The following is a 53770-nucleotide window of genomic DNA, read 5'->3' as shown; positions in this document are numbered from 1 at the left end:
TGCCAAAGCGACAAAGGCGGGGCGTCACCCAGCCTTGCGAAGAGCACGGGGTTCATTCAGGGTTTCGGTACCGATCCTGAACTGACTGAGGAGCTGCCGCAGCGTAGTGCTCTCGTTCGCAAGAGATGCGGACGCCGCACTTGTCTCTTCGACCATCGCCGCGTTCTGCTGCGTTGTATGGTCCAGGCTGTTAACGGCGGTATTGATTTCGGCCAATCCCAGCGACTGTTCGCGAGCGGACATGGCAATCGCATCGACGTGTTGGTTCATCGAGACAATCAGGCCGCCGATCTTCTTCAACGCTTCGCCAGTCTTTGAGACGAGCTCGACACCGCGCGCCACATCGCCAGTTGACGTCTGAATAAGGGCTTTGATTTCCTTGGCGGCCTGGGCGGAGCGTTGTGCCAGCTCTCGGACTTCCTGTGCCACAACGGCAAATCCCTTGCCTGCCTCCCCCGCGCGCGCAGCCTCTACGCCGGCGTTGAGAGCGAGCAAATTGGTTTGGAAGGCAATCTCGTCGATCACCCCGATAATGCTGGAGATCTGGTCGGATGACTGCTCGATCCGGCTCATGGCCTGAACGGCTTGGTTGACGATTTCGCCGGATGTCGCGGCACCGGCATTGGCGTCAACGGCGACGCTCCGCGCCTCCTCGGCGCGCTTGGAGGCGGAGGCGACATTCGCCGTAATTTCGTCGAGGGCCGCCGCTGTCTGCTCAAGGGCGGCGGCCTGCTGCTCGGTGCGTCTTGCAAGATCGTTTGCGCTGTGGGCGATCTCACTCGAGCCGCTGTCGATACCGACGGCAACCCCTGATACTTTGGCGAAAGTCTGGCACAGTTGAGTGGCTGCGCCGTTGAAATCCCGGCGCAGCCCCTCGAAATCACGATCGAACGTTTCGCTGATCTGAACCGTGAGATCGCCTTGCGCCAATTGGCCCAGCCCCGTCGCCAATCCCTTGGTCGCCTGCATCATGGCCGCGGCCCGAGCCCGATCCGCATGCTCACGGCCCAGCCGCTCGGCTTCCGATGCTGCCCGAGTTGCTTCCCTTTCCTCGTCAGCCGCGATTTTTGCCAGGGCGGTCTGCCGAAAGACCTCTACGGCACCGGCCATGGCGCCGATCTCGTCGGCGCGCCCCGAATGGGGAATATCCGAATCCGTATCCCCGGCAGCCAGTACCGTCATGGAATTCGTGATTTTTCTGATCGGGCGTGCAATCTCAACCACGACATAAGAAATGGTGCCTGCAACGATCGCGAGAACCAGTGTCGCCAAGATCGAAGTAGTCCAGAAAATTACCGAATACGTCGACTGGCTGCTTTCATAGGATAGCTCGGAGCCCTTGACGTTGATGTCCAGGAGCTCGGTGGCTGCCTTCTCCGCCTTTTCGACAATTGGTTCCATGTCTTTGTAGAAGATAGCCTTGGCGTCGTCGTTTTCATTCTTGCGCGACTTTTCGAGCATTGGCTGCGCAGCTTTGTCGTAGTTGGCAGCAAGCTTCTCGATCTCGCTGAGCAGTTCCGCCTCCCGAGGGGAGGAAATGAGCGGACGATAGGCTTCGATGGCATTTTTCTGCCGAGACTGTTGGGCGGTGATCTGCTTTTCCGCCGCAGCGATTGCTTCGTCGCTGATCGACATGATGTGGTTGGCATATGCAAATTTCGTGCGCGCGAGTTCGAAGAGCATATTGCGGGTTACGGAAACACTCGGCAGCCAGTTCCTGGCAATCGCCGCAGTATTTTCGTTGACCTGCTGCACGCTTTGAATGGAGAAAACCGCAAACAGCAAGAAAATAGCTGCAAACAAAACGTTGATAAGGATCAGCGACGTCCTAACTTGCGGTCTGCACACGCAATCTCCTTTGAATTGACTGGGCTACGTCGCCAGACTTACCTTTCGATAAGAACGTCCTAATGTTAACAACCGCAATTTAAAGAAGAGTGAATTGCCGACGCAGTCGATCCGGCCCGGTAGAGACGGCACGACCACATGAAAGCATCGGCCGGATCACCTCCATACACACCGGGATCGGCAAGCAAGAGGATCACTTCCTCCATTTCCGGAAAGAAACTTGGCCAACCATGCGTCGGGACAAGCGGAAACGGCGCCTGGCCGTTTCGGACCTATGGATGAAATGAATGGAGAAGCATCGATCGCAGCCAGGATGCTACACGAGCGCGCTTGAACCGCGGTCGTGTTAGATCAATGTCTTGGCGCCACCGCATCTAGTGGGTGGTCGATCCCTCGTCGCCATCCATGACCTCGGCCTCGGGCCGGTCGCCACCCTCGCTGTATTCGGTGTGCCAGATGCCCTTTTCGTCCTGCCAGCTGATCTCTTCCGCATCCCCGCCGACCTGCTGCTCGGCCGCGACGATGCGGGCCGCCTGCAAGGCGTCGGAATGGCTGGGAAAAGTCTCAGAATAGACGTCGCCCTGGCGATAGGCCCAGCCGCCGTCATGCGGCACGACTTTATAGGTAACCTTGGTCATACTCCCTCCTGTCTTTTACGGCTGCCTCGATCCGTTCGGATCCTTATCCTGTCGCGGCACCGGGGTGAGAAATTGAGAAGGGTGCCACGAGGTTCCAGGTCACATCGCAAATCATGCCACAAATTATGGCATCAAAGGCCGCCGACCGCAAATCCTCGAGGCGAAAACGGAACCTTGCTTGATGCCGCAGGTTGCCGCCTTAGATAAGCGCCGAGGGTAAGGTCAGGAGTGGAACGTGGGTCTGTTGTCCCTGCCGAAGCAGGAAAGATTTTTCATCGTCGCGCTTGCTGCAGGCTTCGTCGCCTATTCCCTCGAACATTCTGTACTCGAGGCCGGCAGAACGGCTTCGCTGATCGCCGCCGTCGTCCTGATCGGCATCATCATCCTCGCCTCGACCCGTGTCGCCCATCATGCGGAAGTGCTCGCCCACAAGGTTGGCGACCCCTACGGCACGATGATCCTGACGCTGTCGGCGGTGGCGGTCGAGGTACTGATCCTCGCCATCATGATGGGTAATACCAGTTCGCCCACCCTGGTACGCGACACGATCTACGCGGCCGTCATGCTGGACATCAACGGCATCCTGGGCCTCGCCGCCCTGCTCGGCGGCCTGCGCCATGGCGAGCAGCCCTATAACGACGATTCCAGCCGCACCTACAGCGTGATGATCCTGACGGCCATGGGCATTTCCATGATCGTCCCGGAATTCATCCCCGGCGACCGCTGGCACTATTATTCCGCCTTCACGATCTGCGCGATGATCGCGCTTTATGCGGTCTTCCTAAAGATGCAGGTCGGTCCGCACAGCTACTTCTTCAGCTACACCTACCCGCGCGCCACGGGGGCCGCCGGCGGCCAGACGCCGAAAGAGGAAGCCGGGCACGAATCCGCTGTAATCTCGATCTGCATCATCCTTGTCGGCGTCCTGATCATCGGTTTCCTCGCCGAATTCATGTCCACCTTCATGAATGCCGGGCTGGAGGGCAGCGGCGCACCGCTGACATTGATGGCTGTCGTGGTTGCGGCGATTTCCGCAGCGCCCGAAATCCTGACCGCACTGCGCGCGGCACTGCGCAACCGCATGCAGTCCGTCGTCAACATCGCCATGGGCGCTTCGCTCTCCACCGTCATCCTCACCGTGCCTGTGATGGAAAGTATCGCGCTCTACAGCGGCCAGCCCTTCGTCATGGCGATGACGCCGGTGCAGACGGTCATGGTCGCGATCACCCTTGTCGTCGCCGCGATCAACCTCAACGACGGCCAGACCAACGCCATTGAAGGCATGACCCATTTCGTTCTTTTCGCCACCTTCGTGATGCTGACGGCGCTGGGTCTCTAGACAAAAGGGATTCCACATCAAAGGCTTGCGCGCGACAGCGGAATCGGATCGGGAAGAGGTTGAATCAATGCCTGAAATATGGTCGTGTCCGCCGCGGCGAAGGCCGGTTTCTTAACCGGCCGTCCAGCAATGGGCGCGATCACCGTGTTGCGCATGAAGGAGATTTCAAATGTCTACACCTCCCTACAGAGCCGACCACGTCGGTTCGCTGCTGCGTCCCGCTTCCGTCAAGGAAGCCCGCAAGAAGTTCTACGAAGACAAGAGCATTTCCGCAGACGAACTGAAGGCCGTCGAAGACGAAGGCATCAAGGATCTCATCAAGCTGCAGGAAAGCGTCGGCCTGAAGGTCGTGACCGACGGCGAAGCCCGTCGCCACTTCTGGCACTACGATTTCATGGGCCTGCTCGACGGCCTGGAATTCGTTACCCGCGAAGCCCACAAGGGCGTCACCTTCCACGGCGTCAAGCTGCCGCCGACCTTCCCGACCATCAACGGCGAGCTCGACTTCCCGGACGATCACCCGCACCTGGAACACTTCAAGTTCCTCGCCGCCAACACCAAGGTGACGCCGAAGATCTCCATCCCCGGCCCGAGCGTCGCCCACTACCGCACCGCCCGCGCCGACGTGACCTATCCGGAATACCAGGACCCCGAAGCGCTCTTCGCTGCTCTCGCCCGCACCTATGCCAAGGCCGTGCAGAAGTTCTACGAAGCCGGCTGCCGCTACCTGCAGATGGACGACATCTATTTCGCCTATCTCGGCGATGAGAAGCAGCGCGCCATGAAGCGCGAGGAAGGTTACGATCCGGACTGGCTGATCCAGAAGTATGCCGAGACCATGCATGAAGCGATCAAGGATCGTCCGAAGGACATGCTGATCGGCATGCATATGTGCCGTGGCAACTTCCGCTCCACCTGGGCTGCCGAGGGCGGCTACGATGCGGCGGCCGATGCGATCTTCAACAAGACCGGCGTCGACATGTTCTTCATGGAATACGACACCGAGCGGTCCGGCGGCCTGCAGCCGCTGAGCCTGCTCCAGAAGGGTTCGAAACAGCGCGTCTATCCGGGCTTCATCACCACCAAGACCGGTGAGCTCGAAACCCTCGACAGCCTCCGTCGCCACTTCGACGAAGCCTCCAAGTTCGTCGATATCGACCAGCTCGGCATCGCGCCGCAATGCGGTTTCGCCTCGACCGAAGAAGGCAACTCGATCACCGAGGACGACCAGAAGCGCAAGCTCGAACTCGTCGTTCAGACCGCCGAAGCCATCTGGGGCACGGCCTAATCTGATATTCGAGGGCCGCGGGTCGAATAACCCGCGGCCGCTACTTGAGAAATCATTGTTCTAGCTTAGGTTCCTATTCGGATTTAACCCGAGGGAGACTGCAACAATGGGTATTTTCGACAAGATTAAGAATGCGATTTGGGGCGCGGATGAAGCAGCGCCGGCAGCCGAACCTCTGAAACCGGCCGCTCCGGTTTCGGCGTCGGCCGCCCCGGCGTCCAATCCGACGCCCATCCCTTCGGCAACCCCGTCGGCCCCTTCCTCGTCGGGTCCCGTCGACATCACCCCCATACTCGACGCCGCCGTCAAGAAGAGCGGCCAGAAGCTCGATTGGCGCAAGTCGATCGTCGACCTGATGAAGGCGCTCGATCTCGATTCCAGCCTGACCGCCCGCAAGGAACTGGCCGCCGAACTGCACTATACCGGCGATACCAACGACTCCGCGACAATGAACGTCTGGCTCCACAAGGCCCTGATGAAGAAGCTCGCCGAAAACGGCGGCAAGGTTCCGGCCGACCTCGCCGACTGATCCGCAACCTCGTCCGAACGCACGAAGCCCGCTTTCACCGGCGGGCTTTTGTTCGCGGTCCGTCGATAAAATAATCTTGAACGAACCGTGTTCGGCGCTTGCCGATGAACGCCCTAGATGAAGGCCATTGCCAGATACTCCTTCGCCGCGTGCGGGAGTTTCGTTGCAGGTCTTGGCGGTAGTTCCGCCCTACTAAAGGGAGTCCATGATGAAACGCATCAGTCTTCTCGCGACCGGTTCGGCCCTTTCGCTTGCCCTGTTGGCCGGGCCTGTTACAGCGCAAAACGCCGGCCAACCCGCGGAAACCAAAGCGCCGAACGCCCGCGACCAGAAACCCGCCTTCGCCAACCAGACCCGCGCTCCGCAGCCGGCCCGCATACCGAAGATCGCGCAGGAGGTGGTCGCCGACGGCCTGCCGCATCTCTGGGCCATGGAGTTCCTGCCCGACGGCCGGATGCTGGTGACGGCCAAGCAGGGCGCCATGCATATCATCTCGGAAGAAGGCGAGGCCGGGCCGAAAATCGAGGGCGTTCCGAAAGTGCTTTCCGGCGGCCAGGGCGGGTTGCTCGACGTGGCGCTCGCCCCGGACTTTGCGACCTCCGGCACGATCTTCTTTTCGTTCTCCGAGCAGCGGGATGACGGCAACGGCACCTCGGTCGCTTCGGCCAGGCTCGTCCCGGACGACCGGGGCGGCGGCAGGCTGGAAGATCTCAAAGTCATCTTCCGCCAGATGCCGAGCTATGACGGCAACAAACACTTCGGCTCGCGCCTCGTCTTCGGTCCGAACCGGGAACTCTATGTCACCGTCGGCGAGCGGTCCGACCCGGAGCCCCGCGTCCAGGCCCAGGATCTCTCAAGCGGCCTCGGCAAGGTCTTTCGCATCGACGTGAACGGCAAGGCCCTGCCCGACAATCCGTTCGTCAATCGGCAGGGCGCCCGGCCGGAAATCTGGTCGCTCGGCCACCGCAACCTGCAGTCCGCCACCCTCGACGGACAGGGCCGTCTCTGGACCGTCGAGCACGGACCGCGCGGCGGCGACGAGTTGAACCGCCCGGAAGCCGGCAGGAATTACGGCTGGCCCGAGGTCACCTACGGCATCGAATACAGCGGCCGTCCGGTCGGCAAGGGCATCACCGCCATGAAGGAGACGGAACAGCCGGTCTATTTCTGGGACCCGGTCATCGCCCCGTCCGGCATGGCCTATTATGACGGCGACGCCATCCCCGAATGGAAGAATTCCTTCCTGATCGGCGGCCTCGTCGCCCAGAGCATCGTGGTCGTCCACATGGACGGCGACAAGGTCGCCTATGAGGAACGCGTACCGCTCGGCGCCCGCATCCGCGACGTCAAGGTCGGCCCCGACGGCGCCGTCTATGCCGTCACCGAACAGCGCGGCGGCGGGGAATCGACGATCGTGAAGCTGACCAGGAGCTGACGGGTTATTTCGGGCAAGCGGCGTTCCCGAACGCCGCTTTGCCTAGAATTTGAATGCGAGGCGATGTCCGACGAGTGCCCGGTCGATGGTCACCAACTGCAGCCCCTCGACCTGGCATTGTGCCAAAAGCAGCCGATCGAAGGGATCGCGCGTATCGGGCTCCGGTTCGGCCGCAGTGATGACATGCGGAATGTCGATGGGAAGTATTTTGAGATCCGAAGCCCGCAAAGTTACTGGCATCTGCTCCAGAGGCATGCCCGGATCGAGCTTGCCCAATCTCGACTTGATGGCGATTTCCCAGAGGCTCGCCACACTGACGAAACCAGATATGCTCCCGCCGGAAAAGAATTTGTGAAATACCGGAAACTGGCTGTCGAACTCCCGCCGCAGGAATGCAAGCACGATATGAGTATCGAGCAGAAGTTTCATCATTTAGGCAGAGGCGTGATTAGAAAATCTTCCGGCAAAGGATCGTCGAAATCGTCAGCGATGTAAGGCACCGGATTGGTAATGCCCCTCGACCGCAGATAGGCCTGACCTGCTTCCCAATCGATACCGCCCTTCTTCTTTTCCGGTTTCGTTGCCGCGATATGAGGCACGATATCGAATACCGGCTTGCCATCCCGCGTCACGGTCACGGTCTCGCCCTGCTCCACATCCTGGGCAAGTTCGTCGAGACGGTCCTGAGCTTCGCGGAGGGATACGGTTTTCATAACCGAAATGTACGTCCGGTTGCGGCCATCGTCAACGCGAGTGCCCGAAACAGGAAAGCCCGGCGTGGCCGCCGGGCTTTCCTGTCGAATTCGTGGTTGGCTTACTTGCAGTTTGCGCAGAAGCGCTGGATCCGCTTGCAGGCTTCTTCGAGCTGTTCTTCCGAAGCGGCATAGGAAATGCGGAAGTTCGGGCCGAGACCGAAGGCCGAACCGTGAACGACGGCAACGCCTTCGGTTTCCAGAAGCTCGGTGACGAAATCCTCGTCGGTTTCCATGACCTTGCCCGACGGCGCGGTCTTGCCGATCAGGCCGGCGCAGGACGGGTAGACGTAGAAGGCGCCTTCCGGAGACGGGCAGACGATGCCCTTCGCCTGGTTCAGCATCGAGACCACCAGGTCGCGGCGGCCTTCGAAGATCTTCTTGTTCTGCGGAATGAAGTCCTGCGGTCCGTTGAGCGCCTCGACCGAAGCCCATTGGGCGATCGTGCAGGCGCCGGAAGTCTGCTGGCCCTGAATCATGTCCATCGCCTTGATCAGTTCGAGCGGGCCGGCCGCATAACCGATACGCCAGCCGGTCATCGCATAGGCCTTGGAAACGCCGTTCATCGTCAGCGTGCGGTTGTAGAGCTTCGGCTCCACTTCCGCCGGCGAGACGAACTTGAAGTCGCCATAGGTCAGGTGCTCGTACATGTCGTCGGTCAGCACCCAGACATGCTCATGCTTGACGAGCACGTCGGTCAGCGCCTTCAACTCGTCATGGGTATAGGCGGCACCCGACGGGTTGGACGGCGAGTTGAACAGGAACCACTTGGTTTTCGGCGTGATCGCCTTTTCGAGATCGGCGGCGGTCACCTTGAAGTTGTTTTCCTGGCTCGCCTTGATGATCACCGAGGTGCCGCCGCAGATGGCGACCATCTCCGGATAGGAAACCCAGTAGGGCGCGGTGATGATCACCTCATCGCCTGGATTCAAGGTCGCCATGAAGGCGTTGAAAAGAATCTGCTTTCCACCGGTGCCGACGATCGTCTGGGCAGGCGTGTAGTCGAGATTGTTCTCGCGCTTGAACTTCTTGGCGATTGCCTCGCGAAGCTGCGGAATGCCGGATACCGGCGGATATTTGGTCTCGCCGCGATTGATCGCGTCGATGGCGGCTTTCTTGATGTTTTCCGGCGTATCGAAGTCCGGCTCGCCTGCGCCGAGCCCGATCACGTCGCGGCCCTTTGCTTTCAGGTCGCGGGCTTTCTGGGAAACGGCGATGGTGGCAGAGGGCTTTACGCGGGAAAGTGCGTCGGCAAGAAAGGCCATAATCTTCGTCCTGAAGAGCTGTTGAACAAGGCGGCATCGCGCGCCGAAAACCGCCCGTAAGCTCTATGTCTAAACTATGACGCCGTTTCAAGCACAAAGCTTGAATGCGAGCCATGAAAGAAGCTGATTAAAACCTTCGAAACCTTGTTTACAACCGCGTAACCCTTGACTGCTACAACCAGGAGGGATGGATAACGGAAATCGATGGGCACAGGCATGACGCCGAGAAGCATCTTCGCCAATCTGGTTCGCAGCGACAATGGGTCGTTCTCCACCGTCTACGGCCCTTTCCTGCTGCAATCCGCGCTGCAGCCGATCTTTCGCTCAGGCCCCGAAACCGGCCTCGAAATCGAAGCTTTCGAGGGCCTGCTGCGCGCCTCCCGCGACAACGAACCGGTGTCGCCGGCCGAGTTCTTTCCGCTTGTTTCACCGGTCGACATGGCCGATGTCGACAGCATCCTGCGCACCATTCACATCTTGAACACCGGCCGGTTGAACCGGTCCCGCGCCGGGATCTTCGTCAAGTTCCATCCCGGCCTCTTCCGCACGCCCCAGGAAATGCGCCAGGAAGTCGATCGCATCAAGGTCGCCAGTCACGAGGCCGGCCTGGCGCCTGATCGGATTGTCTGCGAAATCTCCGAGAGATCCGGCGCGTCCGACGACATTGTTGTCGCTTTCGCCGAGCACATGCAGGCGGTCGGCTTCCGCGTCGCAATCGACGACTATGGCGCCCGCGATTCCGATCTCGACCGTTTGAAGCGCATCAAGCCCGACTACGTGAAATTCGAAGCCGCCTGGGTGCGCGACTTCCTCGACAATTCCGCCGGCTATGCGCTGCTGCGCGTCATCGTCCGGCAGATGCTCGATGATGGCATCGAACCGATCTTCGAAGGACTCGAAGAGCTTTGGCAGGTGGATCTCTGCGAAGAACTCGGCGTGCCGCTGATGCAGGGTTATGCGTTGGCGCGGCCCGAGCTCGCCCCGACGACATTCAACGAGAGCTTCCCGGAAAGCCTGGCCGACTTCGCGCCGCTCCAGACGAGCGAGGGTGAGACCACCCCAGGCGTCAACCGGACCGCCGCTACCCTGCCTCCTCCGACCTCGGTCAGACCGGTATTCGCAAGGCCCGCCCGCACCTTTGGCCGCCGGCAATCCAGCGGCGAATAGTACCGGCAGACTGCAGATTTCACGCTGCGGCTGCATACCGCCATCATCCGCGATATAGGCCCGAAACGGGCCAGATCCTTGTTCAGAGACATGAGCGGCAAAAATTTTTCTTTTCGCGCCATTTGCCCCAAAACGGCACAGAAGAAGGTTACGAAAGCATTGCCAGCGATGGAATCGCCTTGCCGCACTATCAGCAGAGGCTCAAAACCCGCATTTTCCGGGGGTTCCCGCGATTTGCAATTTGCCATTGTGGCGACAATTCAAAAAACTTTTTCTTGCCAATTTTCGATAAACACAGCACTCTGTGCAAGTTCGGGCAATTTACGAGCATGGGAAGACCTATAATGACGCGCTCCGAAGGCGCTAAGACTTCGGGCGGTAGGCCGGGGGCGGAGATTTCAAAGCAATTCCTGCCGGTCATCGCGGTAAAGACAGGGACCCTTTCTTAAAGCTGCCTGCCGCCGCCCTTCGGGGCTACACTGTGATGCTGTCCGCCGCTGAACACGGACAGAGAGAAAAGGACCTGCTGCATGGCCGAGACTGGCACTGTAAAATTCTTCAATACCGACAAAGGCTTCGGCTTTATCAAGCCTGACAATGGTGGCGCCGATATCTTTGTTCATATCTCTGCCGTACAGGCTTCCGGCCTGTCCGGATTGTCTGAAAACCAGAAAGTAAGCTTCGACACGGAACCGGATCGTCGCGGCAAGGGCCCCAAGGCCGTCAATCTGCAGATCGCGGGCTAAGCCTCCAGAGGCTTGGCATTTCGAGTTGAAGCCCGGCAGAGATGCCGGGTTTTTTTTGATAATGTTATGCCGCGGTTTTGACCTCAGAGACCGCGCAGGAACGGGTTGCTGCGCCGTTCGTCGCCGATCCGGCTTCCCGGCCCGTGGCCGCAGATGAACCCGACCTCGTCCCCGAGCGGCAGGACCTTGTCGCGGATCGAAGCGAGCAGCGTGTCGTGATCTCCGCCGGGCAGGTCCGTGCGCCCGATCGAGCCGTTGAACAGCACGTCGCCGAGATGCGCAAAACCCTGGGCCCGGTTGTAATAGATCACGTGTCCGGGCGCATGTCCGGGGCAGTGGAAGATCTCGAAGACATGCTCGCCGAACGAAACCTTGTCTCCTTCGTTGAGCCAGCGGTCGGGCAAAACGTTGCGCACCTCCATCTTGACCCCGAATTTTTCGGCCTGGGTCTCCAGTCGCTGCAGCAGCGGCAGGTCCGCCTCATGGGGGCCGATCACCGGGATGCCGAGCGCCTCGCGCAATTCATCGGCGCCGCCGGCGTGGTCGATATGCCCGTGGGTCAGCCATATCTCCTTCAGCGTGAGGCCGTTTTCCTCGACCACTTTAAGAATGGTCGGCACGTCGCCGCCCGGATCGACGATGACGCCCTGCTTCGTCTCCTCGTCGAAGAGGATCGTGCAGTTCTGCTGGAATGGCGTAACCGGAATGATACCGGCCTGTAACTTGCCCATGATGCCTCGGCCTGAACGATGATGCTTGCCGGGATATACCGATAAACGGAGGGCATTTCAGCCGAAAAGATCAGTTCGAGGCAAGGGTCGTGTAATGCGGGTTGGCGGAAACCGGCGGTGCGAGCGATACGGTGGCGATCAGGAAAGCCGCAATCGCGATCTTCAGCACGAAAACGGTCACCAGAACGCTTCTGAGCGGGTTTGCCGCGTCAGATGTTTCCATCCTGATCGGCGGCAGTGAGGTGAAGGTTTGGGCGGTCGCGGTCAGGTTCGTCATGGGTTTCTCCGGTGCTTATGGCGGGGTCAATGGGTTGGCGGCACAAAGGTTCCGTACCCCATTCTAGCTGTGGCACCCCCGCCACATCTTGCAGAATCCGCCCGCATTCGGCGGAACCACCGGGACATGCGGGTGTTACCCCGCCAGTCAACATGAGGAGAAGATCCATGACGACTTGGTTGAAATGCCCGGAATTGAAGTGGCTGGGCCTCGGCGCCGTCCTTTCGGCGCTCGCCCTGCCCGCCCAGGCGCAGATGACGACCACCACCGCTTCGGACATCATCGTCCGCTCCGGTCCCGGCCAGAACTATCCCGAGATCGGGATGGCCACCCGCGGCAGCCCGGCCATGATGGACGGTTGCCTCCAGGGCAGCAAATGGTGCCGCATCGACGTCAACGGCATGCGCGGCTGGGTCTATGCGGAATACCTGACCATCCGCCACAACGGCTCGGCGGTTGCGGTGGAAGAATACCGCACCCAGTATGAAGTGCCGTCCGTCACCTATGAGACGACTGCGAGCGTCACACCGCCGGCCGCTGTTCCAGGCCCGGGCGATATCCTGCTCGGCCCGGTCGGCGCGGTTGAGGCCGTCGAACCGCCGGAAACCGTCATCAGCTACATAGAAGAGCACCCGGTCCAGCCGGTCTACGTCCGCAACGACGTGGCGATCGGCGCGACGCTGCCGCCCGGGGTCGTGATCCAGCAAGTGCCGGATTACGAGTACGATTACGTCGTCGTCAACGACCGCCCGGTTCTTGTCGATCCCGGCACCCGCCGTATCGTCCACATCTACGATTGAGCTTCGCGGAAGAGGGCGCTGTCCGGCAGCGCCCTTCTCTGTGGCTCTCGCCCCCCGCCCTCCCCAACAAATGCTGTTGATTGTTCAGCCTGATCGCGCTTTATGACGTGCGTCGGGTTACAGTGCGAAATCGGCAATAAGAGCTTCGGCTCCAGGATCTTCGGACCATGGGGCAAGCAGCCGCAAAGGGAAAGGAAACGCGAGTGTCGCGCGCATCGACGGGAAAAGCCGTCAAGAAGGTCATGCCGACTATGCCGGCAGTCGACGAAGCCCAGATCGACTTCGAGACCATCGAACTGCTTTTCTTCGCCTACCGTGATTTCGTGTCCGACCCGGATGCGATCCTCGCCAAGATCGGCATGGGCCGCGCCCACCACCGCGTCGTCTATTTCGTCAGCCGCCAGCCGGGCATGATGGTCACCGACCTTCTCGATACGCTGCAGATCACCAAGCAGAGCCTGGCGCGCGTCCTCAAGCAATTGATCGAATCGGGTTATATTCGCCAGATGGCCGGCGCCAAGGATCGCCGCCAGCGCAGGCTCTATCCGACCCTTGCAGGTCGTGAGCTGGCTCTCGCCCTTTCCGAGCCGCAATCACGCCGTATCGCTCGCGCCATGGAGGAATTGACCCCCGACACGCGGGCCTCGGTCAAGGAATTCCTGCGCCGCATGCGCGGTCGCGATGAAAGCCTCGAGCCTATCGACAGCGACTTGGACTAAGTGGGACCTTTGAGATGACGACACCGCCCCCTTCCGATGATGCGCCTCATCTTCTCGTCGTCGATGACGACACGCGTATCCGCGATCTTCTGAACCGCTACCTGGTAGAACAGGGGTTTCGCATCACCGTCGCGGGCGACGCCGCCGAAGCCCGCCGCAAGCTCGAAGGCCTGCATTTCGACCTCATCATTCTCGACGTGATGATGCCAGGCGAATCCGGCATTTCGCTCACCCAGTCGCTCTATCAGAAGAAGACGGTTCCGGTGATCCTGCTGACCGCCCGCGCCGAATCGGAATCGCGAATTGCCGGTCTCGAAGCCGGCGCCGACGACTATCTGTCGAAACCTTTCGATCCGCGCGAACTGGTGCTGCGCATCAACAATATCCTGCGCCGCAGCACCTCGGCCGATACGCCCAAGATCGAGCAGATCATGTTCGGCCCCTTCACCTTCTCGATCCCGCGCAAGGAGCTGCGCAAGGCCGCCGAAACCATAAGGCTGACCGATCGCGAACAGGAGATCATGCTGCTTTTCGCGTTGCGCGCCGGCGACACCATTCCCCGCCACGAGCTGATCGGCGACGATGCGGAGGTCGGCGAACGCACGATCGACGTGCAGATCAATCGTTTGCGGCGTAAGATCGAGGAGGATCCGGCCAACCCCGTCTATCTCCAGACGGTGCGCGGCATCGGATACAGGCTGAGTATCGATTAGCCGGGAAGAGACCGGCACAGGCTGAAGGCAGGATGGCACTTTTCGACCCTCTGAAGCGCGACATGGACCGGCTCACCTTGCCGGGCTGGCGCCCGATGACCCGCTGGCTGCGCCGCCGCCTGCCGACCGGCCTCTACACCCGTTCGCTTCTGATCGTCATCCTGCCGATGCTGCTGCTGCAGGGCATCGTTGCCTCCGTCTTCATGGAACGACACTGGCGAATGGTGACCGAACGTCTTTCGGAAAGTACGGTTCGCGATATCGCCGGCATCATCGAGGTGATCCAGGCCTATCCCCAGGACAGCAATTATGACGCCATCAGCCGCATCGCCAGCGACGCGCTGAACCTCACCATCGCAGTCGAGGAAAACGGCCAGCTGCCGCCGCCCCGTTCGCGCCCCTTCTTCGAGATCCTCGACGATATCCTCGCCGACCAGATCACCCGCCAGATCCAGATGCCCTTCTGGATCGACACGATCGGAGACAGCCGGCTTGTCGAGATCCGTATCAAGTTCGATACTAGGGTGCTGCGCGTCTTCGTCCGCCGGGGCTCAACTTACGCCTCCAACACCCATATCTTTCTCGTCTGGATGATCGGCGCCGCCGTCGTGCTGGTGATCATCTCCATCCTTTTCCTGCGCGGCCAGATCCGGCCGATCCTGACGCTCGCGCGTGCCGCCGAAAGCTTCGGCAAGGGGCAGAAGACCGATGGTTTCGCTCCCCGCGGCGCTGACGAAATCCGCCGCGCCGGCCTCGCCTTCATCCAGATGCGCGAGCGCATCGAGCGCCAGATGGAGCAGCGCACCGCCATGCTCGCCGGCATAAGCCACGATCTGAGGACCATCCTCACCCGCTTCAAGCTGCAGTTGGCGCTCGCCGGCAACAAGCCGGAACTGGCGGGGATGAGCCAGGATGTCGACGACATGCAGTCGATGCTGGAAGGGTATCTCGCCTTCGCCAAGGGCGAAGCGGAAGAAGATTTCGGCGAACTGCGATTGAGCGAGCTGCTTGAAAAGCTCCGCGCGGAATTCGCGCTGCACGGCAAGACCATGACCTACGAGATCGACGGCGAGGACGAGATCGCGGTACGGCCGAATGCCTTCGCCCGGCTTGTCGGCAACCTCGTGTCCAACAGCGAACGTTACGCCAAGACGCTCCATGTGGACGCAAGGCACAGCGCCAAGTGGCTGACGTTGACGCTCGACGACGATGGTCCGGGCATCCCCGCAGCATCCCGCGAAGACGTCTTCAAGCCGTTCTACCGCCTGGACGAGGCGCGCAACCTCAATGCATCCGGCACCGGCCTCGGCCTTGCGATCGCCCGCGATATCGCCCGCGCCCATGGCGGCAACGTCACGCTCGCCGACAGCCCTCGCGGCGGCTTGCGTGCCGTCGTGCGCGTGCCCGCCTGATCATTCTTTCGAGGAACCGATGCCGATCGACCTGTCCCACATGACCTGGCTGAACCCGCCGCCAGAAAGCCGCGAGGAAAATGGCACGTTGATCGCCCGCTCCGGCGCCGAAACCGACTTCTGGCAGGGCACTTATTACGGCTTTCACCGCGACAGCGGCCACTTCCTCCATAGCCCCCGAAACAGCGATTTCACCGCCGAAACCTCGTTTGTCGGGAAGTACGAGGCGCTCTACGACCAGGCCGGGCTGATGATCCGCCACGACGAAAAACATTGGATGAAATGCGGCATCGAATTCACCGACGGCGCCCGGCATTTCAGCGTGGTGATGACCAACGGCCATTCCGACTGGTCCGCCTTCCGCCTCGCCGATGATTTCGAGGAAATCTCCGTCCGCGTCACCCGCATGGGCGACGCCCTCTTCGTCCAGTACCGAACCGACACGCAGCCAGACTGGCGAATGGCGCGGCTCGCTTTCTTTCCGCCGGAACTGACCGAACTCTCCGTCGGCATGACCTTCTGCTCGCCGCAGCGCGAAGGCTTCGAGGTGGAGTTCCGGTCGTTCAGCATCGGCGATGTTGAGAGCCGCGATATCCACTGACGATCCGCACAGCGCCTCAGCGCTCGGGCTACATCAGCTTCCGGCCGTTTGGCACCGGCTGCTCGACGGCGGCCAGCACGATCGCGCCGTTCTCGTCCTCGAAGCCGAGGGTCAGCACTTCCGAGCGGAACGGCCCGATCTGCCGCGGCGGGAAATTGACGACGCCGAGCACCTGCCGACCGACCAGCGTTTCCGGCGAATAATGCACGGTGATCTGCGCCGACGATTTCTTGATGCCGATCTCGGGGCCGAAATCGATCTTCAGCTTGAAGGCCGGCTTGCGGGCTTCCGGAAAAGCCTCGACCTCGACGATCGTGCCGACACGGATATCGACTTTTTCGAAGTCGCCATAGGTGATGTCTTCAGCCATTCGAATTCACTCAGGCGCCGAGTTCTTCGGCTCTGTCGCGGGCAGCCGCGATCGCCTTGTCGAACAGCGGCTGCATGCCGTCCTCTGCCATCAGCACGGCAAGTGCCGCAGCGGTCGTGCCGTTCGGAGAGGTAACGTTCTGACGAAGCCTGGACGCGTCATCGGGGGACTGGTGAAGCAGCTCGCCAGCCCCCGAGACAGTTTCCCGCGCGAGCCGCATGGCGAGGTCCGCCGGCAGGCCTGCTTTCCGGCCCGCTTCCGCCATGCACTCCACGAGATAGAACACATAGGCCGGGCCGCTGCCCGAAACGGCCGTCACCGCATCGATATCCGCTTCACTTGAAACCCACTCCACCGGTCCGCTGACCTTGAGCAGCGATTGCACCGCCTCGCGCTGCGCGTCGGTGACCTTGGGATTGGCATAGGCGCCGGTCACGCCGCGGCCGATCATGGCAGGCGTGTTCGGCATAGCGCGCACCATGGCGGCTTCGCCGAGATGCTTTTCGAGATAGGCGAGCGTCTTGCCCGCCGCGACCGACACGACCACGGTATTCGAACCGACAACCGGCTTCAGGGGTGGCAGGACGGCATCCATGAGCTGCGGCTTCACCGCAAGGAACAGGATATCCGCGGATGCACCGCTAGGCAGCGCGGTAAGGTGATGCGCACCGGCCTCGGAAATCATCGTTTTCATGGCATCGGAAGGCGACGGATCGATGACCCTCACGGACGCGCCGGGCACGCCCTTTTTCAGCCAGCCGGACAGCATCGCGCCGCCCATATTGCCGGCGCCGACCAGAATGATGGATCCCAACTGACCCAAGGCCATCAGCATTCGCCCACGGTTTCGAACAGGACGGCTTCCATGGCGGCCTTTGCCTCCATGCCGGACCATACAACGAACTGGAACGCCTGGTAATAGGATTCGCAGGCTTCGAGCGCACTCGAAAGCAGCACCTCGACCTGCTGGTTGTTCGGTTCGGCGCCGCCGGCCAGCAGCAGCGACTGCCGAAAGATGACCACGTCTTCCTGGCGCCACACGTCGAAATGGCCCATCAGCACCTGGCCGTTGACGTGGCTCAGCAGGCGGATGACCTCGTTGACCCGGGCGTCGGGAATCTTGATATCGAAAGCACAGGCCAGATGCAGCGCCTCGAACTCCTCCATCCAGGAGAAGGAAACATGGTAGTCCGTCCAGCGGCCTTCCACGGTCATGGCGATTTCATCTTCACCCGACCGTTCGAACGTCCAATCGTTCGAGGCAGCAACGAATTCGATCATATCGACCGGATTCGACTGGCGTTCGATTTCCATTTCCATAAGCGTCATGCGGCACCTTCTTGACCGGAATGAATGCGAATTCGTGCGGTAAAACGCCAAAAACACGCGAACAGTAACCGGGAACAACACTGTCGATGATCGTCCGACGCTTCCAGAATAACGCAGTCACCCTGTCTGGAGCTTACCAAGCCGTTTCGAATCATCCTTTAAAATCAGTGTACCTAGACGGAGTCCGGCTGCCAGCCCCTCCCTCGGTTTTTACATGGGCAAAACTCCAAACATGTTCGCAGCGGAGATCAGAACGGAGTCATAAGCGACTCTGGACGCTGGCTTTTTTGAATGTGTCCACAGGGCGTCATTTTTTTCGTTTCAACACCTGCGCCCGCGCCGAAACCCTGTTCGGCGCGCTACGATGGGAGAGCCCACACGAATGCGGAACCTCATTTTTTTAGTATGTGTGGCTCCGCATTCGCGTGGCCTTCGGCGTCTTTCGGGGTGTCCGGCCCCTACAGGTGATCACCTCGCCTCGCTGCGTGGCTTTGTTCACGGCTTCCTTTCGGGAAACCTTGCCACTTGCACGGCTCAACCGAACCCGGCCCGGCGGCCAGGGGGAGGCTTGATAGGGTTCGGGTTGCCCCCAGCCCATGGCTTTCACCTCTTCCACCATCCCCGCACGTTACGGTTCCAATGAAAGCGCCGGCCCCCGCCTGCCCGCAAACGTCTCGCGAAACACTCCGGTGGTGGGAGCGAGGGGATTGTAGGCGTGGGTTGAAGGGGCGGGGAAGGTATTAGGTGCGCGGCTTTCCTCTCCCCTTGGGGAGAGGAAGAAAAAACAGCATCTTAGCTGACAAGCAGAGTGATATATCCTACCGGAGATAGAAAGGTCGTCCCCGGGAAACGCAGATCACTGCCCCGAAAGCTTCGCTTCCAGCGCCTCGATCCGCGCCTTCAGCGCCTCGTTTTCGTCGCGGGCGCGGGCGGCCATTTCGCGGACGGCCTCGAATTCCTCGCGCTTGACGATATCCATGCTGTTGAGAAACCGCTCGGCCTGGGCGTGGAAGGCCGTTTCGACCTCCTTGCGCACGCCTTGCGCGGCGCCGGCGGCATCGGTCATCAGCCGCGCGAAATCGTCGAGAATGCGGTTCGTGCCGGTTGCCATGGTTCTGAACTCCCATATCGTCTGGCCGGCAATTCGGGCCGGCGAATGTCCATAGGGATCAAGTAGGGCCTGGACGGTCCGCTTGCAAGCATCATCCACCGTTAGCATCAGCACTCGCTTAGATTCACCTTGACCGCCGATGGCCGCAACGCCATGTTCCGCCCAATGCCGTTAGGTGGGAACCCTGTAACTTGTACGAAGCGCTTCATCTTTTCGCTCTGATGCCGTTCCCGAACATCGATCCGGTGGCCTTTTCCATCGGCCCGCTCGCCATCCATTGGTATGGGCTCGCCTATGTCGCCGGCATCATGCTCGGCTGGTTTTATGCGCGCCGGCTCGCGGCGAACGCTTCGCTGTGGAAAGACGGCCAGTCGCCGATCACGGCCGTCCAGCTCGACGACTTCCTCGTCTGGGTCGCAGCCGGCATCGTGCTTGGCGGCCGCATCGGCTATATCCTGTTCTACGACCTGGCGTCCGTGGCCGCGAACCCCATCCGCGCGGTCGAGATCTGGAATGGCGGCATGTCCTTTCACGGTGGCTTCATCGGCGCGACGATCGCGATGATCATCTTCGCCCGCCGCAACTCCATTCCCGTCTGGAGCATGTTCGACACTGTCGCCGCGGTCGTGCCCTTCGGCCTGTTTTTCGGCCGCATCGCCAATTTCATCAACGGCGAACTCTGGGGACGCCTCAGCAACGCGCCCTGGGCGGTCGTCTTCCCGACCGGCGGGCCGTTCTCCCGCCATCCGAGCCAGCTCTACGAAGCCGGCCTCGAAGGCATCGTGCTTCTGCTGGTCCTTGCCCTGATGATCTTCCGGTTCAAGGCGCTGAAGATCCCGGGCACAATCGCCGGAACCTTCGTCATCGGCTACGGGCTCTGCCGCATTTTCGTGGAATTTTTTCGCGAACCGGATGCGCAACTCGGCTACCTGCTCGGCACCAATTGGCTGACCATGGGCATGATCCTGTCGCTGCCGATGATCGCTGCCGGCCTCTGGGCCATTTTCCGTGCCCGCGCGGCGGTAACGTCCGCGGCGAAGGCTTGAGGGGAGGCACGCCCGTTGACCACTCCCCTCACCGAAAAGATCAAGACCCTGATCCGCACCAATGGCCCGATCAGCGTGACCGACTATTTCGCGCTGTGCCTCGCCGATCCGGAATACGGTTATTATCGCACCCGCGAGCCTTTCGGCCGCCACGGTGACTTCATTACCGCGCCGGAGATCAGCCAGCTGTTCGGCGAGATGGTCGGCGTCTTCATGGTGCATGCATGGCAGCAGCATGGCACGCCGACCGGCGTCCGCCTGGTGGAGATCGGCCCCGGCCGCGGCACGATGATGGCCGACATGCTGCGAGTGATCAAACGCATCGCACCGTCGCTCTTTGAAGACCTGCATGTTCACCTTGTCGAGACGAGCGAGCGCCTGCGCGGCGTCCAGCGCATCACGCTCGAAGCCTTCTCTACCAAGATTTCCTGGCACGACAGTTTCGAGGAAGTCCCCGAAGGATTTACGCTGATCGCCGCCAACGAACTGTTCGACGCGATCCCGATCCGCCAGTTCGTCAAGACACCGACCGGTTTTCGCGAACGCCTCGTCGGCCTGACTGCCGAGGATGAACTCGGTTTTGCTGTCGGCGTCGCGACGCTCGACCCGCAGCTTCTGCCCTCGCCCGTCGCCGGCATTCCCGACGGCACGATCTTCGAACTTTCCCCGGCCCGTCAGGCGGTGATGCTGACGCTGTGCGAACGCTTGCGGACCTTCGGCGGAACGGCTCTGATCATCGACTACGGCCATCTGGTCACCGGTTTCGGCGATACGCTGCAGGCGGTCCGCCACCATGACTACGATCCGCCGCTCCAGCATCCGGGCGAAGCGGATCTGACCAGCCATGTCGATTTCGAGGACCTCGCACGCATTGCCGTCTCCGCGGGTGTTCACCTGAACGGCGGCCTGCGCCAGGGCGATTTCCTGTTCGGCCTCGGCCTTGCCGAGCGGGCGACCGCGCTGGCCAAGGACAAGGAGCCTACCGAGCAGCGCCTGATCGCCGCCGCTGTCGACCGGCTGGCCGGCGAAGGTGCCGGCAAGATGGGCGAACTCTTCAAAGTCATCGCGGTATCGAGCCCGGTATTGAAGCTTATGCCGTTCCGCGCGGTGGAATAAACAGCGGCCGTCAATTCATCAACCGATTGACATCCGCCCTTTTCTTGCGCCACTCTCACCCTAGATCGAAGCAGCGGGCAGGCCCTGAGAGCGCGCCCAAAACCTCTTCAAATCAACGGGATAGATAACGCCGATGCAGGACATACCCTTGCCGGAGCCGATCGAGAGCCCCCTGTTGAACGACAGGGCCGGCGCCCGTATCCGCCACGGTTTCTTCACCCGCAAGGGCGGCGTTTCGCAAGGCCTCTATGCCGGCCTCAACGTCGGCATCGGCTCCGATGACGACCGTGAAAAGGTCACCGAAAATCGTGCCCGCGTTGCTGCCTGGTTCGGCCTGCCGCTCGAAAAGCTCGCGACCGTGCACCAGGTCCATTCGCCCGACGTCTTCGTCGTCGACGAGACCTATGCCGGCGAACGGCCGAAGGTCGATGCGATGGTGACGAGCGTGCCGGGCGTGGCGCTCGGGGTGCTCGCGGCCGATTGCGGCCCGATCCTGTTTGCCGACGGCGAAAACGGCGTGATCGGCGCGGCCCATGCCGGCTGGAAGGGCGCGTTGACCGGCGTGCTCGAGAACACCATCGAGGCGATGGTCTCGCTGGGTGCAGAGCGCCAAAACATCACCGCCGTCCTTGGTCCCTCGATCGGTCCGGCAAGTTACGAGGTCGGACCGGAATTTGTCGAACGGTTCCTGAACTACGATCCCTCCTACGAGGCTTTCTTCACACCGTCATCGAATCCGGGGCACTCCATGTTCGACCTTCCGTCGCTGACCATCCAGCGGCTGACAGCATCAGGCGTGCGGGCGGAAAGCCTTGGCCTCGACACCTACCCTGATGCGGAACGGTTCTATTCCTACCGCCGCACCACCCATGCCAAAGAGCCGGACTACGGCCGCCAGATTTCAGCAATCGCACTTCGGGAGAATTGATATGGCACTGCATTTCGAGAGGAGCGAATACGCCGACCGGCTGACGCGGCTGACGGAGAAGATGCGCGCCGAAAAGCTGGATGCGCTTTTGATCTTCGCGCAGGAAAGCATGTACTGGCTGACCGGCTACGACACGTTCGGCTACTGCTTCTTCCAGACCCTGATCGTCAAGGCGGACGGGGCGATGACGCTGCTCACCCGCTCCGCCGACCTGCGCCAGGCCCGCCACACCTCGACCGTCGAGAACATCGTCGTCTGGGTGGACCGGGTGAATGCCGACCCTACGCTCGACCTCAAGAACCTGTTGAGCGACATGGACCTGCTCGGCGCCAGGATCGGCGTCGAATACGATACCCACGGCATGACCGGCCGCGTCGCCCGCCTGCTCGACAACCAGCTCGCCACCTTCGGCCAGATCAGCGACGCCTCCTATCTGGTCAGCACGCTGCGCCTCGTCAAAAGCCCGGCGGAGATTGCCTATGCCCGCCGTGCCGCCGAACTTGCCGACGACGCGCTCGATGCGGCGCTGCCGCTGATCAAGGCCGGCGGCGATGAGGCGGAAATCCTCGCCGCCATGCAGGGCGCCGTCTTTCTTGGCGGTGGCGATTACCCCGCCAACGAATTCATCATCGGCTCCGGCGCCGACGCGCTGCTCTGCCGCTACAAGGCCGGTCGCCGCAAGCTCGACGCGACCGACCAGCTGACGCTCGAATGGGCCGGTGCGGCTGCGCATTACCACGCAGCGATGATGCGCACGGTCGTCGTCGGCGAACCGTTGCCTCGCCACCGCGAGCTCCACAAGGCCTGCCTCGAAACCATCACGGCGATCGAGGAGGTTCTGCGCCCCGGCCAGACTTTCGGCGACGTCTTCGACACCCATGCCCGCATTCTCGACGAGCGCGGCCTGTCGCGCCACCGCCTCAATGCCTGCGGTTATTCGCTCGGCGCGCGGTTCTCGCCGTCCTGGATGGAGCACCAGATGTTCCATTTCGGCAATCCGCAGGAGATTCTGCCGGACATGACGCTGTTCGTGCACATGATCATCATGGATTCCGATAGCGGCGCCGCCATGACCCTCGGTCACACCTACCTGACGACCGAAGGCGATCCGCAGCCACTTTCCCGCCACAGCCTGGATCTCATACAGCGCTGAAAGCTCGAAAAATCAGGCGATTGACAGTTCAGGAGCGAACTTTAAGCTTCAGCCTGAGGAATCTTTGGCAGGAGACGGGTATGCGGCCTTTCGGAACACTGCTTTCCGCTGCCCTGCTGGCGGTAGTGCTTGCCTCCTGCAATACGACGGAAGCGCTGACGCCGCAGGCGAATGTCGGTGGAGGCGGCGCCAGGACTTCCTCGCCCGTGACCCAGGCCGAAACCGACCGCATGGCCCGCTCGCCCCAGCCGGAAACCTACAACGGCAGCGGCGGCTATCAATCCGGTCCCCAGAACACGCTCGAAGCCCAGGCGCGGGCGCTTGAATCCGGCAACACCGTCTCGCCCGCCTCCTCCGGCCCGCCGCCGCAATGGCAGGGCCAGCAGCAGACCATGCAGCAGCCCGAGACGACGGCCGCTCCACCCCAGCAACCGTCCCGCCAGCAGCAGAGCGCCTCGCTGCCGCCTGCATCCGGACCGACGGTCCGCTTCCTGCCGATCATCGGTGCGCCGGTCCAGGCGGTGACGCCGCTGTCCCGCCAGCTCGGTGCCCAGGCCCGCGCCAACGGGCTGACGATCCGGCCGTCGAGCGACAACAGCACCGAGCATATCCTGAAAGGCTATTTCTCCGCCTTCTCCGACAGCGGCAAGGTCACCATCGTCTATGTCTGGGATATTCTCGACGGTTCCGGCGCCCGGCTGCACCGCATGCAGGGACAGGAAAGCGTGCCCGGCAGCGGCCAGGATCCCTGGACGTCGGTCCCCGCTTCGACCATGGAGGCCATCGCCGCCAAGACGATCCAGGACTATGTGGCCTGGCGCCAATCCCAGGGCTGAGCGGTCCGGCCGGGCCGATCCCGGACTGAACCTCAAAAGCCACGGGTCACAGTTTCTTCATAAAAAAGAGTGAGCGGGTGCGAAACGCACTTGCATTCGAAGGCCGCGGCGGTAAAAGGCCCGCATCCAGCTTCAAAACAGGCGGACCGCAATGAAGGTTTTCGCAGGCAATTCGAACCGGCATCTCGCCGACGCGATCTGCAGCTATCTTAATGTCCCAGTCGGAAAAGCCAGCGTCAGGCGGTTTGCAGACCAGGAAATCTTCGTTGAAATTCAGGAAAACGTGCGCGGCGAGGATGTCTTCATCATCCAGTCCACGTCATTCCCGACCAACGATCACCTGATGGAACTGCTGATCATGATCGACGCCTTCCGTCGGTCGTCGGCCAAGCGCATCACCGCTGTTCTTCCCTATTTCGGCTATGCCCGCCAGGACCGCAAGGCCGGCCCGCGCACCCCGATCTCGGCAAAGCTGGTCGCCAACCTGATCACCGAGGCCGGCGCCGACCGCGTCCTGACGCTCGACCTGCATGCAGGCCAGATCCAGGGCTTTTTCGACATCCCGACCGACAACCTCTTCGCGGTGCCGGTGCTCGCCCGTGACGTCAAGGAACACTACGACCTCAACAACGTCATGGTCGTCTCGCCCGACGTCGGCGGCGTGGTTCGCGCCCGTGCGCTCGCCAAGCGCATCGACTGTCAGCTGGCGATCGTCGACAAGCGTCGCGAACGGGCCGGCGAGTCCGAGGTGATGAACGTCATCGGCGAAGTCGACGGCAAGGACTGCCTGCTGATCGACGATATCGTCGATTCCGGCGGCACGCTCTGCAACGCGGCCGAAGCGCTTCTGAAAAACGGCGCCACCAGCGTCACCGCCTACATCACCCATGGCGTGCTCTCCGGCGGCGCGGTCGCCCGCATCGCCGCTTCCAAGCTCAAGGAACTGGTCATCACCGACTCGATCCAGCCGACCACGGCGGTCCAGTCGGCGCACAACATCCGGGTCATCACCACTGCCAACCTGCTCGGCGAGGCGATCAACCGCACGGCGATGGAATCCTCCGTCTCCAGCCTGTTCGACTGACCTTCTTCCGTCACAAGTATTTGGATAGACTCGCCTGCGAACGCAAACTCAGGGTGAGTCGAAATGTATTCCTTTATCGGCCTGTCGAAGAAACTGGCCATTTTCCTTCTCATTCCGCTGCTGTCGGCATGCGTCGATAGCAGCAGCCGGCCTGGCGGCTATTACCCGCCGGAACGGCCCCGGCCGGACTGGAACCGGCCCCAGAGGCCTGATCGCCCCGACTGGGATCGCCCGGGAACCCCGGATCGCCCCGGCCGGCCAGACCGTCCCGACCGCCCGGATTGGGATCGCCCGCAAAGGCCGGATCGTCCCGACTGGAACCAACCCGGCAGACCCGATCGTCCGGACCGGCCGGATCGCCCGGACTGGAACCAGCCTGGCCGTCCTGATCGGCCCGGCCGTCCCGGAAGGCCTGAGGAACCTCGCTTCTGCACCCGCGAATACCGTCCCGTCTGCGGCCAGCAGGGCGGACGCACCCAGACCTTCCCGAATGCCTGCGAGGCGGCAAACGCCGGCTTCAGCGTCGTCGCCTCCGGCGAGTGCCGCCGCTAAAGGGCCGGCTTGAGGTCACGACAGATCGTCGACGAAAAAACGCCGGAACCATGGTTCCGGCGTTTTGCTTTGTGCCGGAGCTTCGGCTAGAAGGCCCTGCGAAGAAGGAGACTCGCATGGCCGCACGCGACCGCTATTCCCGAAAACTCGAATGTTCCCAATGCGGCAATGTCGGTTTCGCCGAAGTTTCCGAGACCGATGACAGGCGGCAGGGCAATCGCGATTTCCGCATCGACGAACTGCCGAGAGGCTTCCTGACCGAATTCGCCTCGACCGATCCCCGCAAATACATGATCCGCTGCGGCCAGTGCGGCCACAAGTTCCGTTTCGAACAGAAGACAGTCTATGCCCCGGGGGGCGAACCCCGGCGCTGACGCGCGGGGTCAGGCGACCTTGGCGGCCGCCGGGGTGATTTGCTCCCCCGTCTCGCCCCAAGCTTCACCGTTGACGATATGCTCGATACCCGCCCGCGGACCGGGCTTGCCGAAAAGGTAGCCCTGGACCTGCATGCAGCCTTCCTTGCGCAGGAAGGCGATATGCGCGTCCGTCTCCACTCCTTCGGCAAGCACCGGGATGTGGAGGCTCGAGGCCAGGATCAGCGTCGAGCGCACGATCGCCGCGGACTGTTCATTGTTGGAAAGCCCGTCGACGAAGGTCCTGTCGATCTTGATCTTGTCGAACGGGAAGGACATCAGCGTCGAAAGCGACGAATAGCCGGTGCCATAGTCGTCCATGGCGATCTTGACGCCGAGGCTCTTCAGGTGGCGAACGGTTTGAAGCGCGCGCTGATGGTCGGCGATGATGCCGGATTCGGTGATTTCCAGTTCGAGCCGGCCGGCGCTGAGCCCCGTCTCCTTGAGGATATCGCGAACCCTGGTGGGGAATTTCGGATCGGCAAGCTGCTGGGCGGCGACGTTGACGGCGATGGCGAACGGATTTTTCCAGCCTGCCGCCTCGGCGCAGGCGCTCCGAAGCACCCAATCGCCGAGCTCGACGATGAAACCGGTGCGCTCCGCGAGCGGAATGAAGTCGTTCGGTGAGACCAGACCCCGCACCGGATGGTTCCAGCGCAGCAGGACTTCGAAACCGACCACCTCTCCCGAAAACGTATCGTTCTGCAGCTGGTAATAAAGTTCGAACTGCCCTGCCACGAGCCCGGAGCGCATATCCATGGCAAGCGCGTTGCGTTCGCGGGCCGCCTGGTCCATCGAAGAGTCGTAGAAGCAGATCACGTTGCCGCCGGATTGCTTGGCGCGGTACATGGCGACATCCGCCTGTGCCAGGAGGTCGTCGACCGTCTTTGCTTCGCCGGGATAGAGTGCAATGCCGACACTCGAGCCGACCGTCAGCGTATTCCCGTTCCACTCGATCGGCTTGCAGATTTCCGCAAGCAGCCGATTGGCCAGCACCATCGCGTCGGAGCGCTTGTAGTACATATGCTTCAGCGCGACGAATTCGTCGCCGCCGACCCGGGCGATGAACTCGCCCTCGCCGGCCGCCTCGGCAAGCCTGCCGCCGATCGCCCGCAGCACCTCGTCGCCCGCCGCATGGCCGTGGACGTCGTTGACCTCCTTGAAGCGATTGAGATCGAAGGAAAGCACCGCAAAGCGGTCGGTCATGTCCACCGGACGCGCGGCGATATCGGCGAGCTGCTCGTTGAAGGCGGCACGATTGGCAAGGCCGGTCAGCGCATCGTGCAGGGAAAGGTGGCGGTACTGCTCAACGGCGGCCTGCGTCGTGCGGGCGTCGATCAGGTAGGTGGCGGCCGTCAGTGCCAGCAGGATCAGCATCAGCGACAGCACGCCGAAGCCGAGCACGACCGGCGGAACGACCTCGTTCTGCAGCACGGCGCGGGGGTCGAGGACAACCTCCAGCGCGCCCATGGCAGTAAAATGGGTCGAGGCGATTGCCACGATCATCGCCAGCACGGAACCGTAGCTGCAGAAGCGCGTCACCGGACGTATGACGCGATTGGTCGCGAGTGCACCGAACAGAGCCGCGAAGATGAGCGAGGCGATCACGTAGGAACGGTCCCACTCGATGGTGCCCGGCACCTCGTAAGCGGCCATGCCGGTGTAGTGCATGGCGGCGATACCGAGCCCCAGGACCATGCCGCCGGCTTCCGCAAGCACGGACCGCCCGCCATAACTCGCAATGCTGAGCCCGATCGTAGCGGTCGCGACCGCGATCACGAAAGACAGAAGCGTCTGGGCTGGTTCATATCCCGCCTGCCCGCCCGGAAGATAACCGAGCATGGCCAGGAAATGGGTCGTCCAGATGGCCGATCCACCCATGAAGCCCGCCAGGAAAAGCCAGATGACCTTTTCGATCCCGCCACCACGCCGGGCTCTGGAAAAAAGCCGGATGGTCAGGAAGGATCCGATCACACAGATCAATACCGCGCAGGCGACATACCGAAGATCGTGCTCGACGAAGATGCAGGAGAAAACGCGGAACATGAAAGCCTGTTACTTTTCAACTGGTTTGGTTGAGAAGTTTTAGCATTCAAACATGTGTGAAACGTTCCTGTGGATGGTAAATGGCGGCTGACTGGCAAAAGCGAAGCCAGCCTGAGAAGACATAGGCACGTCCTCAGATCATTGGATCGGCTGTCCGTTGACGCTGAAGTTCTTGCCGTCCTCGAACTTGATGTCCCAGCGCAGGCGGCCGTCCGGCTCGGTCTTGGCCATGCCCTTCGCCATCATCATCGCGAACGAAACCTGGTTTAATTCGGGGTCGTTCTTGGCGGCGGCCTGGAAATACTGGATCAGCTTGTCGACGTCGCGGGCAAGGATCGAGGTTTCGAGCGTATAGCGCTCCTTCTCCTCCGGATACCCCTTGATCTTGCCGGATGCTTCGACGTCGTAGAGCGCGGATTTCGCGGCGACCCGCGGGAAGTCGATGGTCAGCTGACCATCGTCGAGGAATGCCTTGCCCAGACGCTCGCCCTCGGCCTCCGGCGCCGGAACGGGACTCGAAAAGTCCATCTCCATCAAGGTATCGACGAAACGCTGGAAGTTGAGGTCGGCGACCCCGACCTCCATCTCCGCCATGTCAGGCACCAGCTGGGCGTAGAGCGGGGGGATGATGCCGTCCGGCGTCGAGATATTCTCGACGCGGGCACCGAATCCTATCCGGGTTGCCGCGGCGGGCTCGCTCATCGTGAACATGTAATCGAGCTTGTGGACGCCGAAATCGCCGATCGGGCTCGCCACGGTAAACTGGTTGAAGGTGATCTTTTCCGACAGCGCCGTGAAGAACGGCATCGCCCCGCGGACGAGATCCTTCAGTTTTGCGATCTCGGCCTGCGAGGGCTTTTCATCGTTGACGAGTTCCAGCACGAAAGCGACAAGATTGCGGAGCTTTTCGGCCACCACGCCCTGAACACTGACGTCGAAATCGAGGCTTTCGGCGCGGATCTGCACCAGCGGTGTTTCCGGCATCGCAATCCGTTCGTAGAAACGCGAGAAAGACCCCTTGCCGGTGAAATCCGTGCTCCCGGCAGCGGCACTCGGCGAGGATGCGAGTGAATAGTTCGTGCTCGCGAAACTCGCCTCGACCTCTTCCTTGCCGCTCTTCGAGACCATGCGGATCGGGCCTGACGTCACCTCGCCCGAGCGGAAGTAACTGATCGCCGGATCGAAAATGCCGGAAAACACCATGTCGGTGACGGAATAGTTGAGGTTCGTCGACTTGCCGTCGGGCATCTTGCCCTTGACGGTGAAATTCATGTCGCTGTCGCTGTGGAACTTCCACTGGCCGTTGTCGAGGGGCGCGGCAAAGACCGAATACGGCTTCAGGCCGGAAACAGTGAAGTCTTTCTTGTTGATGGATTTGAGGAGTTTGGCGAAATCGTAGCTGATCTCGTAGCGTTCGCCGGCCGGCTTGACGGTCAGGAAACCCGTGGACTTCGCCGTATCCGGCAGGAAATAGCTGAGGTTTTCCTTGAGTGCGCGGGCACCTTTGTCGTTGATCTCAGCCGCCGCAACTGGATATACGCAGGACGCAGCCATTACGCTGGCCGCGATCAAAGTCCGTTTCATGAATCAAGCCCTTCCCTCGTTCAACGGGCACCAATGTGGAAGACGAACCGGCGAAGTCAAGCGCAGGCCCTTTGTTTCCGGGCCGAAAAGCTTGCACATCCTTGCTCATTGTATTATAGCGCGCCGGTCCGCGTAGACACCCTTGGAGGCAACGCGGATGAAGCGCATCGGATGATGCCCTTCAGTTTGACGCGAGCCTACAACGCTTGCGAAAAACTCTCCAAACAACCTCGAAAGGATATGCCATGAGCCACGCATCATACGAGCTCAAGGCCGAGGCGCGCGAACGGGTAGGTAAGGGGTCCTCCCGTGAACTTCGCCGCAACGGTTTCATTCCTGCTGTCATCTATGGTGACAAGCAGTCCCCCCTCGCGATCGCTCTGTCGACCAACGAAGTGACGAAGCGCATCCATGCCGGTGGTTTCATGACCACGGTTGCCACGATCGAAGTCAACGGCGAGAAGATCCAGGTCCTGCCGAAGGACTATCAGCTCGATCCGGTCCGCGATTTCACCATGCACGTGGATTTCCTGCGCGTCTCGGGCAACACGGAAGTTTCCGTTGAGGTTCCGGTTCACTTCGTCAACGAAGAGAAGTCCCCGGGCATCAAGATCGGCGGCGTTCTCAACATCGTCCGTCACGAAGTCGAGCTGCTTTGCCCGGCCAACGATATTCCGGAATTCCTGACCGTCGACCTGACGGGCGCGAAGATCGGCGACAGCCTCCACATCTCCGCCGTCAAGCTGCCGGCTGGCGTACGTCCGGTCATCTCCGACCGCGACTTCACCATCGCGACGATCGTCGCCCCGGCTGCAGGCGTTGCCGAGGAAGAACCGGCTTCTGCTGAATAAACCAGCCTGAATTCTTGAAATGGGACCCGCTTTCGCAAGGAAGCGGGTTTTTTATTGCCCGCCGAATACAGTTTAGTAACCCTGCCTCCGTAATTCGTTCGAATCTTGGCATCGTCGTTTCAGTGAAGTTTAATGAATAGGTGAAACGATGCACGCTACTTCAGCATGACGGGAAATAGTCCGGCGATGGCCAGACGATGAATGCGGGGAAGACGGATGACTCATTCCGTTGAGAGTCGTTTTATTGCGATTATTTCAGGCGCCCTTCTGGTCGTCGTCGCTCCGCTGTTCACGCTGTTTCTGGCACTTTCCTCCCAGCAGGCCGCCGAGAACCTCAGCGAACATGTGAACCTCGTGCTGGTGACCAATTCCCAGGCCCTCGGCAAGCCGCTCTGGGATCTCGATACCGACAGCATCCACCAGGTCGCCACGATGCTGATCGCCGATCCCGCCATCAACGGCGTGCAGATCAGCGACAACACCGGCAAGCTGAATATCTCCGAAGTCGATGTCAATCCGGCCGATTTCCGCGGCCTGGAAGCGATCTCCGAGCCGATCTTCTACAAGTCACAGCAGGGCATGCGCAGTGTCGGCAGCATTACCGTCTACGTGCCGAAGCTCGGCTGGTTCTCCGCCCTGCACCAGATGGAAATGGCCTTCATCTCCATCTTCATCATCACCATCCTGACGGTCTTCGGCGCAGCGATCCTCGGCAATCGCGTCATGGTCATCAAGCCGCTGATGCGCCTGACCGCTGCCATCGAGGCAACCCGCAGGCTCGGCTCGCGCCATCATGTCGACTGGCGCTCGAACGACGAGATGGGCAGGCTGGCGAAGAGCTTCAACGAAATGCAGACGCTGCTGGAGCGCGAGGAACGCGAACTGAAGCGCGCGCATCAGCAGACCACGGAAATCTACAACCTGACGCCGGCCATGCTGTTCTCGCTGACCTCGGGCGACCAGATTGCCGCCGTCAGCGACTACTGGCTGCTGGCGACCGGCTATCGCCGCGAGGACGTCATCGGCCATCCGTTTTCCGAACTCGTGGCCCCCGCGGACCGCCAGATTTATGCAAGACGCAAGCAGCAGGCAAAATCGAGCGGCCCCGCAATCGAAGTCACGGTCCGGTTCCTGTGTGCCGACAGCCGCCTGATGGACGTGCTTATCGTCGAAACCGAGCTTGGCACGGCCGGCGGCAGCATTCCCGGCTCGCTGAGCGTCATGACGGACGTTACGGAACTCAGGCAGTCGGAGCTGCGCAACCGTCAGCAGGCCATCTCCGACCACCTGACCGGGCTGCTGAACCGTCAGGGGTTCGAGGCGGCGCTCGACCAGAAGATCGCCGAGGCCGACAAGGCGCGCACCGAGGTCGCCTGCCTGTTCGTCGATCTCGACCGCTTCAAGGCGATCAACGACAATCTCGGCCATGCAGCCGGCGACACCGTGCTCTGTCAGTTCGTCGAGCGGACGAAGCCGATGCTCAACGACGGCGATACCGCCTCCCGTCTCGGCGGCGACGAATTCGCCATCCTGATTGCCGGGGACGGTGCCGAACGCCGCGCGGCCGAACTCAGCCAGAAGATCGTCGACATGTTCGAGGTTCCCTTCCGGATCCAGGGCACCGGCGTGCGGTTGAGCGCCAGTATCGGCCTTGCATTCTATCCGAGCCATGCCGCGAGCGCCGCCGAACTGCTGCAGAAGTCGGACATGGCCATGTACGCCCGCAAGCGCGACGGCAAGAACGGCGCGCAGGTCTACGATCCCGCCATTCTCGACCAGACGCGGGAGCGGGCCGAGATCGAGAGCGACATCGAGGTCGCCATCGCCGCAAGCTGGTTCGAGGCGCATTTCCAGCCGATCGTCGACATCGAGACCGGCGTTCCGTCAGGCTTCGAAGCCCTGATGCGCATGCGCCATCCGCGGAAAGGCCTGATGTCGCCGGCCGGCATCATCAGCGTTGCCGAGGAGACCGGTTCGATCGGCCAGATCGGCAACCTCATCCTGGAAGACGCGATGGCGAATCTCGCCCGCGTCTCCCGCCTGCCGGGCATGGGCGAGACCTATGTCGCCGTCAATTTCTCGCCGCTGCAATTCGAGCCCGGCCTGCCGGCACGACTTGCCGGCCTGCTCGGCCGCTACGGCATCGATCCGTCGCGCCTGGTGGTGGAAATCACCGAAGCCGTGCTGATGCACGACAATCCGGAAATCCGCACCATTCTCAACGAGATCCATCGTTTCGGCTGCCGGATCGCGCTCGATGATTTCGGCACCGGTTATTCGTCGCTGAGCTATATGAGCCGTTTCCCGGTCGATATCGTCAAGATCGACCAGTCCTTCATCCGTTCGCTCACCGAACAGACGGGCGACATAGGCAGTAAAAACAGGATGCTGGTCGAAGGCATTAGTGCTATTTCTCATAAGATGAATTGCAAGGTCGTCGCCGAAGGCGTCGAGACGGAAGAACAGCGCTCGTTGCTGCGGCAAATGGGTATTGACTATGCGCAGGGCTATCTCTTCTCGAAGCCCCGCGAAATCTCCGAATTGCTCTCGGCCCTATCCACCCGGCAGGCCGAAATCGAGTCCATGGCGAGCTGACAAGCCCTCACCTCCGGACCAGATGCTGGGTCAGAAATGACAACTTGTGCGTTTGGAAGAGGGACAGATGAAAATCGCAGCGCCGCTTCTTGCCATACTCAGCCTCGCGTCCGGCGCCCATGCCCAGCAGGCCATCGTCTTTTCGACCGAGTCCTACCCGCCCTTCAGCTACCAGGAGCCCGGCGGCAACTATCGCGGCGCCGGCATCGACCAGGTAGACATGATCATGCAGGACGCCGGCACGCCTTACACGCTGGAGATCATGCCCTGGGCCCGGGCCATCGCCATGGCCGAGACGCAATCCATGCATTGCGTCTTCGCCGCCGCCCGCACGCCGGAACGCGAGCCGCGTTTCAAATGGGTCGTGCCTCTTTTCGTCGACCGCAACATTCTCGTGCGCCATGCGGGTTCCAAGGTCGCGGCGACCACGCTGGAGGAGGCCAAGCAGTATACGGTCGGCACCCATCGGGCCGACTATACCGAGGGGCTTCTGAAGAGTTCCGGTTTTCGGAAGATCGATCTCAGCGCCAATGTCGACACGACGCTGAGAAAACTGCTGCAGGATCGCATCGACATGATGCCCATGTCCGAAGGCGTCTATCAGAAGCTGAAGGCGGACGGAACGCCGATCGAAAAAGTCATCCTGTTCACCGAACAGCATCTCGGCATTGCGTGCCATCCGAATGTGCCCGACGACCTGATCGCCAGGATGCAGGCAGGCCTCGACCGCCTCATCAAGGACGGCATCCAGACTGCGATTCTGAAGCGCTACGGTATCGGCGAGCCTCAATAGAAGCTCGGGCGTCGAAACCGGTTGACTTTGGCGGCGTTTCGCGGTGGTGAGAGCCAGCAGTCAAGGATGGATGTCTCCATGCTCATCATCGCCGGCCTCGGCAATCCCGGTTCCCAATATGCGGGCAACCGCCACAATATCGGCTTCATGGCGGTGGACGCGATCCAGCGCCGGCCCGGCTTTTCGCCCTGGTCGAAGAAGTTCAAGGCGCTGATCTCGGAAGGCGAGCTCGCCGGCGAAAAAGTGCTGCTGATCAAGCCGCAAACCTTCATGAACCTCTCCGGCGAAGCGGTCGGCGAGGCCATGCGTTTTTACAAGCTCGGCCCGGAAAACCTCATCGCCATCTACGACGAACTCGATCTGCCTGCAGCCAAGGCCCGCATCAAGACCGGCGGCGGCCATGGCGGCCATAACGGCGTGAAATCGCTCGACGCCCATTGCGGCCGGGAATACCGAAGGCTTCGCCTCGGCATCGGCCATCCGGGATCGAAGGAGCTTGTCCACAACCACGTGCTCGGCGATTTCGCCAAGGTCGACCAGACCTGGCTCTCCCCTCTCCTCGACGCGCTCGCCGACAATGCCGAGATGCTGGTGAAGGGAGAGGACTCGCAGCTGATGAACAAGCTGGCGCTCGCCGTCGGCGGCAAGCCTGACGAGGAGAAACCGAAGCCGGAAAAGAAGCCCGTCTCCAAGCCGGCCGGCCAGTCGCATATCCACCAGGCCCGAGGCGGCGGAAAGCCGAACCTTCCAACATCGGGTCCGATGGCCGAGATGCTGAAGAAGATGTTCGGCGGCAAGGGCGAATAGTGTCGACGCCCGCTGCAGACTTCACGATCCGCCCGGCCCGCGACGGCGATCTTGCCGACCTGATCGAACTCTATCACCACCTGAACCATGATCCGGACCCGGAGCCGGCACTGGCCCAGGAGCGTTTTGCCGCCATTCTCGCCCAGCCGGGCATGACGGTGTTGATCGGCTTCGCAGACGGGCGCGCGGCAGCCACGGTCACTCTGATCGTCGTGCCGAACCTCACCCGCAAGGGCGCGCCCTATGCGCTGGTCGAAAACGTCGTCACCCACGCGGACCACCGCAAGCGCGGTTATGCCGGTGCCCTCATCCGCAGGGCCATCGACCAGGCCTGGAATGACGGCTGCTACAAGGTGATGCTGCTGACCGGCTCCACGGACCCGGCAACACTGCGTTTCTACGAAGGCTGCGGGTTTCTTCAAAACAAGACCGGCTTCCAGATGCGCCGCGCTTAGACAGCCCGGTATCGCTCCGGTCAAAGGGGTGGCGCGCCGCTTTCGGAGCAGCTATGGGAGGCCGATCGAACAACGGAAGCGCGACATGAACCAGGCCCCGAACATGGATGACATCACCGGCGAACTCGTCACCCTTCGCGACTACTGGCGTTATGCCATCTCCCGGTTCAGCGCCGCAAACCTCAGCTACGGCCACGGCACCACGACGGCAAGCGACGACGCCGCTTTCCTGATCCTCGACTCGCTCGACCTGCCGATCGACGTGCTCGATCCGTTTCTCGACGCACGCCTGCTGCCGGCCGAGCGCCGCCTGCTGGCCGAGCGGATCGACGCCCGCGTCACTACCCGCAAGCCGACGTCCTACCTGACCGGCCACGCCTATATCCAGGGCGTCCGTTTCCTCGTCGACGAACGCGTCATCGTGCCCCGCTCCCATATCGGCGAGATCCTGTTCAGCGAATATCTCGGCGAAAGCGGCTCCACCTTCCTGCCGGATCCGCTGAGTGTCGAGAGCGCCGTCGATATCTGCACCGGATCGGGATGCCTTGCCATCCTCGCCGCCAAGTTCTTCCCGAACGCCGCGGTCGATGCGGTCGATCTTTCGTCCGACGCACTGGAGGTGGCAAAGCTCAACGTCGCCGAGCACGGTGTGGAAGACCAGCTGGCACTTCATCAAGGCGATCTCTTCGCGCCGCTCGGCAAGCGGAAATACGATTTGATCATCACCAATCCGCCCTATGTCGACCACGAGGCGATGGACGGCTTTCCGGAAGAGTTCCGTTCCGAACCGGCCATGGCCTTCGACGGCGGCGTGGACGGGCTCGATATCGTCCGCCGTCTTCTGGCGGAGGCGCCGGCGCATCTGAACCCGGAAGGCGGCATGATCTGCGAGATCGGCTCGGGCCGCGAAATCCTGGAGGAGGAATTCCCCGACCTCGATTTCCTCTGGCTGGAAACCGCCGAATCCCAGGACGCGGTCTTCTGGATCAGCGCCGAGGCGCTCGGCGTGAAGGCCGGAAAGAAGAGGTAATCTATTCTTCCGGCTCGGTGATGAACATCAGCGGGAAACCCGCCTCCTTGGCAAGGTCCACCGCTTCCTTCGCCTTGGTCTCGGCAATGTCCTTGGTACAGACCACGACGACAGCCAGCCCCATCCGGTGCGCGGTCAGCATCACCCGGTAGCCGGTCTCCTCGCTCATCCGGAACACGGCCTTCAGCACCATGGTCACGAATTCACGCGGCGTATAGTCGTCATTGACCAGCAGCACCTTGTAGAGCTTCGGCCGCTCCAGCTTGGTCTTGGTTTTCGTCTTCGGTTTTACGGTGGTATTTTCGGCCATCGGCCTCTCCTGACGATGCAATCCTATCGGGAGAACATGCCGGCTATATCGCACCGCAACCGAGGGATTTCAAGCAACCGGGTGGTGAACGGCGGATCAATCGGCGTCGAGTAACATGCATTCGCGGCCCTTCGCACGCACGATAGAGGCGGCCCGCTTGTCGAAGGTCGCAAACGTGTCGCCGCCGAGCTTACGTCCCTCGAATTCGATGACTCCATCGGCGAAGTCGCCGCCGGCTTCCAGGAATGTCAGGCCGGCTTCCACCGCAGCGCGATCAAGCGCGACGGTCTTGACACTCATCCAGGTCTGGATTGCCGCGACGAGGTCGCTCTGGCTTCTTTTGTAGAGCCGACGAAGAACCCATACCATTTCACACAGGGTCTGATTCGAAATGGTCACCTCGTTCGAGGCCAATAGAGCCTGGGCTTTCGGGCTTTCGACTTCATGATCGAAGATCATTGCCCTCAAGAGGATATTGGTATCGACGATCAGGCTCATTGCTCCGCCTCACCTGCATAGCTTGCTGCAATCGCCTCGTTGATCTCATCGATCGAATAGCTTTTGCCTGTCGTATTCTTGAACATTCCAAAGACACTCTCGATCGGCAGTTTGCCGGAAATCGGGTGGATCATAGCCTGCCGCTGCGGCTGGAGATCAACATCGATCTCGTCGCCGGGCTTGATGCCAAGGTGATCAAGAACTTCCTTTTTCAGGGTAACCTGTCCTTTCGCGGTGACTTTCAATCTAACCATCGCCATTCTCCATTGATTTAAAGTAAGGCAAATATGCCTTACGCGCAAGGATCACCTGACAGCAGAGCCTTGACCGCTCCGGCACTTTCCCCCATAGCCACAGCAACGAAATTTCTTCAGATACAGGGTCCGGACCCATGGGTTTCAAATGCGGTATCGTGGGCCTGCCGAATGTCGGCAAGTCCACTCTCTTCAATGCGCTCACCAAGACGGCTGCCGCCCAGGCGGCCAACTATCCTTTCTGCACGATCGAGCCGAACACCGGCGAAGTGGCCGTGCCCGATCCGCGCATGCAGAAGCTGGCGGCGATCGCCGGCTCCAAGGAAATCATCCCGACCCGCATTTCCTTCGTGGATATCGCCGGCCTCGTGCGCGGCGCATCGAAGGGTGAAGGCCTCGGCAACAAGTTCCTCGCCAATATCCGCGAAGTGGACGCAGTGGTGCACGTTCTGCGCTGCTTCGAGGATGACGACATCACCCATGTCGAGGGACGCATCAACCCGGTCGGCGACGCAGACACGATCGAGACCGAGCTGATGCTCGCCGACCTCGAAAGCCTGGAGCGCCGCGTCGAGCAGACCCGCAAGCGCGCCGCCAGCAAGGACAAGGATTCCGTGGCGCAGCTGCCGGTCATGGATGCGGTTATCAAGCTCCTGAACGACGGCAAGCCGGCACGCCTGCTTTTGAAGACGCTGGCGCCCGAAGAGATCGAGATCCTCAAGGGCCTCAACCTTCTGACTTCACACCCGGTCCTCTATGTCTGCAACGTCGCGGAAGCCGATGCCTCGACCGGCAACGAGCACACTGAGGCCGTTGCCGCCATGGCCAGGGAACAGGGCGCCGAATGCGTGATCATCTCGGCCGCGATCGAGTCCGAAGTGGCCCAGCTTCCGGAAGAGGAAGCGAAGGAATTCCTGTCGGCCCTCGGGCTTGAGGAAGCCGGCCTCGACCGGCTGATCCGCGCCGGTTACCACCTGCTCGATCTGATCACCTATTTCACCGTCGGCCCGAAGGAAACCCGCGCCTGGACGATCGTGCGGGGCACCAAGGCACCCCAAGCTGCCGGCGTCATCCATACGGATTTCGAGCGCGGCTTCATCCGCGCCTTCACCATCGCCTATGACGACTACATCACCTTCAAGGGCGAAGTCGGCGCCAAGGAAGCCGGCAAGGGCCGCGACGAAGGCAAGGAATATGTCGTCCAGGACGGCGACGTGATCCACTTCCGCTTCAACACCTGAGACCGTGGGCGGGAGGGCCACATGACGGAAGCCGCATATTATTTCGAGGATTTTTCGATCGGGCGGGTTTTCCCGCTCGCATCCAAATCGGTGACGGCAGCCGAGATGGTCGAATTCGCCGCGGAGTTCGACCCGCAGCCCATGCATCTCGACGAGGCGGCCGGCAAGGCGAGCATCCTTGGCGGACTGTCGGCGTCAGGCTGGCATACGGCGAGCATGTTCATGCGCATGATGTTCGACGGCTGGCTGTCCAGCAGCTCGTCGGAGGGATCGCCGGGCATCGAGTTCATGGAATGGAAAAGGCCGGTTCTGGCCGGCGATACGCTGTCCGGCCGCTCGACCGTACTCGAATCCCGCACGCTTCGCTCCCGCCCGGGCATCGGCATCGTCAAGTTCCTGCACGAGGTGGAGAACCAGCGCGGCGAGATCGTCATGCGCGGCGAGAACCCGATCATGATGCGGCTGCGAGACGCCCGGGAGGACGCTGCATGAGGCTGATCGAGCTTTCCCCACCCGGCCAGAAGATCATCACCGGAACGCTTCTCTTCACCGCCGAGGACATCGTCCGCTACGCGAAGAAATTCGACCCCCAGCCCTTCCATGTGGATGCCGAAGCGGCGAAGAGCTACGTTTTCGGCGCTCTCTGCGCCTCCGGCTGGCACACCTGCGCCGGCTGGATGAAGACCTATATCGCCTATTGGAAAACCGAGGTGGCGCGGCTCGAAAGCGAGGGCATCACAGCCCCGAAGCTCGGGCCTTCGGCCGGCTTCAGGAAGCTGCAATGGCTGAAACCGGTCTATGCCGGCGACAGCGTCACCTATTCCGTCACGCTGACCGAGAGCCGCTCGCTTGCCTCGCGTCCCGGCACCTGGATCAACATGACCGTCTGTGACGGCGTGAACCAGCATGGCGAGGTGGTGATGCGCTACGAAGGCACCGTGCTGGAATTCGCTTGAAGCTTCCCGTGCGAGCTCCCTCGCCCGACCCGCCTTCGTGGCCGGGACCTCAGTGACCTGAAAATTCGACCAGCGTTCTGACTTCCACGCCGAGCGCTTCGAGCTTCCTGCGGCCGCCGAGATCCGGCAGGTCGATGACGAAGCAGGCGGAGACGATCTCGGCGCCAAGCTGACGCAGCAGCTTCACCGCACCTTCCGCGGTGCCGCCGGTCGCAATCAGGTCGTCGGTGAGGATCACCTTCTCGCCGGCCTTTACCGCGTCCACATGGATCTCCATCTCGTCGGTGCCGTATTCGAGGCTGTAGGCCATCCGCGCGGTCTGGTGCGGCAGCTTGCCCTTCTTGCGGATCGGCACGAAGCCGGCCCTCAGCTGGTGCGCCAGCGCACCGCCGAGGATGAAGCCACGCGCCTCGATGCCGGCGATCTTGTCGACGCCAAGGCCCGCATAAGGTGCCACCAGCTCATCCACCGCCCGGCCGAAGGCAACGGCGTCGCCGAGCAGCGTGGTGATGTCCCGGAAGACGATGCCCGGTTTCGGATAATCCGGGATCGAACGGATGGCGGCGGAGAGAGCGTTCTTGGAAGACATGTGACCCACATATTTGGCGGCAGGAAAGAGGCCGAGCCTAGCAACTGATGGCTCTCCTCCCAACAAAAAAGGCGACCCGCAGGCCGCCTTTTCGCAATCACGAGGTAAAACCTCAGTGTTCCTTGCTGGCGTAGACCGACTTCTTGGTGAGGTAGATCAGGCCGGTGAAGATCACCAGGAAGATCATCACCATGAAACCGGTGCGCTTGCGATCTTCGAGGTGCGGCTCGGCAGCCCACATCAGGAAGGCCGAGACGTCCTTGGCATACTGATCGACCGTCTGCGGCGCGCCGTCGTCATAGGTCACCTGGTCGGCGCTGAGCGGAGGAGCCATGGCGAGCGCCGCGGCGCTGGCGAAATACGGATTGTAGTGGGTGCCCGGAGCAACCTCGACGCCGGCCGGCGGCTGCTCGTAGCCGGTCAGAAGCGAATGGATGTAATCCGGTCCGCCTTCCTGGTACTGGGTGAAAATGTCGATGACGAACTGCGGGAAGCCGCGCGTCACGCCGCGGGCCTTGGCGATCAGCGACATGTCCGGCGGTGCTGCGCCGTTGTTGGCGGCAGCGGCAGCCTGGGTGTTCGGGAAGGGCGAAGGGAAGTGGTCGGACGGAACGGCCGTGCGTTCGAACATCTCGCCGTCGTCGTTCGGGCCGTCCTGAACCTTGTAGTTGGCCGCGAACGCCTTCACCTGGGCTTCCGAGTAACCGAGGTCTTCCAGGGTGCGGAAGGAGACCAGACGCATCGAGTGGCAGGCGGAACAGACTTCCGTATAGACCTTCAGGCCGCGCTGGAGCTGGCCCTTGTCATAATGGCCGAACGGGCCTGCAAAGCTCCAGTCGGTTTCCTTCGGATGGTGGATCGGAAAATGCGGCGTTTCCGCATGTTCCGCGGCCGGGGCCGCAGCGTGATTTTCCTGCGCCACGGCCGAGGCAACGCCCATTCCCGCCAGAAAGGCCAGCGAGACGAGGCTTGTAACAAGCTTGTTCATAATTCTAATCCCTCTCGGTCGCAGGCGTCAGGCGCGGGCTTCGGCGGATTTGCCGTTCTTTTTCTCAAGAACCGCTTCCGTGATGGAGTTCGGAATGCGCCTCGGCGTTTCGAACAGGCCGAGAAGCGGCATGATCACCAGGAAGAAGCCGAAGTAGTACAGCGTGCCGATCTGCGACAGCGCCGTGAAGATGCCTTCCGCAGGCTGGGAACCGAGCCAGCCGAGCATGATCGCATTGGCGACGAACAGCCAGAAGAACAGCTTGTACCAGGGACGATAGACGGCGGAGCGGACCTTCGACGTGTCGAGCCAGGGCAGGAAGAACAGGATGATGATCGAACCGAACATCACCAGAACGCCGCCAAGCTTGGAGTCGATGAAGAGGACGTTGAACGTGATCGCGCGCAGCATTGCGTAGAACGGCAGGTAATACCATTCCGGAACGATGTGAGCTGGGGTCTTCAGGGCGTCGGCCGGGATGTAGTTGTCCGGGTGGCCGAGGTAGTTCGGCATGTAGAAGATGAACCAGGCATAGACGATCAGGAAGACGGAGACGCCGAGCGCATCCTTCATCGTCGCATAGGGCGTGAAGGGCACAGTGTCGGTCTTGGTCTTCACTTCGACGCCGGTCGGGTTGGTCTGGCCGGTGACGTGCAGGGCCCAGATGTGCAGGATGACGACGCCTGCGATCATGAAGGGCAGCAGGTAGTGCAGCGAGAAGAAGCGGTTCAGCGTCGGCTGGTCGACGGCAAAGCCGCCGAGCAGGAACTGCTGGATCCATTCGCCGACCAGCGGGAAGGCCGAGAAGAAGCCGGTGATGACGGTCGCGCCCCAGAAGGACATCTGACCCCAGGGCAGAACGTAGCCCATGAAGCCGGTCGCCATCATCAGGAGGTAGATGACCACGCCGAGGATCCAGAGAATTTCGCGGGGTGCCTTGTAGGAGCCGTAATAGAGGCCACGGGCGATATGCAGGTAGACGGCGACAAAGAAGAACGAGGCGCCGTTGGCATGCATGTAGCGCAGCAGCCAGCCATGGTTCACGTCGCGCATGATCTTTTCGACCGAGTCGAAGGCGATGCCGGTCGAAGCGGTATAATGCATGGCGAGCACCACACCGGTGATGATCTGCACGATCAGCATCACCGACAGCATGGCGCCGAACGTGTAGGCATAGTTCAGATTGCGGGGAACGGGGTAGGAAATGAAGCTGTCATGGATCATGCGCGGCAGCGGAAGCCGCGAATCGATCCACTTTTCGATGCCGGTCGATGGCTGGTATGTGGAATGACCGCTCATAAATATTATCCCCTCACCCGATCCTGATCACTGTGTCGGACGCAAATGCAAAAGTCGGAATGGCGAGGTTCTGCGGCGCCGGGCCCTTACGGATACGGCCCGCCGTATCGTAGTGAGAGCCATGGCACGGACAGAACCATCCGCCGAAATCGCCGGACTGGCCGAGCGGAACGCAGCCGAGATGGGTGCAGGAACCGATCATCACGATCCAGTTCTCCTTGCCCTGGCCGGCGGAACGATCGAGATCGCTTGCCTGTGCGTCGGCCGGCAGGTTGGCGTTGCGGGCGACCGGATCCTTGAGATCCGCCAGCGCCACGGCATTCGCCTCTTCCACTTCCTTCGGCGTGCGGTTGCGAATGAAGACCGGCTTGCCGCGCCACTTGACGGTCAGCGACATGCCCGGCTGGAGGGCGCCGACATTCACTTCGATGGACGCGAGCGCCAGCGTCGAGGCGTCCGGGCGCATCTGATCGATGAAGGGCCAGGCAACCGATACAGCGCCGACAGCGCCGGCCATGCCGGTGGTCAGATAAAGGAAATCACGGCGAGTGGGCTCGCCCAGTGTTTCGCTATGTGTGTCGTGCTCGCTCACGGCTCAATCATCCTTCTCACGCAATTTGCGGAAACCGCCCTGCCCCCGTCCCGGCGAATCTCGGTTGAACACAATTCGACCATAGATTCCCCGGCAATCCGGCGCGTTCTATGCTTGATCGCAAAATATGTCCAGTCTTGGCAAGGGGTGCCGCCCAGTTTGTCGCCGGAAAACCCGGAGGGTTCCGGAGCAGCGTGACAGGCAGAGCACAGGCCTGCGAAACAGGGCCTACACCGGCCTGTCCGGCCAGGGAGATCTGGCGTTCTTCAAGCAAAACGGCGGGGATGGCGCGCTTCCCGTTAACTGCCTCGCCGGGCACCGCATTGCAACAAATCGGGCCTCATGTTAGGCCAAGCCCACGACAGAAGGCGGCCGTCCCGGACATACCCGAATGAGACAAACACTATCGGTTGCCATCTGCGTCATCGTGTCGCTTGTACTGATGGCGATCGGGACGCGTTACATACACCCGCACTGGATCTTGGGTACGCTTTACAGCCTGCAGCTGCACGCGACACTCGGCTGCGTGGCCGCCATAGCCGCAGCACTTCTGGTCAGGCGCCACTTCCTGGTCTGGCTGCTGTTCGCCGCCTCGCTTCTCTTTGTCGGCCATGCGGTGCTGATGAGCCGCGAGTTCGCCGCGCCGCCGACCGCGGCGGATGCCGGTGCGCCGACAATCAAGCTGATGTCCTTCAACATCCTCAACGACAATTTCGCCAACGCGGAAGACATCGTCGAAACGATCCGGTCGTCCGGCGCCGACCTGGTCAACGTCATGGAAGCCGCCCCGCTCAGGGTCTATATGGACGAGCTGGCGAAAACCTATCCCTACCGGGTGGGCTGCGGCCTGCTGATCGAGAATTGCGACCAGCTCATGCTGTCGAAGGTGCCGATCGAAGCGCCGACGGTACAGTCGCTCAGCGAGATCTTTCCGGATCGCTTTATCCTCGCCAAGGTGACCGTCCGCGGCCAAACGATCAATTTCGTCGGCATGCATACGACCAAGCCTTATTTCGACAATTTCCACTCCATGGAGCTGACCCGCGCAGCTCTCGCAATCAGCGAGACGAGCGGTCCACTGCTGCTGTCGGGCGATTTCAACGCGTCGAGCCTGGCGCCGAACATGCGCCGGTTCCTCCGCAATGCGGACCTGACGACTGCCGGCTTCGAGCCCGCCACCTGGCCGATCCGGGCGGGGGCGTTCGGCGTGCCGATCGACCATGTCTATGCGCGGGCACCGCTCAAGATAAAGTCGCTGACCCGCATTCCCCAAGCGCACGGCTCGAACCACTTCGGGCTGATCGCCGAGATCGCCGTTACCGGTCAGTGAGCCGGCGCTATTGGGCGGCGTCCGCGGCGAGGAAGCCGCCGGACTGCCTTGCCCAGAGCTCCGAATAGAGCCCTCCCCGCGCAATCAGTTCGTTATGCGTGCCGTCCTCGATGATCCGGCCCTTGTCCATGACGATCAGGCGGTCCAGAGCCGCAATGGTCGAGAGCCGGTGGGCGATGGCGAGCACGGTCTTGCCCTGCATCAGCCGTTCCAGGTTCGACTGGATCGCCGCTTCCACCTCCGAGTCGAGTGCCGAGGTGGCCTCGTCGAGCACCAGGATCGGCGCATCCTTGATCATGACGCGTGCGATCGCCACGCGTTGGCGCTGCCCGCCCGAAAGCTTGACGCCGCGCTCGCCCACATGCGCATCGAAACCCTTGCGGCCGCGCTGGTCTTCGAGAGCCGCGATGAACGTGTCGGCTTCAGCCTTGCGCGCCGCCTCGACGAGCTGCGCCTCCGTCGCATCCGGCCGGCCGAACAGGATATTGTCGCGGATCGACCGGTGCAGCAGCGAAGTATCCTGCGTCACCATGCCGATCTGGGCGCGCAGCGATTCCTGCGTCGCCCTGGCGATATCCTGCCCGTCGATCAGGATACGGCCGCCTTCGAGATCGTAGAACCGCAGGAGCAGGTTGACGAGGGTCGACTTGCCGGCGCCGGAACGCCCGACGATGCCAAGCTTCTCTCCCGGCCGGATGGTGAGCGACAGATTGTCGATGACGCCCTTCGCCTTTCCGTAATGAAAACTGACGTTCTCGAAGCGGATTTCCGGGCGCTTCACCACCAGCTGGGTGGCATCAGGCGCATCCACCAGCCCGATCGGCTGCGAGATCAGTTCGGCCGAATTCTGGATCGTGCCGATATTGCGCATGATGCCGTTGAGCTGCGTCATCAGTCGGCCGAGCAGGAAATTGAGCCGCAGCATCAGCGCCATGGTGAAGGCGACGGCACCGGACGAGATCAGGCCGGAGAGCCACAAATGCACGCTCATCGCGGCCATGGTGACGATCATCGTGCCGGAAAGGAAAGCCATGGAGGCGCGCACGCTGGTCAGCAGCCGGGTGAACGCGATGATCGTGTCCTGGAAGCTCTCGAAACCGGAGAGCATGTAGCGGTCGTTCGCCTCGTCGCGGCCGAACAGCCGAAGCGTCTGGATGTTCGAATAGGCGTCCACCATGCGGCCGCTGATCATCGAGCCGGCCTCGGCCGAGGCCTTGGAGTGTTCGCGAATACGCGGCACGTAATACCTGGCGAGCACCGCAAAGATCGAAAGCCATGCGACGACGACCACGGCCAGCCGCCAGTCGAGCCCGGCGACCAGCGCGATGGTCGAAACGGAATAAATGCCGACGAACCAGACGCTTTCCATGAAGGAGGTCAGAACGTCGCCGGTCGCCTGGCCGGCCGACCAGACTTTCGTGACGATACGGCCGGAGAAATCGTTCTGGAAGAAGGAGAGCGACTGGCGTGACACGTGGATGTAGGATTGCCAGCGCACCAGGTTGTAGAAACCGGGCGTGATGATCTGCTGGTCGACCAGCGCCGTCATCAACCCGATCAGGAAGCGGCCGATGCCGACCACCAGCGCCATGACGACCAGTTCGGTCCCGTGGTTGGCAAGCAGTCCCGACCATCCGTCCGAGGGTTGGGTCGTGTCGAGAATATCGACAAGCCGGCCGACATACCAGAACATCGCCGCCTCGACACCGGCGGCAAGCCCGCCGAGCACAAGCATCGCGAAAAAGGGAAGCTTTGCCTGGCGGACATAGAACCAGATGAAGCCAATGAGACCCACGGGCGGCTTCAGGTCGTCCCGCCTCGCAAACGGCTTGATAAAGCTCTCGAAGGTGCGGAAGACCGATTTCAGCATGGACCGGATATAGGCGGATTCTGATCGTGGGCAAAGCAAAAGCGGCCGGGCGTCGGCTTACATTTTCTTAATGTAAAACCCCAGCCATATGGGCTTTCGTGCCGGTTGGACATAATCATGATCAATCACTATGATTGACCAAAAGGAGTTCCCATGGAAACCCGTGTTCTGACTGCACATGTGCCGGTTCAGCTGGCCGAGAAAGTGGACGAACTGGCAAACCGCCTCGAACGCTCGAGAGGATGGGTGGTCAAGCAGGCACTCGCGAACTGGGTCGAACTTGAAGAGGAACGGCGGCGGCTGACATTGGAAGCAATGGCGGACGTGGATGAGGGAAATCTGGTCGATCAGGAAAAGGTCGAAAGATGGGTTTCCAGCCTGGGAACTGACAAGCCTCTGCCCCGTCCCGTCTGATGGATTTGAAGTGGTCGTCAAAGGCGGTATCCGACCTCGACCGCCTTCATGATTTTCTGGCTGCGGTGAATGCACCTGCGGCGCGCACGGTTCAAAACCTGGCTGCAGCACCCAAGAAATTCATCCAGCATCCGCGGCTTGGTGAAAGGCTGGATGAGTTTGCACCGCGTGAAATTCGACGCCTTTTGATCGGTGATTACGAGTTGCGATACGAGATACAGGGCGAGACGATTTTTCTTCTTCGTATCTGGCACACCCGCGAAAACCGAATCTGAATTCCGCGAAAGCATCCCTTAGAATATTCACCTTGGAGCGAGAAATGGACGGCGACGGATTACTCCGCCGCCGCCTCTTCGATCACATCCTCATGGCCGATGAAGCCACCCGACTGGCGGTTCCACAGGTCGGCATAGATACCGCCGGTCGCGACCAGTTCGCGGTGCGTGCCGGCCTCGACGATCCGGCCGCGATCGAGCACGATCAGCCGGTCCATTTCGGTCAGCGTCGACAGCCGGTGGGCGATCGCGATCACCGTCTTGCCCTCCATCAGCGCGAACAGGTTCTCCTGGATCGCCGCCTCGACTTCCGAGTCGAGCGCCGACGTCGCCTCGTCGAGCACCAGGATCGGCGCGTCCTTCAGGAAGACCCGGGCAATCGCGATGCGCTGCCGCTGCCCGCCGGAAAGCTTCACGCCGCGTTCGCCCACATGCGCATCGAGCCCTTTTCGTCCCTGCATGTCGGCAAGTCCGTCGATGAACTCCCAGGCGTTTGCCCGCTTGGCCGCTTCGATGATGTCCGCGTCGGTCGCATCCGGCTTGCCGTAGGCGATGTTGTCGCGGATCGAGCGGTGCAGCAGCGAGGTATCCTGGGTGACCACGCCGATCAGCGAACGCAGGCTGTCCTGGGTCACGGTCGATATGTCCTGGCCATCGATGGTGATGCGGCCGCCTTCCAGATCGTAGAAGCGCAACAGCAGGTTCATCAGCGTCGTCTTGCCGGCGCCGGAACGGCCGACCAGACCGACCTTCTGGCCGGCGGGGATATCGAGCGTCATGCCCTCGATGACGCCCTTGCCCTTGCCATAGTGGAAGTGGACGTTGTCGTAGCGGATATGGCCCTTTTTCGCGGTGAGCGTCGAAGCGCCCTTCTGGTCCACCACGTCATGCGCCTTGGTCATCATCGACATGCCGTCATAGACGGTGCCGATGTTTTCGAAGAGCGCCGAGACTTCCCACATCACCCATTGCGACATGCCGTTGATGCGCATCGCAAGACCGATGGCGATGGCAATCGCCCCGATCGAGATGGCACCGTCCAGCCAGAACCAGATCGACAACGCGCCGACGGTAAACAGCGCCGCACAGTTGTAGAAGTAGACCAGAGCCTGGAAACCCGTCACCTTGCGCATCTGCGCATGGACTGTTTTCAGGAATACGTCCATCGCGTCTTGCGCATAGGCCTCTTCCCTTCCCGCATGCGAGAAGAGCTTGACGGTCGCGATGTTCGTATAGCTGTCAACGACGCGACCGGTCATCATTGAGCGCGCATCCGCCTGTTCCGCCGAAATCTTCCTCAGACGCGGCACGTAATAGGCGACCGTGATCGAGTAGAAGACGATCCAGAGAACGAGCGGTACCGCAAGGCGCAGGTCGGCGGCCGCGACGATCGCGATCATCGAGACGAAGTAGGTGAAGACATAGACGAATACGTCGAGCACCTTCATCACCGTTTCGCGGATGGCGAGCGAGGTCTGCATCACCTTGGTCGAAACACGGCCGGCAAACTCGTTGGCGAAGAACGTCATCGAGTGCCTGAGCAGGAAGCGGTGCATCTGCCAGCGGGCGATCATCGGGAAATTGCCCATCAGGATCTGATGCATGATCAGCGAATTGAGGGTCGCGATCGCCGGCAATCCGATCAGCACCACGAAGGCCATGAAGAACAGTTTAGGCCCTTCGCTTTCAAGGAAGGTCGCCCGATCGGCATTGGTCAGCCAGTCGACGATATCGCCGAGGAACTGGAACAACGCCACTTCGCCGATCGCGATCAGCATCGTACAGGTCGACATGATGACGACCCACGGCCAGACCGGCTTGGTATAGTGCCAAAGGAAGGCCGCAAGGCCGGCGGGCGGTAGTGAGGGCGCTTCGTCCGGATAGGGATCAACGCGCCGTTCGAACCACGAGAACATGAAAAAAGCTCCGTAAGTCGGATGCCGCACCGCTTCAGCGCGCAAGGCGGCCGGAATCGGACGACGTAAACCTGGATAGCGAGACCGGATGTCGGCCACGTAACGAGTCAGACGAGGAAAAGTTTGCGAGAAACCGCGAAACGCCTAGGCCAGAAAGCGAGTAATCCGGCAGCGGAGGCGCGAAAGCACGGTCATATCCATGTGGGCCTCCTTGAGTGGGCGTTGAGTTGCGCGTTTCTTGTAGCTTCTCGGGCATCGATTGAAAAGGGCAAATCGTTGCAGCTCGCCACCCAGGGCTTTTCTGTTGCCCGATCGTCACAGCCATGCGCGCGCATCGAAAGGGCTTGAGCCCCGGCCTCGGTTTCCCGTAAGGACGGGGCATGAGTGACATCTCCTGCGGGCTCCGCATCGCCCTTTACCAGCCGGATATTCCCGGCAATACCGGCACGATCCTCCGGCTCGCCGCGTGTCTCGGCCTGTCGGTCGATATCATCGAGCCGGCCGGCTTCGACATTTCCGACCGGAACCTGAAGCGCTCCGGCATGGACTATCTCGACAGCGTCACGCTCACCCGCCACGTCAACTGGCAGCGCTTCGACGAATGGCGCAAGGCGACCGGCCGGCGCGTCGTGCTTGCCTCCACCAAGGCCGCCCTGCCCTATACCCGCTTCGAATTCCAGCCGGACGATATCCTGCTCTTCGGCCGCGAAAGCGCCGGCGTGCCTGACCATGTCCATGAGGCGGCCGATGCCCGCATCCTCATCCCCATGGTCGAAGGCCAGCGGTCCATCAACGTCGCCATGTCGGCGGCCATGATCGCCGGCGAGGCGCTGCGGCAGAACGATTTCCGTCTTCATTGAGCCGGGCTCCGGTTCTCTTTCTCGGAGCCTCTGCTATAAAACCTCAAGCAATATTGAGGTCAACAGCGATGATGAAGAAAAATCCGGGCGGGCGGCTGGAGCTTGAACTGACGGTCGGGGAAGTCGCGACACGCAGCGGCGTGGCGGTGTCTACCCTGCATTTCTACGAGACCAAGGGACTGATCCAGAGCCGCCGCAACCGCGGCAACCAGCGCCGGTATCCCCGCGTGGTGCTGCGCCGGGTCGCGGTCATCAAGGTTGCGCAGAAGACCGGCATACCGCTTGCCGACATCGCCGAGGCGCTTTCTGTTCTGCCGCACGACCGGCCGCTGACGGCAAAGGACTGGCAGCGCCTTTCGGAAACCTGGAAACGCCAGCTCGACGCACGCATCGCCAGCCTCACGGCGCTGCGCGACCACCTGACCGGCTGCATCGGCTGCGGCTGCCTGTCGATGGAGGACTGCCCGCTCAGGAACCCGCTCGACATGCTCGGCGAAAAGGGTGCGGGGCCGATCTTGCTGGAAGCGGAAGAGCAGGTGGATGCGGATTGATTGCACGGATAGGCTCAATCCCATCTCCCGCCTGTTTAGCATCTTTCGAAAAACACATGCCAAACCGATCGAAGCCCATGGGCCAAATATCGGGGATCGCATATGTTTCCGCAGTCGAGCTTCGTTCTTCCCAGCCCAAGCCCTCAAGGATCGAGATGCGCAATCTGTTTTGCTACCCGATGACTGTTGCCGCCATGACCCTGATGACCTCGCCGGTTCACGCCCAGGAGGCCGAGCACTACGTCGCGGTCAGCAAGACGGCGATGAGCGTGACCGGGGACATCTGGCTGGACGACTTCGGCATCACCTTCGAGAATGAGGAAACGCTCGAATTCTCCGACCTCGTCGCCGATAATTTCCGAGTGGACGGCAGGCGGGTGCCGGGATCGGTCTATCGCGTCGCGGAACCGGCCGATCCGGAACTCGAAAACGGCAACCAGCTCTGCGGATCGGGCGACGTGACCTATGTCGCGAACTGGGCGTCGGGCAAGGGCATGTCGGCGATCGCCGTGTTTACGGGCAGAAATCCGCCGAAGAGCAGCGACGAGATGTGCGCTCTCTACACCTATGAGGATCCGCAGTGACGGATCGGGTCAATCCGCCGTCGGCAACCTGCGCATGGTGAATTCGATCTGGTCGCCTTCGAGCTGGCGCCAGCTTTCCACTTCGGTCCAGTAGGCTGCCTTCGGAAATTCGTGAAACCATTCGCGCGCCTTTTCGCGCGCTTCTTCCCGCGAGAGCTGGAAGGTCTGGCGCACGAACATGCCCTGGCGCTCGCCGGCTTTTTCCTGCCGGTGGCGATCGATCCTGCGTTTCAGCCCGTCGAGCGGCGGGGGTGTGAACTTTGCCATGAAAGCCTCTGATCAGCACCTGATTATGCGGTAAAGATAATGCCGGGCGACGCGCTTTGCGAGTCTCATTTTCCACCTGCGACAACCGATGGAATGGCTCGCGAAAGCCAGAAATGCTAATCCCCGATCGGAAAAATGCGAATCGCGCCAAGGGGATGGCGAGAGGAAATAGAGACATGGAACGGCCGGTACTGCCCAAGGGACTGCCTGAGGACATCGAAGACAAGAAGGCGACGGCGCGCGCCTGGTTCGAGAGCCTGCGCGACACGATCTGCGCCTCGCTCGAAGGCCTCGAGGACGAGTTGACCGGCCCCCTCTCCGATCAGGAGCCCGGCCGCTTCAAACCCAAGGACTGGCTACGCGAAGGCGGGGCCGGCGGTGGCGGCCGGATGTCGATGATGGAAGGCCGCGTCTTCGAGAAGGTCGGCGTCCACACCTCGACCGTCCATGGCGAGTTTTCAGCCGATTTCCGCAGCCAGATGCCGGGTGCGGAGGAAGACCCGCGTTTCTGGGCGTCGGGCATCTCGCTGATCGCCCACCCGGTCAACCCCAACGTGCCGACCGTCCACATGAACACCCGCATGGTGGTGACGTCGAGCCAGTGGTTCGGCGGCGGCGCCGACCTCACTCCGGTGCTCGACCGACGCCGCACCCAGACGGATCCCGACAGCACGCTCTTCCACCGGGTCATGGAAATCACCTGCAAGCGCCACGAGGCGGTCGCCGACTACGACCGCTACAAGGCCTGGTGCGACGACTATTTCTTCCTGAAGCACCGCAATGAAGCGCGCGGCATCGGCGGCATTTTCTTCGACTGGCTGCATCCGGTCGAGGAAAAGGGCGGCTGGGATGCGGACTTCGCCTTCGTCCAGGATGTCGGCCGCGCCTTCAACCTCGTCTATCCGAAGATCGTCCGGGCCAATTTCAACAGGCCCTGGACGGAATATGATCGCGACGAACAACTGATCCGCCGCGGCCGCTATGTCGAGTTCAACCTGCTCTACGACCGGGGCACGATTTTCGGTTTGAAGACGGGCGGCAACGTCGAGTCCATCCTGTCATCACTGCCTCCGGTTGTAAGGTGGCCTTAGATCTGAATCACGAAATTAACGATTTTGGGTATAAACCGCCCCCAATATCTCGCCCTTAACAAATGCGATATCGGAATCGATGCGATGATGATAGCGTCCCCTTGGTTGTACCGGAGGAGGATCGCCATGATGGCACCGAATAGCATGCCAATGCTCGATGCGTCTGAGGACAAGGACGCCCGTTCCCTTGATACTGCTGACATCATCGACCGCCTCGCGACGGAAATGCGCGCGAGAACCGGCGGTGAGCTCCCCCATTCCTTTTATGTGGACCAGGTAAGGCGTCAGCTTGCCGGCAAGTCGGTTGCCATGTCGGCCGCCAATGACGAGACGGCGCGCGACAAGGGTCAGGAACAGGCTTCCGTTTTCCACGCCTGGGCGCTTTCCGAATAAGCATCGGGAACGGTCCTTGCAGTTTCCGAGTTATCGGGGTTGGCGCCGGCGGATATGAGGAGATATCCGCCGCTCCAGTCCAACGTTAACAGGAGAAATGTCATGCGACTGTTCGAATGCGGGACGCTCGTGCCCGGCTGCCAGTGGCATACCCGTGCCGATGAGGACGCCGAAGTGGTCCGCCGCGCCGTGGAGCATCTGCGCACGGTGCACGGAGAAGAGATTATTCGCGAAAACATGGTCGAGAACATCAAGGCGCGCATCCGCGACGAAAACGGGGCGGCCGCGGCCTGACACCATGGGCGCCGGCAGGGCACCGGCCATTCCGCCCCAGAGAGCGCGTCGCCTCACATCGAAGCGATGTAAGGGCAGGAAGCTGCCTGTCATCAGAGTGAACTTCGGATCATATCCTCCAGCCGGGCGGTCAGCGCCGCCCGGTCGGGGGTGAAGTTGCGCTCCACCCAGAAGTCTTCCAGTTCCTTAAGAATTTCCCCCACCCGCTTTCCGGCGGGCACGCCGGCTGCGACGATATCGGCACCACTGAGCGGAAAGACCGGCTTCTCGTAGTTCTCCGCCTTCTTCAGCAATACCGACAGCCGCGCGGATTTGCGCATCGCCGCCGGATCGCCTTCGGCCGCGGTTCGCGCAGAGGCAAGCGCGAGTTTCAGCCGCATGACCAGCCCCTCGGCCCCTTGCCGGTAGAGCAGCCGGTCAAAACCGACATCCGTCACCTCGTCCGGTGGCACCGGGGCATTCGCCCAGGTAGCGAGTTGCGCGGCCTCCGCATTCGACATCTTGAGCCGCTTCGCGAGTGCATCCAGCCGCTCGGCATCCGGCGGCACGATCGCCGCCAGCCGCAATATCGGATCGGGCGTCCAGCCGAGCGACTTCTCGGCCGCCACGAGGCCGTGAATGCCGTCGATACCCCACTTTTCGGTCTCGGGCAGGATTTCGGTGAGCACGCCCGCCTGCCGCATCCACAGCAGCGCGCGGGAAGGATCGGCGGCGGACAGCAGCTTCTTGGTTTCCGCCCAGACCCGCTCGGCCGACAGCGTCGAAAGCTTGTCCTTGGCGCGGGCGCAGGCCCTCAAGCCATCCGCATCCGGCCGGCCGGAACCGTAATGCGCAAAGAA

The 53770-nt window shown here is 61.5% G+C and carries 62 protein-coding genes (1 of these 62 only partly in view); 37 read left to right on the top strand and 25 right to left on the bottom strand.

The features are described from left to right. Window positions 1-24: 24 nt before the first annotated feature. A complete protein-coding gene (locus tag ACZ9EJ_RS05035) occupies window positions 25-1848 on the bottom strand; it encodes a HAMP domain-containing methyl-accepting chemotaxis protein (RefSeq protein WP_046631054.1) in 1824 nt (607 codons plus the stop codon). A gap of 374 nt (window positions 1849-2222) precedes the next feature. Further along, window positions 2223-2486 carry a DUF2188 domain-containing protein gene (locus tag ACZ9EJ_RS05030; RefSeq protein ID WP_037076254.1) on the bottom strand — a complete coding sequence of 88 codons (264 nt, stop codon included), beginning with the start codon at window positions 2484-2486 and terminating at the stop codon, window positions 2223-2225. 241 nt (window positions 2487-2727) lie between these two features. On the opposite strand from ACZ9EJ_RS05030, the gene ACZ9EJ_RS05025 reads away from it, so the two are divergent. Beyond that, entirely contained in the window at window positions 2728-3825 is a 1098-nt protein-coding gene (locus ACZ9EJ_RS05025; protein WP_285229888.1) for a calcium:cation antiporter, read from the top strand. 17 nt (window positions 3826-3842) lie between these two features. Here ACZ9EJ_RS05025 and ACZ9EJ_RS05020 read toward each other — a convergent pair whose 3' ends face one another. After that, entirely contained in the window at window positions 3843-3980 is a 138-nt protein-coding gene (locus ACZ9EJ_RS05020; RefSeq protein ID WP_251089931.1) for a hypothetical protein, read from the bottom strand. Window positions 3981-3994: 14 nt separating this feature from the next. Between ACZ9EJ_RS05020 and ACZ9EJ_RS05015 the strand changes: the two genes are divergently transcribed. From ACZ9EJ_RS05015 to ACZ9EJ_RS05005, 3 genes are all read left to right on the top strand, one after another. After that, complete coding sequence (locus ACZ9EJ_RS05015) at window positions 3995-5113, top strand: 5-methyltetrahydropteroyltriglutamate--homocysteine S-methyltransferase (RefSeq protein WP_046631058.1); 1119 nt, start codon at window positions 3995-3997, stop codon at window positions 5111-5113. A gap of 106 nt (window positions 5114-5219) precedes the next feature. After that, window positions 5220-5642 (top strand): DUF3597 domain-containing protein, encoded by a 423-nt coding sequence (locus ACZ9EJ_RS05010; protein ID WP_046639024.1) that lies wholly within the window; start codon window positions 5220-5222, stop codon window positions 5640-5642. 208 nt (window positions 5643-5850) lie between these two features. Continuing rightward, window positions 5851-7077 (top strand): PQQ-dependent sugar dehydrogenase, encoded by a 1227-nt coding sequence (locus ACZ9EJ_RS05005; protein WP_476098776.1) that lies wholly within the window; start codon window positions 5851-5853, stop codon window positions 7075-7077. A gap of 42 nt (window positions 7078-7119) precedes the next feature. On the opposite strand, the gene ACZ9EJ_RS05000 is transcribed toward ACZ9EJ_RS05005, so the two are convergent. The 3 genes from ACZ9EJ_RS05000 to ACZ9EJ_RS04990 form a co-directional block, all read right to left on the bottom strand. Next, window positions 7120-7506: a type II toxin-antitoxin system VapC family toxin gene (locus tag ACZ9EJ_RS05000; protein WP_046639303.1), complete on the bottom strand. Its 387-nt coding sequence runs from the start codon at window positions 7504-7506 to the stop codon at window positions 7120-7122. Further along, a complete protein-coding gene (locus ACZ9EJ_RS04995; RefSeq protein WP_046639022.1) occupies window positions 7506-7790 on the bottom strand; it encodes a type II toxin-antitoxin system Phd/YefM family antitoxin in 285 nt (94 codons plus the stop codon). The genes ACZ9EJ_RS05000 and ACZ9EJ_RS04995 overlap by 1 nt, the downstream gene beginning before the upstream one ends. Before the next feature lie 101 nt (window positions 7791-7891). Then, the gene (locus tag ACZ9EJ_RS04990) at window positions 7892-9094 is read right to left on the bottom strand and encodes a pyridoxal phosphate-dependent aminotransferase (protein ID WP_046631068.1); all 1203 of its coding nucleotides are present in this window, start codon (window positions 9092-9094) and stop codon (window positions 7892-7894) included. Window positions 9095-9310: 216 nt separating this feature from the next. Here ACZ9EJ_RS04990 and ACZ9EJ_RS04985 point away from each other — a divergent pair, with 216 nt between their 5' ends. Continuing rightward, window positions 9311-10261, top strand: a complete 951-nt coding sequence (locus ACZ9EJ_RS04985; RefSeq protein ID WP_046639302.1) for an EAL domain-containing protein — start codon at window positions 9311-9313, stop codon at window positions 10259-10261. A 530-nt stretch (window positions 10262-10791) separates the two neighbouring features. Further along, window positions 10792-11007: a cold-shock protein gene (locus tag ACZ9EJ_RS04980; protein WP_003494703.1), complete on the top strand. Its 216-nt coding sequence runs from the start codon at window positions 10792-10794 to the stop codon at window positions 11005-11007. Window positions 11008-11090: 83 nt separating this feature from the next. On the opposite strand, the gene ACZ9EJ_RS04975 is transcribed toward ACZ9EJ_RS04980, so the two are convergent. Continuing rightward, complete coding sequence (locus ACZ9EJ_RS04975) at window positions 11091-11738, bottom strand: MBL fold metallo-hydrolase (protein WP_046639021.1); 648 nt, start codon at window positions 11736-11738, stop codon at window positions 11091-11093. A gap of 70 nt (window positions 11739-11808) precedes the next feature. Next, on the bottom strand, window positions 11809-12015 hold the full coding sequence (locus tag ACZ9EJ_RS04970; protein ID WP_046639020.1) for a hypothetical protein: 207 nt from the start codon (window positions 12013-12015) through the stop codon (window positions 11809-11811). Window positions 12016-12182: 167 nt separating this feature from the next. On the opposite strand from ACZ9EJ_RS04970, the gene ACZ9EJ_RS04965 reads away from it, so the two are divergent. The 5 genes from ACZ9EJ_RS04965 to ACZ9EJ_RS04945 all read left to right on the top strand — a co-directional run bounded on the left by ACZ9EJ_RS04965 (window position 12183) and on the right by ACZ9EJ_RS04945 (window position 16260). Beyond that, the gene (locus ACZ9EJ_RS04965; RefSeq protein WP_046639019.1) at window positions 12183-12815 is read left to right on the top strand and encodes a DUF1236 domain-containing protein; all 633 of its coding nucleotides are present in this window, start codon (window positions 12183-12185) and stop codon (window positions 12813-12815) included. A gap of 242 nt (window positions 12816-13057) precedes the next feature. After that, window positions 13058-13534, top strand: a complete 477-nt coding sequence (locus tag ACZ9EJ_RS04960; protein ID WP_251089947.1) for a MarR family winged helix-turn-helix transcriptional regulator — start codon at window positions 13058-13060, stop codon at window positions 13532-13534. Window positions 13535-13548: 14 nt separating this feature from the next. Beyond that, a complete protein-coding gene (locus tag ACZ9EJ_RS04955; RefSeq protein ID WP_046631081.1) occupies window positions 13549-14247 on the top strand; it encodes a response regulator in 699 nt (232 codons plus the stop codon). A 32-nt stretch (window positions 14248-14279) separates the two neighbouring features. Then, window positions 14280-15659 (top strand): ATP-binding protein, encoded by a 1380-nt coding sequence (locus ACZ9EJ_RS04950; protein ID WP_046631089.1) that lies wholly within the window; start codon window positions 14280-14282, stop codon window positions 15657-15659. A gap of 19 nt (window positions 15660-15678) precedes the next feature. Next, entirely contained in the window at window positions 15679-16260 is a 582-nt protein-coding gene (locus ACZ9EJ_RS04945) for a DUF1349 domain-containing protein (RefSeq protein WP_046639018.1), read from the top strand. Between the two features lie 28 nt (window positions 16261-16288). Here ACZ9EJ_RS04945 and ACZ9EJ_RS04940 read toward each other — a convergent pair whose 3' ends face one another. The 4 genes from ACZ9EJ_RS04940 to ACZ9EJ_RS04925 all read right to left on the bottom strand — a co-directional run bounded on the left by ACZ9EJ_RS04940 (window position 16289) and on the right by ACZ9EJ_RS04925 (window position 19070). Further along, entirely contained in the window at window positions 16289-16630 is a 342-nt protein-coding gene (locus ACZ9EJ_RS04940) for a tRNA-binding protein (RefSeq protein ID WP_046631093.1), read from the bottom strand. 10 nt (window positions 16631-16640) lie between these two features. After that, the gene (proC, locus tag ACZ9EJ_RS04935; RefSeq protein ID WP_046639017.1) at window positions 16641-17459 is read right to left on the bottom strand and encodes a pyrroline-5-carboxylate reductase; all 819 of its coding nucleotides are present in this window, start codon (window positions 17457-17459) and stop codon (window positions 16641-16643) included. Then, window positions 17459-17959: a type III secretion system chaperone family protein gene (locus ACZ9EJ_RS04930; protein ID WP_046631097.1), complete on the bottom strand. Its 501-nt coding sequence runs from the start codon at window positions 17957-17959 to the stop codon at window positions 17459-17461. Before ACZ9EJ_RS04930 ends, proC begins: the two co-directional genes overlap by 1 nt. A gap of 856 nt (window positions 17960-18815) precedes the next feature. Further along, a complete protein-coding gene (locus tag ACZ9EJ_RS04925; protein ID WP_007758074.1) occupies window positions 18816-19070 on the bottom strand; it encodes an accessory factor UbiK family protein in 255 nt (84 codons plus the stop codon). 221 nt (window positions 19071-19291) lie between these two features. Here ACZ9EJ_RS04925 and lgt point away from each other — a divergent pair, with 221 nt between their 5' ends. The 8 genes from lgt (at window position 19292) to ACZ9EJ_RS04885 (ending at window position 26159) form a co-directional block, all read left to right on the top strand. Beyond that, window positions 19292-20116 carry a prolipoprotein diacylglyceryl transferase gene (lgt, locus tag ACZ9EJ_RS04920; RefSeq protein WP_046639301.1) on the top strand — a complete coding sequence of 275 codons (825 nt, stop codon included), beginning with the start codon at window positions 19292-19294 and terminating at the stop codon, window positions 20114-20116. A gap of 15 nt (window positions 20117-20131) precedes the next feature. Then, complete coding sequence (locus ACZ9EJ_RS04915; RefSeq protein WP_046639016.1) at window positions 20132-21232, top strand: class I SAM-dependent methyltransferase; 1101 nt, start codon at window positions 20132-20134, stop codon at window positions 21230-21232. A gap of 133 nt (window positions 21233-21365) precedes the next feature. Then, window positions 21366-22160, top strand: a complete 795-nt coding sequence (gene pgeF / locus ACZ9EJ_RS04910) for a peptidoglycan editing factor PgeF (RefSeq protein ID WP_046639015.1) — start codon at window positions 21366-21368, stop codon at window positions 22158-22160. 1 nt (window position 22161) lies between these two features. Further along, on the top strand, window positions 22162-23313 hold the full coding sequence (locus tag ACZ9EJ_RS04905; protein ID WP_046639014.1) for a M24 family metallopeptidase: 1152 nt from the start codon (window positions 22162-22164) through the stop codon (window positions 23311-23313). A gap of 80 nt (window positions 23314-23393) precedes the next feature. Then, window positions 23394-24149 carry a hypothetical protein gene (locus ACZ9EJ_RS04900; RefSeq protein WP_046639013.1) on the top strand — a complete coding sequence of 252 codons (756 nt, stop codon included), beginning with the start codon at window positions 23394-23396 and terminating at the stop codon, window positions 24147-24149. Window positions 24150-24300: 151 nt separating this feature from the next. Continuing rightward, a complete protein-coding gene (locus ACZ9EJ_RS04895; protein WP_007770305.1) occupies window positions 24301-25233 on the top strand; it encodes a ribose-phosphate pyrophosphokinase in 933 nt (310 codons plus the stop codon). Window positions 25234-25296: 63 nt separating this feature from the next. Further along, window positions 25297-25785 (top strand): Kazal-type serine protease inhibitor family protein, encoded by a 489-nt coding sequence (locus tag ACZ9EJ_RS04890; RefSeq protein WP_052764527.1) that lies wholly within the window; start codon window positions 25297-25299, stop codon window positions 25783-25785. 116 nt (window positions 25786-25901) lie between these two features. Further along, complete coding sequence (locus ACZ9EJ_RS04885) at window positions 25902-26159, top strand: hypothetical protein (protein ID WP_046631111.1); 258 nt, start codon at window positions 25902-25904, stop codon at window positions 26157-26159. Between the two features lie 9 nt (window positions 26160-26168). Here the strand turns inward: ACZ9EJ_RS04885 and ACZ9EJ_RS04880 are convergent, their stop codons facing one another. Both ACZ9EJ_RS04880 and ACZ9EJ_RS04875 read right to left on the bottom strand, forming a co-directional pair. Further along, window positions 26169-28244 (bottom strand): putative bifunctional diguanylate cyclase/phosphodiesterase, encoded by a 2076-nt coding sequence (locus ACZ9EJ_RS04880; protein WP_046639012.1) that lies wholly within the window; start codon window positions 28242-28244, stop codon window positions 26169-26171. Between the two features lie 138 nt (window positions 28245-28382). After that, window positions 28383-29828 carry a hypothetical protein gene (locus tag ACZ9EJ_RS04875; RefSeq protein WP_046631115.1) on the bottom strand — a complete coding sequence of 482 codons (1446 nt, stop codon included), beginning with the start codon at window positions 29826-29828 and terminating at the stop codon, window positions 28383-28385. 245 nt (window positions 29829-30073) lie between these two features. Between ACZ9EJ_RS04875 and ACZ9EJ_RS04870 the strand changes: the two genes are divergently transcribed. From ACZ9EJ_RS04870 to prmB, 6 genes are all read left to right on the top strand, one after another. Beyond that, a complete protein-coding gene (locus ACZ9EJ_RS04870; RefSeq protein ID WP_046639011.1) occupies window positions 30074-30679 on the top strand; it encodes a 50S ribosomal protein L25/general stress protein Ctc in 606 nt (201 codons plus the stop codon). 216 nt (window positions 30680-30895) lie between these two features. After that, the gene (locus tag ACZ9EJ_RS04865; RefSeq protein ID WP_046639010.1) at window positions 30896-33274 is read left to right on the top strand and encodes a bifunctional diguanylate cyclase/phosphodiesterase; all 2379 of its coding nucleotides are present in this window, start codon (window positions 30896-30898) and stop codon (window positions 33272-33274) included. A 67-nt stretch (window positions 33275-33341) separates the two neighbouring features. Further along, window positions 33342-34067: a substrate-binding periplasmic protein gene (locus ACZ9EJ_RS04860; RefSeq protein WP_046631121.1), complete on the top strand. Its 726-nt coding sequence runs from the start codon at window positions 33342-33344 to the stop codon at window positions 34065-34067. Window positions 34068-34145: 78 nt separating this feature from the next. Further along, complete coding sequence (gene pth / locus ACZ9EJ_RS04855; RefSeq protein ID WP_046639299.1) at window positions 34146-34874, top strand: aminoacyl-tRNA hydrolase; 729 nt, start codon at window positions 34146-34148, stop codon at window positions 34872-34874. Continuing rightward, window positions 34874-35329 carry a GNAT family N-acetyltransferase gene (locus tag ACZ9EJ_RS04850; protein ID WP_046639009.1) on the top strand — a complete coding sequence of 152 codons (456 nt, stop codon included), beginning with the start codon at window positions 34874-34876 and terminating at the stop codon, window positions 35327-35329. Before pth ends, ACZ9EJ_RS04850 begins: the two co-directional genes overlap by 1 nt. A gap of 85 nt (window positions 35330-35414) precedes the next feature. Further along, on the top strand, window positions 35415-36359 hold the full coding sequence (gene prmB / locus ACZ9EJ_RS04845; protein ID WP_046631125.1) for a 50S ribosomal protein L3 N(5)-glutamine methyltransferase: 945 nt from the start codon (window positions 35415-35417) through the stop codon (window positions 36357-36359). 1 nt (window position 36360) lies between these two features. Here prmB and clpS read toward each other — a convergent pair whose 3' ends face one another. The 3 genes from clpS to ACZ9EJ_RS04830 form a co-directional block, all read right to left on the bottom strand. Beyond that, on the bottom strand, window positions 36361-36669 hold the full coding sequence (clpS, locus tag ACZ9EJ_RS04840) for an ATP-dependent Clp protease adapter ClpS (protein ID WP_046631127.1): 309 nt from the start codon (window positions 36667-36669) through the stop codon (window positions 36361-36363). A 96-nt stretch (window positions 36670-36765) separates the two neighbouring features. Then, on the bottom strand, window positions 36766-37167 hold the full coding sequence (locus ACZ9EJ_RS04835) for a type II toxin-antitoxin system VapC family toxin (RefSeq protein WP_255743009.1): 402 nt from the start codon (window positions 37165-37167) through the stop codon (window positions 36766-36768). Further along, a complete protein-coding gene (locus ACZ9EJ_RS04830; RefSeq protein WP_046639008.1) occupies window positions 37164-37421 on the bottom strand; it encodes an AbrB/MazE/SpoVT family DNA-binding domain-containing protein in 258 nt (85 codons plus the stop codon). Before ACZ9EJ_RS04830 ends, ACZ9EJ_RS04835 begins: the two co-directional genes overlap by 4 nt. Before the next feature lie 137 nt (window positions 37422-37558). Between ACZ9EJ_RS04830 and ychF the strand changes: the two genes are divergently transcribed. The 3 genes from ychF to ACZ9EJ_RS04815 are packed head-to-tail and all read left to right on the top strand — an operon-like array spanning window position 37559 to window position 39618. Next, entirely contained in the window at window positions 37559-38662 is a 1104-nt protein-coding gene (ychF, locus tag ACZ9EJ_RS04825; RefSeq protein WP_046639007.1) for a redox-regulated ATPase YchF, read from the top strand. A gap of 21 nt (window positions 38663-38683) precedes the next feature. Continuing rightward, window positions 38684-39154 (top strand): MaoC family dehydratase, encoded by a 471-nt coding sequence (locus ACZ9EJ_RS04820; RefSeq protein WP_046639006.1) that lies wholly within the window; start codon window positions 38684-38686, stop codon window positions 39152-39154. Further along, entirely contained in the window at window positions 39151-39618 is a 468-nt protein-coding gene (locus tag ACZ9EJ_RS04815) for a MaoC family dehydratase (protein ID WP_046639005.1), read from the top strand. Before ACZ9EJ_RS04820 ends, ACZ9EJ_RS04815 begins: the two co-directional genes overlap by 4 nt. Before the next feature lie 49 nt (window positions 39619-39667). On the opposite strand, the gene ACZ9EJ_RS04810 is transcribed toward ACZ9EJ_RS04815, so the two are convergent. The 4 genes from ACZ9EJ_RS04810 to petA form a co-directional block, all read right to left on the bottom strand. After that, window positions 39668-40207, bottom strand: coding sequence for an adenine phosphoribosyltransferase (locus ACZ9EJ_RS04810; protein WP_046639004.1), 540 nt, complete (start codon window positions 40205-40207; stop codon window positions 39668-39670). A gap of 112 nt (window positions 40208-40319) precedes the next feature. Then, window positions 40320-41195, bottom strand: a complete 876-nt coding sequence (locus ACZ9EJ_RS04805; RefSeq protein ID WP_037076337.1) for a cytochrome c1 — start codon at window positions 41193-41195, stop codon at window positions 40320-40322. 27 nt (window positions 41196-41222) lie between these two features. After that, window positions 41223-42494 (bottom strand): cytochrome b, encoded by a 1272-nt coding sequence (locus ACZ9EJ_RS04800; protein WP_046631139.1) that lies wholly within the window; start codon window positions 42492-42494, stop codon window positions 41223-41225. 13 nt (window positions 42495-42507) lie between these two features. Continuing rightward, window positions 42508-43086: a ubiquinol-cytochrome c reductase iron-sulfur subunit gene (gene petA, locus ACZ9EJ_RS04795; protein ID WP_046631141.1), complete on the bottom strand. Its 579-nt coding sequence runs from the start codon at window positions 43084-43086 to the stop codon at window positions 42508-42510. A 391-nt stretch (window positions 43087-43477) separates the two neighbouring features. Between petA and ACZ9EJ_RS04790 the strand changes: the two genes are divergently transcribed. Further along, complete coding sequence (locus ACZ9EJ_RS04790) at window positions 43478-44416, top strand: endonuclease/exonuclease/phosphatase family protein (protein ID WP_046639297.1); 939 nt, start codon at window positions 43478-43480, stop codon at window positions 44414-44416. Window positions 44417-44423: 7 nt separating this feature from the next. On the opposite strand, the gene ACZ9EJ_RS04785 is transcribed toward ACZ9EJ_RS04790, so the two are convergent. Then, complete coding sequence (locus ACZ9EJ_RS04785) at window positions 44424-46286, bottom strand: ABC transporter ATP-binding protein (protein ID WP_251089921.1); 1863 nt, start codon at window positions 46284-46286, stop codon at window positions 44424-44426. 153 nt (window positions 46287-46439) lie between these two features. Between ACZ9EJ_RS04785 and ACZ9EJ_RS04780 the strand changes: the two genes are divergently transcribed. Together ACZ9EJ_RS04780 and ACZ9EJ_RS04775 are read left to right on the top strand one after the other, a co-directional pair. After that, complete coding sequence (locus ACZ9EJ_RS04780; protein WP_046639003.1) at window positions 46440-46700, top strand: CopG family ribbon-helix-helix protein; 261 nt, start codon at window positions 46440-46442, stop codon at window positions 46698-46700. After that, on the top strand, window positions 46700-46975 hold the full coding sequence (locus ACZ9EJ_RS04775) for a type II toxin-antitoxin system RelE/ParE family toxin (RefSeq protein WP_080955647.1): 276 nt from the start codon (window positions 46700-46702) through the stop codon (window positions 46973-46975). The genes ACZ9EJ_RS04780 and ACZ9EJ_RS04775 overlap by 1 nt, the downstream gene beginning before the upstream one ends. A gap of 59 nt (window positions 46976-47034) precedes the next feature. Here the strand turns inward: ACZ9EJ_RS04775 and ACZ9EJ_RS04770 are convergent, their stop codons facing one another. After that, on the bottom strand, window positions 47035-48891 hold the full coding sequence (locus ACZ9EJ_RS04770; protein WP_046639001.1) for an ABC transporter ATP-binding protein: 1857 nt from the start codon (window positions 48889-48891) through the stop codon (window positions 47035-47037). Between the two features lie 380 nt (window positions 48892-49271). Between ACZ9EJ_RS04770 and ACZ9EJ_RS04765 the strand changes: the two genes are divergently transcribed. From ACZ9EJ_RS04765 to ACZ9EJ_RS04755, 3 genes are all read left to right on the top strand, one after another. Next, window positions 49272-49751 carry a tRNA (cytidine(34)-2'-O)-methyltransferase gene (locus ACZ9EJ_RS04765; protein ID WP_046639000.1) on the top strand — a complete coding sequence of 160 codons (480 nt, stop codon included), beginning with the start codon at window positions 49272-49274 and terminating at the stop codon, window positions 49749-49751. Between the two features lie 71 nt (window positions 49752-49822). Then, entirely contained in the window at window positions 49823-50302 is a 480-nt protein-coding gene (soxR, locus tag ACZ9EJ_RS04760) for a redox-sensitive transcriptional activator SoxR (RefSeq protein WP_046639296.1), read from the top strand. Window positions 50303-50457: 155 nt separating this feature from the next. Then, window positions 50458-50886: a hypothetical protein gene (locus ACZ9EJ_RS04755; RefSeq protein ID WP_046639295.1), complete on the top strand. Its 429-nt coding sequence runs from the start codon at window positions 50458-50460 to the stop codon at window positions 50884-50886. Between the two features lie 9 nt (window positions 50887-50895). Here ACZ9EJ_RS04755 and ACZ9EJ_RS04750 read toward each other — a convergent pair whose 3' ends face one another. Continuing rightward, window positions 50896-51153: a hypothetical protein gene (locus tag ACZ9EJ_RS04750; RefSeq protein WP_037076370.1), complete on the bottom strand. Its 258-nt coding sequence runs from the start codon at window positions 51151-51153 to the stop codon at window positions 50896-50898. Window positions 51154-51329: 176 nt separating this feature from the next. Here ACZ9EJ_RS04750 and hemF point away from each other — a divergent pair, with 176 nt between their 5' ends. The 3 genes from hemF to ACZ9EJ_RS04735 all read left to right on the top strand — a co-directional run bounded on the left by hemF (window position 51330) and on the right by ACZ9EJ_RS04735 (window position 52931). Beyond that, window positions 51330-52244, top strand: coding sequence for an oxygen-dependent coproporphyrinogen oxidase (gene hemF, locus ACZ9EJ_RS04745; RefSeq protein WP_046638999.1), 915 nt, complete (start codon window positions 51330-51332; stop codon window positions 52242-52244). A 126-nt stretch (window positions 52245-52370) separates the two neighbouring features. Beyond that, window positions 52371-52637, top strand: a complete 267-nt coding sequence (locus ACZ9EJ_RS04740; protein ID WP_046638998.1) for a hypothetical protein — start codon at window positions 52371-52373, stop codon at window positions 52635-52637. A 102-nt stretch (window positions 52638-52739) separates the two neighbouring features. After that, on the top strand, window positions 52740-52931 hold the full coding sequence (locus ACZ9EJ_RS04735) for a DUF1059 domain-containing protein (protein ID WP_037076377.1): 192 nt from the start codon (window positions 52740-52742) through the stop codon (window positions 52929-52931). Window positions 52932-53023: 92 nt separating this feature from the next. Here ACZ9EJ_RS04735 and ACZ9EJ_RS04730 read toward each other — a convergent pair whose 3' ends face one another. Next, a protein-coding gene (locus ACZ9EJ_RS04730; RefSeq protein ID WP_046638997.1) for a CCA tRNA nucleotidyltransferase crosses the window boundary here: on the bottom strand, window positions 53024-53770 show its 3' portion. The gene runs 516 nt beyond the window's last position; the window shows 747 of its 1263 coding nt (coding positions 517-1263); the start codon falls outside the window, past its right edge; its stop codon occupies window positions 53024-53026.

The organism is Neorhizobium sp. USDA 3394, assembly GCF_056280385.1.
The sequence above is the reverse complement of the archived record's forward strand: the minus strand, read 5'-3'. Positions and strand labels throughout refer to the sequence as shown.

Bases quoted from the DNA above. Each gene is read 5' to 3' on its own strand.
- ACZ9EJ_RS05030 (WP_037076254.1), bottom strand. From the start codon at position 2,486: ATGACCAAGGTTACCTATAAAGTCGTGCCGCATGACGGCGGCTGGGCC.
- ACZ9EJ_RS05020 (WP_251089931.1), bottom strand. From the start codon at position 3,980: ATGCGCAACACGGTGATCGCGCCCATTGCTGGACGGCCGGTTAAGAAA.
- ACZ9EJ_RS05015 (WP_046631058.1), top strand. From the start codon at position 3,995: ATGTCTACACCTCCCTACAGAGCCGACCACGTCGGTTCGCTGCTGCGT.
- ACZ9EJ_RS05010 (WP_046639024.1), top strand. From the start codon at position 5,220: ATGGGTATTTTCGACAAGATTAAGAATGCGATTTGGGGCGCGGATGAA.
- ACZ9EJ_RS05005 (WP_476098776.1), top strand. From the start codon at position 5,851: ATGAAACGCATCAGTCTTCTCGCGACCGGTTCGGCCCTTTCGCTTGCC.
- ACZ9EJ_RS05000 (WP_046639303.1), bottom strand. From the start codon at position 7,506: ATGAAACTTCTGCTCGATACTCATATCGTGCTTGCATTCCTGCGGCGG.
- ACZ9EJ_RS04995 (WP_046639022.1), bottom strand. From the start codon at position 7,790: ATGAAAACCGTATCCCTCCGCGAAGCTCAGGACCGTCTCGACGAACTT.
- ACZ9EJ_RS04990 (WP_046631068.1), bottom strand. From the start codon at position 9,094: ATGGCCTTTCTTGCCGACGCACTTTCCCGCGTAAAGCCCTCTGCCACC.
- ACZ9EJ_RS04985 (WP_046639302.1), top strand. From the start codon at position 9,311: ATGACGCCGAGAAGCATCTTCGCCAATCTGGTTCGCAGCGACAATGGG.
- ACZ9EJ_RS04980 (WP_003494703.1), top strand. From the start codon at position 10,792: ATGGCCGAGACTGGCACTGTAAAATTCTTCAATACCGACAAAGGCTTC.
- ACZ9EJ_RS04975 (WP_046639021.1), bottom strand. From the start codon at position 11,738: ATGGGCAAGTTACAGGCCGGTATCATTCCGGTTACGCCATTCCAGCAG.
- ACZ9EJ_RS04970 (WP_046639020.1), bottom strand. From the start codon at position 12,015: ATGACGAACCTGACCGCGACCGCCCAAACCTTCACCTCACTGCCGCCG.
- ACZ9EJ_RS04965 (WP_046639019.1), top strand. From the start codon at position 12,183: ATGACGACTTGGTTGAAATGCCCGGAATTGAAGTGGCTGGGCCTCGGC.
- ACZ9EJ_RS04960 (WP_251089947.1), top strand. From the start codon at position 13,058: ATGCCGACTATGCCGGCAGTCGACGAAGCCCAGATCGACTTCGAGACC.
- ACZ9EJ_RS04955 (WP_046631081.1), top strand. From the start codon at position 13,549: ATGACGACACCGCCCCCTTCCGATGATGCGCCTCATCTTCTCGTCGTC.
- ACZ9EJ_RS04950 (WP_046631089.1), top strand. From the start codon at position 14,280: ATGGCACTTTTCGACCCTCTGAAGCGCGACATGGACCGGCTCACCTTG.
- ACZ9EJ_RS04945 (WP_046639018.1), top strand. From the start codon at position 15,679: ATGCCGATCGACCTGTCCCACATGACCTGGCTGAACCCGCCGCCAGAA.
- ACZ9EJ_RS04940 (WP_046631093.1), bottom strand. From the start codon at position 16,630: ATGGCTGAAGACATCACCTATGGCGACTTCGAAAAAGTCGATATCCGT.
- proC (WP_046639017.1), bottom strand. From the start codon at position 17,459: ATGGCCTTGGGTCAGTTGGGATCCATCATTCTGGTCGGCGCCGGCAAT.
- ACZ9EJ_RS04930 (WP_046631097.1), bottom strand. From the start codon at position 17,959: ATGACGCTTATGGAAATGGAAATCGAACGCCAGTCGAATCCGGTCGAT.
- ACZ9EJ_RS04925 (WP_007758074.1), bottom strand. From the start codon at position 19,070: ATGGCAACCGGCACGAACCGCATTCTCGACGATTTCGCGCGGCTGATG.
- lgt (WP_046639301.1), top strand. From the start codon at position 19,292: ATGCCGTTCCCGAACATCGATCCGGTGGCCTTTTCCATCGGCCCGCTC.
- pgeF (WP_046639015.1), top strand. From the start codon at position 21,366: ATGCAGGACATACCCTTGCCGGAGCCGATCGAGAGCCCCCTGTTGAAC.
- ACZ9EJ_RS04905 (WP_046639014.1), top strand. From the start codon at position 22,162: ATGGCACTGCATTTCGAGAGGAGCGAATACGCCGACCGGCTGACGCGG.
- ACZ9EJ_RS04900 (WP_046639013.1), top strand. From the start codon at position 23,394: ATGCGGCCTTTCGGAACACTGCTTTCCGCTGCCCTGCTGGCGGTAGTG.
- ACZ9EJ_RS04895 (WP_007770305.1), top strand. From the start codon at position 24,301: ATGAAGGTTTTCGCAGGCAATTCGAACCGGCATCTCGCCGACGCGATC.
- ACZ9EJ_RS04890 (WP_052764527.1), top strand. From the start codon at position 25,297: ATGTATTCCTTTATCGGCCTGTCGAAGAAACTGGCCATTTTCCTTCTC.
- ACZ9EJ_RS04885 (WP_046631111.1), top strand. From the start codon at position 25,902: ATGGCCGCACGCGACCGCTATTCCCGAAAACTCGAATGTTCCCAATGC.
- ACZ9EJ_RS04880 (WP_046639012.1), bottom strand. From the start codon at position 28,244: ATGTTCCGCGTTTTCTCCTGCATCTTCGTCGAGCACGATCTTCGGTAT.
- ACZ9EJ_RS04875 (WP_046631115.1), bottom strand. From the start codon at position 29,828: ATGAAACGGACTTTGATCGCGGCCAGCGTAATGGCTGCGTCCTGCGTA.
- ACZ9EJ_RS04870 (WP_046639011.1), top strand. From the start codon at position 30,074: ATGAGCCACGCATCATACGAGCTCAAGGCCGAGGCGCGCGAACGGGTA.
- ACZ9EJ_RS04865 (WP_046639010.1), top strand. From the start codon at position 30,896: ATGACTCATTCCGTTGAGAGTCGTTTTATTGCGATTATTTCAGGCGCC.
- ACZ9EJ_RS04860 (WP_046631121.1), top strand. From the start codon at position 33,342: ATGAAAATCGCAGCGCCGCTTCTTGCCATACTCAGCCTCGCGTCCGGC.
- pth (WP_046639299.1), top strand. From the start codon at position 34,146: ATGCTCATCATCGCCGGCCTCGGCAATCCCGGTTCCCAATATGCGGGC.
- prmB (WP_046631125.1), top strand. From the start codon at position 35,415: ATGAACCAGGCCCCGAACATGGATGACATCACCGGCGAACTCGTCACC.
- clpS (WP_046631127.1), bottom strand. From the start codon at position 36,669: ATGGCCGAAAATACCACCGTAAAACCGAAGACGAAAACCAAGACCAAG.
- ACZ9EJ_RS04835 (WP_255743009.1), bottom strand. From the start codon at position 37,167: ATGAGCCTGATCGTCGATACCAATATCCTCTTGAGGGCAATGATCTTC.
- ACZ9EJ_RS04830 (WP_046639008.1), bottom strand. From the start codon at position 37,421: ATGGTTAGATTGAAAGTCACCGCGAAAGGACAGGTTACCCTGAAAAAG.
- ychF (WP_046639007.1), top strand. From the start codon at position 37,559: ATGGGTTTCAAATGCGGTATCGTGGGCCTGCCGAATGTCGGCAAGTCC.
- ACZ9EJ_RS04820 (WP_046639006.1), top strand. From the start codon at position 38,684: ATGACGGAAGCCGCATATTATTTCGAGGATTTTTCGATCGGGCGGGTT.
- ACZ9EJ_RS04815 (WP_046639005.1), top strand. From the start codon at position 39,151: ATGAGGCTGATCGAGCTTTCCCCACCCGGCCAGAAGATCATCACCGGA.
- ACZ9EJ_RS04810 (WP_046639004.1), bottom strand. From the start codon at position 40,207: ATGTCTTCCAAGAACGCTCTCTCCGCCGCCATCCGTTCGATCCCGGAT.
- ACZ9EJ_RS04805 (WP_037076337.1), bottom strand. From the start codon at position 41,195: ATGAACAAGCTTGTTACAAGCCTCGTCTCGCTGGCCTTTCTGGCGGGA.
- ACZ9EJ_RS04800 (WP_046631139.1), bottom strand. From the start codon at position 42,494: ATGAGCGGTCATTCCACATACCAGCCATCGACCGGCATCGAAAAGTGG.
- ACZ9EJ_RS04790 (WP_046639297.1), top strand. From the start codon at position 43,478: ATGAGACAAACACTATCGGTTGCCATCTGCGTCATCGTGTCGCTTGTA.
- ACZ9EJ_RS04785 (WP_251089921.1), bottom strand. From the start codon at position 46,286: ATGCTGAAATCGGTCTTCCGCACCTTCGAGAGCTTTATCAAGCCGTTT.
- ACZ9EJ_RS04780 (WP_046639003.1), top strand. From the start codon at position 46,440: ATGGAAACCCGTGTTCTGACTGCACATGTGCCGGTTCAGCTGGCCGAG.
- ACZ9EJ_RS04775 (WP_080955647.1), top strand. From the start codon at position 46,700: ATGGATTTGAAGTGGTCGTCAAAGGCGGTATCCGACCTCGACCGCCTT.
- ACZ9EJ_RS04770 (WP_046639001.1), bottom strand. From the start codon at position 48,891: ATGTTCTCGTGGTTCGAACGGCGCGTTGATCCCTATCCGGACGAAGCG.
- ACZ9EJ_RS04765 (WP_046639000.1), top strand. From the start codon at position 49,272: ATGAGTGACATCTCCTGCGGGCTCCGCATCGCCCTTTACCAGCCGGAT.
- soxR (WP_046639296.1), top strand. From the start codon at position 49,823: ATGAAGAAAAATCCGGGCGGGCGGCTGGAGCTTGAACTGACGGTCGGG.
- ACZ9EJ_RS04755 (WP_046639295.1), top strand. From the start codon at position 50,458: ATGCGCAATCTGTTTTGCTACCCGATGACTGTTGCCGCCATGACCCTG.
- ACZ9EJ_RS04750 (WP_037076370.1), bottom strand. From the start codon at position 51,153: ATGGCAAAGTTCACACCCCCGCCGCTCGACGGGCTGAAACGCAGGATC.
- hemF (WP_046638999.1), top strand. From the start codon at position 51,330: ATGGAACGGCCGGTACTGCCCAAGGGACTGCCTGAGGACATCGAAGAC.
- ACZ9EJ_RS04740 (WP_046638998.1), top strand. From the start codon at position 52,371: ATGATGGCACCGAATAGCATGCCAATGCTCGATGCGTCTGAGGACAAG.
- ACZ9EJ_RS04735 (WP_037076377.1), top strand. From the start codon at position 52,740: ATGCGACTGTTCGAATGCGGGACGCTCGTGCCCGGCTGCCAGTGGCAT.